This window comes from Micromonospora sp. I033, from assembly GCF_053890995.1.
The window spans coordinates 1-43,013 of record NZ_JBSSLX010000031.1; the positions used below are offsets into that span (position 1 = coordinate 1).

General features: G+C 73.3%; 39 protein-coding genes and 1 pseudogene. 11 read left to right on the forward strand and 29 right to left on the reverse strand.

Annotated features, from left to right (window positions below):
- The 6 genes and pseudogenes from ACW0Q9_RS08140 to ACW0Q9_RS08165 all read right to left on the reverse strand — a co-directional run.
- Positions 1-459, reverse strand: a pseudogene (locus tag ACW0Q9_RS08140) (protein translocase subunit SecD); the annotation flags it as partial.
- A 224-nt stretch (positions 460-683) separates the two neighbouring features.
- Positions 684-974 (reverse strand): preprotein translocase subunit YajC, encoded by a 291-nt coding sequence (gene yajC / locus ACW0Q9_RS08145; protein WP_456179416.1) that lies wholly within the window; start codon positions 972-974, stop codon positions 684-686.
- 197 nt (positions 975-1,171) lie between these two features.
- Positions 1,172-2,236, reverse strand: a complete 1,065-nt coding sequence (gene ruvB, locus ACW0Q9_RS08150) for a Holliday junction branch migration DNA helicase RuvB (protein ID WP_456179418.1) — start codon at positions 2,234-2,236, stop codon at positions 1,172-1,174.
- Entirely contained in the window at positions 2,233-2,835 is a 603-nt protein-coding gene (ruvA, locus tag ACW0Q9_RS08155) for a Holliday junction branch migration protein RuvA (protein ID WP_456179420.1), read from the reverse strand. Before ruvA ends, ruvB begins: the two co-directional genes overlap by 4 nt.
- On the reverse strand, positions 2,832-3,359 hold the full coding sequence (ruvC, locus tag ACW0Q9_RS08160; RefSeq protein ID WP_109945500.1) for a crossover junction endodeoxyribonuclease RuvC: 528 nt from the start codon (positions 3,357-3,359) through the stop codon (positions 2,832-2,834). The genes ruvA and ruvC overlap by 4 nt, the downstream gene beginning before the upstream one ends.
- 94 nt (positions 3,360-3,453) lie before the next feature.
- Positions 3,454-3,747, reverse strand: coding sequence for a DUF1905 domain-containing protein (locus ACW0Q9_RS08165; protein WP_456179422.1), 294 nt, complete (start codon positions 3,745-3,747; stop codon positions 3,454-3,456).
- Between the two features lie 167 nt (positions 3,748-3,914).
- On the opposite strand from ACW0Q9_RS08165, the gene ACW0Q9_RS08170 reads away from it, so the two are divergent.
- Together ACW0Q9_RS08170 and ACW0Q9_RS08175 are read left to right on the forward strand one after the other, a co-directional pair.
- A complete protein-coding gene (locus ACW0Q9_RS08170) occupies positions 3,915-4,697 on the forward strand; it encodes a 3-hydroxybutyrate dehydrogenase (RefSeq protein WP_456179424.1) in 783 nt (260 codons plus the stop codon).
- Positions 4,698-4,711: 14 nt separating this feature from the next.
- Complete coding sequence (locus ACW0Q9_RS08175) at positions 4,712-6,631, forward strand: helix-turn-helix domain-containing protein (protein ID WP_456179426.1); 1,920 nt, start codon at positions 4,712-4,714, stop codon at positions 6,629-6,631.
- 14 nt (positions 6,632-6,645) lie between these two features.
- On the opposite strand, the gene ACW0Q9_RS08180 is transcribed toward ACW0Q9_RS08175, so the two are convergent.
- From ACW0Q9_RS08180 to ACW0Q9_RS08220, 9 genes are all read right to left on the reverse strand, one after another.
- Complete coding sequence (locus ACW0Q9_RS08180; RefSeq protein WP_456179428.1) at positions 6,646-7,254, reverse strand: TetR/AcrR family transcriptional regulator; 609 nt, start codon at positions 7,252-7,254, stop codon at positions 6,646-6,648.
- 11 nt (positions 7,255-7,265) lie between these two features.
- A complete protein-coding gene (locus ACW0Q9_RS08185; RefSeq protein ID WP_456179429.1) occupies positions 7,266-8,831 on the reverse strand; it encodes an MFS transporter in 1,566 nt (521 codons plus the stop codon).
- Between the two features lie 125 nt (positions 8,832-8,956).
- On the reverse strand, positions 8,957-9,574 hold the full coding sequence (locus ACW0Q9_RS08190; protein WP_456179431.1) for a transcriptional regulator: 618 nt from the start codon (positions 9,572-9,574) through the stop codon (positions 8,957-8,959).
- A 77-nt stretch (positions 9,575-9,651) separates the two neighbouring features.
- Positions 9,652-10,671, reverse strand: a complete 1,020-nt coding sequence (locus ACW0Q9_RS08195) for a branched-chain amino acid ABC transporter permease (protein WP_456179433.1) — start codon at positions 10,669-10,671, stop codon at positions 9,652-9,654.
- Positions 10,668-11,549: a branched-chain amino acid ABC transporter permease gene (locus tag ACW0Q9_RS08200; RefSeq protein ID WP_456179435.1), complete on the reverse strand. Its 882-nt coding sequence runs from the start codon at positions 11,547-11,549 to the stop codon at positions 10,668-10,670. Before ACW0Q9_RS08200 ends, ACW0Q9_RS08195 begins: the two co-directional genes overlap by 4 nt.
- Positions 11,550-11,559: 10 nt before the next feature.
- Positions 11,560-12,810: an ABC transporter substrate-binding protein gene (locus ACW0Q9_RS08205; protein WP_456179437.1), complete on the reverse strand. Its 1,251-nt coding sequence runs from the start codon at positions 12,808-12,810 to the stop codon at positions 11,560-11,562.
- 47 nt (positions 12,811-12,857) lie between these two features.
- On the reverse strand, positions 12,858-13,550 hold the full coding sequence (locus ACW0Q9_RS08210; RefSeq protein WP_456179438.1) for an ABC transporter ATP-binding protein: 693 nt from the start codon (positions 13,548-13,550) through the stop codon (positions 12,858-12,860).
- Positions 13,537-14,298 (reverse strand): ABC transporter ATP-binding protein, encoded by a 762-nt coding sequence (locus ACW0Q9_RS08215; RefSeq protein ID WP_456179440.1) that lies wholly within the window; start codon positions 14,296-14,298, stop codon positions 13,537-13,539. The genes ACW0Q9_RS08210 and ACW0Q9_RS08215 overlap by 14 nt, the downstream gene beginning before the upstream one ends.
- Before the next feature lie 220 nt (positions 14,299-14,518).
- Complete coding sequence (locus ACW0Q9_RS08220; RefSeq protein WP_456179441.1) at positions 14,519-15,718, reverse strand: FAD-dependent monooxygenase; 1,200 nt, start codon at positions 15,716-15,718, stop codon at positions 14,519-14,521.
- 145 nt (positions 15,719-15,863) lie between these two features.
- Between ACW0Q9_RS08220 and ACW0Q9_RS08225 the strand changes: the two genes are divergently transcribed.
- Positions 15,864-16,802: a GntR family transcriptional regulator gene (locus ACW0Q9_RS08225; RefSeq protein WP_456179442.1), complete on the forward strand. Its 939-nt coding sequence runs from the start codon at positions 15,864-15,866 to the stop codon at positions 16,800-16,802.
- Here the strand turns inward: ACW0Q9_RS08225 and ACW0Q9_RS08230 are convergent.
- Genes ACW0Q9_RS08230 through ACW0Q9_RS08240 form a run of 3 tightly spaced genes read right to left on the reverse strand, consistent with a single transcriptional unit; the run spans position 16,786 to position 19,997 of the window.
- Positions 16,786-17,862 carry an alcohol dehydrogenase catalytic domain-containing protein gene (locus ACW0Q9_RS08230; RefSeq protein WP_456179443.1) on the reverse strand — a complete coding sequence of 359 codons (1,077 nt, stop codon included), beginning with the start codon at positions 17,860-17,862 and terminating at the stop codon, positions 16,786-16,788. The two genes, ACW0Q9_RS08225 and ACW0Q9_RS08230, sit on opposite strands and share 17 nt — an antisense overlap.
- Positions 17,859-19,301 (reverse strand): aldehyde dehydrogenase family protein, encoded by a 1,443-nt coding sequence (locus ACW0Q9_RS08235; RefSeq protein WP_456179444.1) that lies wholly within the window; start codon positions 19,299-19,301, stop codon positions 17,859-17,861. The genes ACW0Q9_RS08230 and ACW0Q9_RS08235 overlap by 4 nt, the downstream gene beginning before the upstream one ends.
- Before the next feature lie 42 nt (positions 19,302-19,343).
- The gene (locus tag ACW0Q9_RS08240; protein WP_456179445.1) at positions 19,344-19,997 is read right to left on the reverse strand and encodes a TetR/AcrR family transcriptional regulator; all 654 of its coding nucleotides are present in this window, start codon (positions 19,995-19,997) and stop codon (positions 19,344-19,346) included.
- 236 nt (positions 19,998-20,233) lie between these two features.
- Between ACW0Q9_RS08240 and ACW0Q9_RS08245 the strand changes: the two genes are divergently transcribed.
- Positions 20,234-21,406: an acyl-CoA dehydrogenase family protein gene (locus ACW0Q9_RS08245; protein WP_456179446.1), complete on the forward strand. Its 1,173-nt coding sequence runs from the start codon at positions 20,234-20,236 to the stop codon at positions 21,404-21,406.
- Between the two features lie 47 nt (positions 21,407-21,453).
- On the opposite strand, the gene ACW0Q9_RS08250 is transcribed toward ACW0Q9_RS08245, so the two are convergent.
- The gene (locus ACW0Q9_RS08250) at positions 21,454-22,491 is read right to left on the reverse strand and encodes an aminotransferase class V-fold PLP-dependent enzyme (RefSeq protein WP_456179447.1); all 1,038 of its coding nucleotides are present in this window, start codon (positions 22,489-22,491) and stop codon (positions 21,454-21,456) included.
- Positions 22,492-22,737: 246 nt separating this feature from the next.
- On the opposite strand from ACW0Q9_RS08250, the gene ACW0Q9_RS08255 reads away from it, so the two are divergent.
- Positions 22,738-24,297 (forward strand): OFA family MFS transporter, encoded by a 1,560-nt coding sequence (locus tag ACW0Q9_RS08255; RefSeq protein WP_456179449.1) that lies wholly within the window; start codon positions 22,738-22,740, stop codon positions 24,295-24,297.
- A gap of 73 nt (positions 24,298-24,370) precedes the next feature.
- Here the strand turns inward: ACW0Q9_RS08255 and ACW0Q9_RS08260 are convergent, their stop codons facing one another.
- Positions 24,371-25,774: a cation:dicarboxylate symporter family transporter gene (locus tag ACW0Q9_RS08260; protein WP_456179451.1), complete on the reverse strand. Its 1,404-nt coding sequence runs from the start codon at positions 25,772-25,774 to the stop codon at positions 24,371-24,373.
- 134 nt (positions 25,775-25,908) lie between these two features.
- On the opposite strand from ACW0Q9_RS08260, the gene ACW0Q9_RS08265 reads away from it, so the two are divergent.
- From ACW0Q9_RS08265 to ACW0Q9_RS08275, 3 genes are all read left to right on the forward strand, one after another.
- A complete protein-coding gene (locus ACW0Q9_RS08265) occupies positions 25,909-27,495 on the forward strand; it encodes an ATP-binding protein (RefSeq protein ID WP_456179453.1) in 1,587 nt (528 codons plus the stop codon).
- Complete coding sequence (locus ACW0Q9_RS08270; protein ID WP_456179454.1) at positions 27,492-28,172, forward strand: response regulator; 681 nt, start codon at positions 27,492-27,494, stop codon at positions 28,170-28,172. The genes ACW0Q9_RS08265 and ACW0Q9_RS08270 overlap by 4 nt, the downstream gene beginning before the upstream one ends.
- A 65-nt stretch (positions 28,173-28,237) precedes the next feature.
- Complete coding sequence (locus tag ACW0Q9_RS08275; protein ID WP_456179456.1) at positions 28,238-28,579, forward strand: NIPSNAP family protein; 342 nt, start codon at positions 28,238-28,240, stop codon at positions 28,577-28,579.
- A 25-nt stretch (positions 28,580-28,604) separates the two neighbouring features.
- On the opposite strand, the gene dnaE is transcribed toward ACW0Q9_RS08275, so the two are convergent.
- Entirely contained in the window at positions 28,605-32,141 is a 3,537-nt protein-coding gene (dnaE, locus tag ACW0Q9_RS08280) for a DNA polymerase III subunit alpha (RefSeq protein ID WP_456179457.1), read from the reverse strand.
- Positions 32,142-32,327: 186 nt separating this feature from the next.
- Between dnaE and ACW0Q9_RS08285 the strand changes: the two genes are divergently transcribed.
- Both ACW0Q9_RS08285 and ACW0Q9_RS08290 read left to right on the forward strand, forming a co-directional pair.
- A complete protein-coding gene (locus ACW0Q9_RS08285; protein ID WP_456179459.1) occupies positions 32,328-32,669 on the forward strand; it encodes a PadR family transcriptional regulator in 342 nt (113 codons plus the stop codon).
- Positions 32,666-33,616 carry a permease prefix domain 1-containing protein gene (locus ACW0Q9_RS08290; protein WP_456179461.1) on the forward strand — a complete coding sequence of 317 codons (951 nt, stop codon included), beginning with the start codon at positions 32,666-32,668 and terminating at the stop codon, positions 33,614-33,616. Before ACW0Q9_RS08285 ends, ACW0Q9_RS08290 begins: the two co-directional genes overlap by 4 nt.
- A 52-nt stretch (positions 33,617-33,668) precedes the next feature.
- On the opposite strand, the gene ACW0Q9_RS08295 is transcribed toward ACW0Q9_RS08290, so the two are convergent.
- The 8 genes from ACW0Q9_RS08295 to pgsA all read right to left on the reverse strand — a co-directional run bounded on the left by ACW0Q9_RS08295 (position 33,669) and on the right by pgsA (position 40,427).
- Positions 33,669-34,238 carry a GNAT family N-acetyltransferase gene (locus ACW0Q9_RS08295; protein WP_456179463.1) on the reverse strand — a complete coding sequence of 190 codons (570 nt, stop codon included), beginning with the start codon at positions 34,236-34,238 and terminating at the stop codon, positions 33,669-33,671.
- A 105-nt stretch (positions 34,239-34,343) separates the two neighbouring features.
- On the reverse strand, positions 34,344-35,093 hold the full coding sequence (locus tag ACW0Q9_RS08300; protein WP_456179464.1) for a YebC/PmpR family DNA-binding transcriptional regulator: 750 nt from the start codon (positions 35,091-35,093) through the stop codon (positions 34,344-34,346).
- A 250-nt stretch (positions 35,094-35,343) separates the two neighbouring features.
- Positions 35,344-36,003 carry a pyridoxal 5'-phosphate synthase glutaminase subunit PdxT gene (gene pdxT, locus ACW0Q9_RS08305; protein WP_456179466.1) on the reverse strand — a complete coding sequence of 220 codons (660 nt, stop codon included), beginning with the start codon at positions 36,001-36,003 and terminating at the stop codon, positions 35,344-35,346.
- A gap of 56 nt (positions 36,004-36,059) precedes the next feature.
- Positions 36,060-36,977 (reverse strand): pyridoxal 5'-phosphate synthase lyase subunit PdxS, encoded by a 918-nt coding sequence (gene pdxS / locus ACW0Q9_RS08310; RefSeq protein ID WP_456179468.1) that lies wholly within the window; start codon positions 36,975-36,977, stop codon positions 36,060-36,062.
- A 136-nt stretch (positions 36,978-37,113) separates the two neighbouring features.
- Complete coding sequence (locus ACW0Q9_RS08315; protein WP_456179470.1) at positions 37,114-37,617, reverse strand: hypothetical protein; 504 nt, start codon at positions 37,615-37,617, stop codon at positions 37,114-37,116.
- Positions 37,618-37,699: 82 nt separating this feature from the next.
- On the reverse strand, positions 37,700-38,860 hold the full coding sequence (locus ACW0Q9_RS08320; protein ID WP_456179472.1) for a glycosyltransferase family 4 protein: 1,161 nt from the start codon (positions 38,858-38,860) through the stop codon (positions 37,700-37,702).
- 14 nt (positions 38,861-38,874) lie between these two features.
- Entirely contained in the window at positions 38,875-39,810 is a 936-nt protein-coding gene (locus ACW0Q9_RS08325; protein ID WP_456179473.1) for a phosphatidylinositol mannoside acyltransferase, read from the reverse strand.
- The gene (gene pgsA, locus ACW0Q9_RS08330; protein WP_456179475.1) at positions 39,807-40,427 is read right to left on the reverse strand and encodes a phosphatidylinositol phosphate synthase; all 621 of its coding nucleotides are present in this window, start codon (positions 40,425-40,427) and stop codon (positions 39,807-39,809) included. Before pgsA ends, ACW0Q9_RS08325 begins: the two co-directional genes overlap by 4 nt.
- Positions 40,428-40,678: 251 nt before the next feature.
- Here pgsA and ACW0Q9_RS08335 point away from each other — a divergent pair, with 251 nt between their 5' ends.
- Positions 40,679-42,841: an elongation factor G-like protein EF-G2 gene (locus tag ACW0Q9_RS08335; protein ID WP_456179476.1), complete on the forward strand. Its 2,163-nt coding sequence runs from the start codon at positions 40,679-40,681 to the stop codon at positions 42,839-42,841.
- Positions 42,842-43,013: the final 172 nt, after the last annotated feature.

Genomic DNA, 43,013 nt, shown 5'->3' on the forward strand with positions numbered 1-43,013 from the left:
GCCGGTGGGCCCGTGCGGAAGGTGGTCTCGGGCGCCGACGGCCGGGGGGTCGCCGCTGCCGTCGGTGGCCTTGAGCACCTTGCGGAAGCGCAGCTCGGCGGCCTCACCGACGTTCGTCAGGTCCCGGTTCTGGCCGGGCAGGGAGATGACGATGTTCCGGTTGCCCTCGGTGACCACCTCGGCCTCGGCCACGCCGTAGGCGTTGACCCGGTTCTCGATGATCTGGCGCGCCTCCTCCAGGTTGGCGGAGGTCGGGGGCTTGCCGTCCACGGTGTTGGTGGCCTCGAGCGTCAGCCGGGTGCCGCCGATGAGGTCCAGGCCGAGCCGGGGCTCCAGCCGGTCCTTCCAGCCACCGCTGGCGCCGCCCGAGAAGAACACCAAAAGATAGAGGACGACGAAGATGAACCCGAGGACGGCGAGCTGCCGTCCGGGGCGCATCTGTCCCTGAGGTGGTGCCACGGCTGTCCTGTCTCCCTGTACGGTCGCGCCGCTCCGACAGCGGCGAGATTGTCGGGCCGGGGGTGTCCGCCCGACTGCTCCGGCGGGTCGGCGCCGCCGGATGGCACGCCTCCCCGGCGCACGACGCGGCGGCGTCGCGCGGGGTTCCCCGCGTGCCGGCGTCGGACGCCGACCCAACTATCCACTTGTGTGAGTGAATCCGCTGCCCCGTCCGGGGCCGGTGGTCACTCCTTGACCGGCTCGGCTTCCTCGGTGATCGTCTCGGCCTCCGGGGCCTCGGTCCGCTTGACCACCCGGGCGATCGCCGGACGCGCGTACCGGGTCTGCACGCCCGGGGCGACCTCGATCAGGACGGTCTCGTCCTCGACCCCGGTGACCGTGCCGTAGAGCCCGCCGATGGTGACCACCTCGTCGCCCGGGGCGAGCGCGGACTGCATCTGCTCGGCCTCACGGCGACGCTTCTGCTGGGGGCGGATCATCATGAAGTACATGACGCCGAAGAGCAGAGCGATCATGAGGATCGGCGTCAGGCCGCCGGCCCCTCCGCCACCCGCTGCAAGGTTTTGCACGGTTGTCGACCTTCCCATTGGCCTCTGCTCCCACCCCTGAGGGGGTGCCGGAGCGGAGGCGGATTCTCACGTCCTGTACAGACCGCGGCGAAGTCTAATCCCTCCACCTGAGAACACCGAATGCGGCACAGATCACGTTCGGATCACGCCTGATCGGTCTGCGCCGAGAACAGATCGGGCACCGGAGGGGCATCCACCCCAAATGTACCATTCGGCGGTGTACGCCCCAGATGGTGCCAGGCGGCCGCGGTGGCGACCCGGCCGCGCGGCGTCCGCGCCAGCAGCCCGGCCCGGACCAGGAAGGGCTCACACACCTCCTCGACCGTGTCCGGCTGCTCCCCCACCGCCACGGCGAGGGTGGAGAGCCCGACCGGGCCGCCCCGGAAGGAGTCGACCAGCGCGGTGAGCACCGCCCGGTCCAGCCGGTCCAGGCCGAGCGCGTCGACGTCGTACACGGTCAGGGCGGCCCGGGCGGTTTCCAGGTTGACCACCCCCTCGGCGCGGACCTCGGCGAAGTCGCGGACCCGGCGCAGCAGCCGGTTGGCGATCCGGGGGGTGCCCCGGGACCGGCCGGCGATCTCCGCCGCCCCCTCCTCGGTGATCGGCACGCCGAGGATCCGGGCGGACCGGTGCAGCAGCGCCTCCAGGTCGGCCGGGGCGTAGAAGTCGAGGTGCGCCACGAAGCCGAACCGGTCCCGCATCGGCCCGGTGAGCAGGCCGGAGCGGGTGGTCGCGCCGACCAGGGTGAACGGCTCGACGTCGAGCGGGATGGCGGTCGCCCCCGGCCCCTTGCCGACCACCACGTCGACCCGGAAGTCCTCCATGGCGCTGTAGAGCAGCTCCTCGGCCGGCTTGGCGATCCGGTGGATCTCGTCGATGAAGAGCACGTCGCCCTCGGCGAGGCTGGTCAGGATGGCGGCCAGGTCGCCGGAGCGCTCGATCGCCGGCCCGCTGGTCACCCGGATCCCCGAGCCCAGCTCGGCGGCCACGATGTTGGCCAGGGTGGTCTTACCGAGCCCAGGCGGCCCGGACAACAGGATGTGGTCGGGCGGGGAGCCGCGCCGCATCGCGCCCTTGAGCAGCAGGTCGAGCTGGTCGCGGACCCGGTGCTGGGCGATGAACTCCTCCAGCCGCTTCGGCCGGACGCTGGCCTCCGCGTCCCGTTCCGCGTCGCTGACGTACGCCGAGACCAGGTTCTCGTTGCTCATCGGGTGCGGCCCAGGAGGCGGATGGCCTGCTTGAGCAGGACCGGCACGGGCGGGGTCTCCCCGTCGACGGTCTCCGCCACCGCGGCCACCGCCTGCTCGGCCTGGGCCGCCGTCCAGCCGAGCCCGACCAGGGCCTGGCGGACCTGCTCCGGCCAAGCGCCGGCGGTCACCCCGGCCGCGCCGTCGACGCCGACCGGCACCGGGCCGATCCGGTCGCGCAGTTCGAGGACGAGCCGTTCGGCGCCCTTCTTGCCGATGCCGGGCACCCGGGTCAGCGCGGCGGTGTCGGCGTTGGCGATGGCCTTGCGGACCGCGTCCGGGGTGTGCACGGCGAGCACCGCCTGGGCCAGCCGCGGGCCCACCCCGCTGGCGGTCTGGAGCAGCTCGAAGAGCTGCTTGGCGTCGTCGTCGGCGAAGCCGTAGAGGGTGAGCGAGTCCTCCCGGACCACCAGGCTGGTGGCCAGCCGGGCGGGCTGGCCGACCCGCAGCTCGGCCAGGGTGCCGGGGGCGCACTGCACGGCCAGGCCGACGCCGCCCACCTCCACCACGGCGTGGTCCGGACCGGTCGCGGTCACCGTGCCGCGCACGCTGGCGATCATCGCGTTCCTCCTCGTCGTGCCCGCTCGGCCGCGGCGGCCAGCTTGGACCGGGTGCCGCCGCGCCAGACGTGGCAGATGGCCAGCGCCAGGGCGTCGGCGGCGTCGGCCGGGCGGGGCGGCTCGGGCAGCCGCAGCAGCCGGGTGACCATGGCGGTCATCTGCGCCTTGTCGGCCTGACCGGAACCGGTCACCGCCGCCTTCACCTCGCTCGGGGTGTAGGTCTGCACCGGCAGCCCGGCCCGCGCCCCGGCGAGCACCGCGATCCCGCTGGCCTGGGCGGTGCCCATCACGGTGCGGACGTTGTGCTGGCTGAACACCCGCTCGACGGCCACGGCGTCGGGCCGGTGCTCGGCGACCAGGTCGGTGAGCGAGCGGTCCAGGTGCAGCAGGCGCAGCGGCAGCTCGTCGCCGGGGTCGGTGTAGACCACGTAGTAGGCGACCAGGGTGCAGGGGCGGCCCGGCACGCCCTCGACCACGCCGACCCCGCACCGGGTCAACCCCGGGTCGACGCCCAGCACGCGCACGCCGCCTCCTCCCCCAGCCGCCAGCAGTACGGGTGTTCGACACCCTACTGGTGCGGTCGGACGGCCGCCGGGCGGGACACGCCCGCCGGTCCGGTCACCGCCGCGTCGGGTCGACCTCGACGGCGACGGTGACCCGGTCGCCGTCGTCCTTCCCGGCCCGGATCCGGGCCGGGACGGGCAGCAGCCAGCCGGCCCGCCGGTCCCGCCAGACGCTCGTCGACCAGGTGCGCCCGTCGACGGTGGCGGTCACCGGCACCCGGCCGAACGGGCCGGCCGCGTCGGGCGCGTGCTCCGGCGGGACCGGGGCGAACACCCAGCCGCCGGCGCCCGACCACCGCAGCAGCGTCGCCTCGAAGGACGTCGCCCCGCCCGACTCCCCGCCCGCCATGTGCGCCTCCCGATCCGCCGGACCGACCCGCGCCACCCTCGCACGGCCCCCTGACACCGGACGGCGGCCCGGCCCGCCCGCGGCGGCCCGCGCCACACACTGAAGCGGTCGAGTATGTGTCGCCGCCCCATGTGCCGCCGGCCACACAGCTCGTAACTTCTTGCGCCATGACGGCAGAACCCGTGGCGGTCCCCCACGTCGTGCACGTCGACCTCTCCGGTCGCGCTGCGCTGGTGACCGGTGGTGGCAGCGGCATCGGACGGGCCTGCGCCCTGCGCCTGGCGGCGGCCGGCGCGGCGGTGCTCGTGGTCGACCGCAACGTGGAGGCGGCCAAGGCGGTGGCCGCGGAGGCGGGCGGCCGGGCGGAGGGCGTGGACCTGGCCGACCCGGAGGCGGTGGACCGGCTCGACGTCGACGTGGACATCGTCGTCAACAACGCCGGCCTCCAGCACGTCGCGCCGGTGCAGGACTTCCCCGTCGAGCGCTTCGAGTACATCCAGCGGGTGATGGTGGAGGCGCCGTTCCTGCTGATCCGCCGGGCGCTGCCGCGGATGTACGCGAACGGCTGGGGCCGGATCGTCAACATCTCCTCGGTGCACGGGCTGCGCGCCTCGCCGTTCAAGGCGGCGTACGTCTCGGCGAAGCACGCCCTGGAGGGGCTGTCGAAGGTGGTGGCGCTGGAGGGCGCCGCGCACGGGGTGACCGCCAACTGCATCAACCCGGCGTACGTGCGGACCGCACTGGTGGAGAGCCAGATCGCCGACCAGGCCGCCACGCACGGCATCGGCGCGGACGAGGTGGTGGAGAAGATCATGCTGGCCCGGGCGGCGATCAAGCGTCTGATCGAACCGGAGGAGGTGGCGGAGCTGGTGGCCTACCTGTGCTCGCCGCCCGCCGCGTTCATCACCGGCGCGTCGATCGCCCTCGACGGGGGCTGGACGGCCAACTAGTGGCCTCGCGCACAATGTCGGTCATGTCGTCGCCGGTCGAGTTCCTGGAGCTGCTGGCGCGCGAGGCCGCCGCGGTCGAGTTCGAGGGCCCGCTGGTCGCCGCCCGCGCCGCGGGCCTGCCCGCCGAACGCCTCGCCGAGCTGGAGCAGGCGAAGGTGGTGGCGCTGCGGGTCCGCGCGCTGCTGGAGCGGCGGCGCCGCCGGGAGACCGAGCTCTCCGGCCTGTACGACACGGCCAGCGACCTGGCCGGGCTGCGCGACCTGGACGACGTGCTGCGCGCGATCGTGCACCGGGCGCGGATCCTGCTGGGCACCGACGTGGCCTACATGACGCTGAACGACGACGAGCGCGGTGACACCTACATGCGGGTCACCGACGGCTCGATCTCGGCGCGGTTCCAGCGGCTGCGGCTGGAGATGGGCGACGGCCTGGGTGGCCTGGTGGCGCAGACCGGCACGCCGTACGTCACCTCGAACTACCAGGAGGACGACCGCTTCAAGCACACCGGGGAGATCGACGGCGGCGTGGGCGAGGAGGGCCTGGTGGCCATCCTGGGCGTCCCGCTCAGGCTGGGGTCGAGCGTGATCGGCGTGCTGTACGCGGCCAACCGGTCGGCGCGGCCGTTCGCCCGGGAGGAGGTGTCGCTGCTGGTGTCGCTGGCCGCGCACGCCGCGGTGGCGATCGACACGGCCCGGCTGCTGGCCGAGACCCGGTCGGCGCTGGCGGAGCTGTCGGCGGCGAACAGCACGATCCGGGCGCACAGCAGCTCGGTGGAGCGGGCGGCCGCCGCCCACGACCGGATGACCGCGCTGGTGGTGCGCGGCGGTGGGATGGGGGACGTGGCGGCGGCGGTCACCGAGGTGCTCGGCGGGGCGCTGCTGGCGCTGGACGCCGAGGGGCGGCGCCTGGCCCGGGTGGGCGAGATCGAGGAGCCGGACCGGGCGGACATCGTCGAGGCGGTGGCCGCGTCCCGGACCGAGGGGCGCAGCGTCCGCCGGGGTCCGCTCTGGTACGCCGCAGTGGTGGCCGGCGCGGAGAACCTGGGCGCGCTGGTGCTGCGCCCGGACGGCGAGCTGGTCGACGCCGACCAGCGGATCCTGGAGCGGGCCGCGCTGGTCACCGCGCTGCTGCTGCTGTTCCGCCGGACCGTGGCCGAGGCGGAGGGTCGGGTCCGGGGCGAGCTGCTGGACGACCTGATCGCCCGGCCGCTGCGCGACACCGACGCGCTGCGCAGCCGCGCCCGCCGGCTCGGCGTGGACCTGGACGCCCCGCACGTGCTGGTGGCGGTCGGCGACGACGCGATCGCCGCCACCGGCTCGGCCCGGCAGCGGGTGCTCTCGTGGGCCACCACGTACGCCTCGACGCGGGGCGGGCTGGCCGCGGCGCGCGACGGGCGGGTGGTGCTGATGCTGCCCGGTCAGGACGCGGGCGGCGCGGCCCGGGCGGTGGCCCGGGACCTGTCCCGGGTGACCGGCCGGCCGGTGACCGCCGGGGCGAGCGGGCCGTCGACCGGCCCGGTCTCGCTGGCCACGACCTTCGCCGAGGCGGAGCGGTGCCTCACCGCGCTGGGCGCGCTGGGCCGGGCCGGGCAGGGGGCGAGCACCGCCGAGCTGGGCTTCGTGGGGCTGCTGCTGGGCGCGGTCGGGGACTCGGGTGACCGGGACGTGACCCGTTTCCTCACCGCCACGGTGGGGCCGGTGGTCGACTACGACGCCCGGCGGGGCACCGCGCTGGTGAAGACGTTGGAGGCGTACTTCGGGGTGGGCGGCAGCCTGGCCCGGGCGGCGGAGCTGCTGCACGTGCACGTCAACACGGTGACCCAGCGGCTGGAACGGGTCGGGCAGCTGCTCGGCGCGGACTGGCAGAAGCCGGAGCGCGCCCTGGAGGTGCAGCTCGCCCTGCGCCTGCACCGCCTGCGCACCCCGCCGGGCTGAGCCGGCCCGGCGGGTCAGCGGGCGCGGAGGCCTTCGAGGACGCTGTCCACGATCCGCTCGGGGAGGATCCGGTCGTCCAGCTCGGGGTGCCAGCGCAGCACCCGCTGGATCAGCATCGGGCCGGTGAGCAGCGCCATGGCCAGCTCGATGTCGAGGTCGGCGCGGAGCTCGCCGGTGTCCACCCCGCGGCGCAGCACCTCACGCATCAGCTTCCGCCGCGGCTCGATGATGTTCTGGTAGAGCTGGAAGTGGTCCGGGCTGCGGTTCACCTCGGGCACCAGGCAGGGCATGATCCTGGCGGCCCGCGGGTCGACGTTGTGGCCGACCGCGCCGACCAGCAGCACCAGGTCGTCGCGGACGGAGTGCCCGGCGGGCTGCGGCGGCACCCCCTTGAGCCGGCGCAGCGCGTCCATCAGCAACGCGTCCTTGCCGGACCAGCGGCGGTAGATGGTGGCCTTGCCCACCCCGGCGCGGGCGGCGATCGCCTCGATGGAGAGCGCCTCGATGGTGCTGCCCTCGGCGAGCAGGTCGAGGGTGGCCTCCACGATCGCCTCGTCCGCGCGGACGCTCCGCGGTCGCCCGGGCGACCGCGGAGCATCAGCCGTGGAAGTCATGTCAGACATTGTCGCCGACGCTACGCGGTCCCGGCCAACTCCGGCTCGGTGGCCGGCCGGGGATCGGTCTCGATCAGCGGGCGGCCCGGCATCCAGCGCAGCACGATGACCATGCCGAGCAGCGCCACCAGGGCGGAGACCCCGGCGGCCCAGTGCATCGCCGAGACGAACGAGCCGTTCGCCGCGTCGATGAGCCGGGGCGCGCCGGCACCGAGCCGGCCGGCGACGGCGTACGCCCCGGAGATCGACTCCTGGGCCGCGTCGCGGACCGGGGCGGGCAGGCCGGACAGGGCCGGGGCCACGTCGTTGCGGTAGACCGCGGAGAGCACCGAGCCGAGCACCGCCACGCCGAGGGCGCCGGCCACCTGGCGGACGGTGTTGCTGACGGCCGAGCCCACGCCGGCCTTCTCCCGGGGCAGCGCCGACATGATCGACTCGGTGGCCGGCGGCATGATGTTCGCCATCCCGGCGCCCTGCACGAAGCCCAGCGCCGAGAAGATCCAGATCGGGGTGTCGGCGTCGATGAACACGAACGCGCCGAGCGCGGCGGCGGTGAGCAGCAGCCCGACCGCGGCGACCGCCCGGCCCCCGTAGCGGCGGACCATGGCGGCGCTGCGCGGCGCGAAGATCAGCTGGGCGGCCGCGAAGGGCAGGAAGAGCAGGCCGCTCTCCAGCGGGCTGTAGCCGCGGACCAGCTGAAGGTAGAACGCGCCGAAGAACATCACGCCCATCGCGGCGAAGAAGACCAGGCCGACCAGCGCCACCGGGGCGGCGAACCGGGGCACCCGGAACAGCCGGACGTCCAGCGACGGGTGGTCGCTGCGCAGCTCGTGGGAGACGAACCAGCCGAGCACCGCGAGCCCACCGACGATCGCCAGCCAGACGCGGGGCCGGTCGAAGCCGTGCTCGCCGCCGTCGATGATGCCGTAGGTGAGGGCGACCAGCCCGACCACCGAGAGCAGCACGCCGAGCAGGTCCACCCGGCCCGGCCGGGGGTCGCGGGACTCCGGGACGAGGGCGGCGACCAGCACCACGCCGAGCACCACCACGGGCACGTTGATCAGGAAGACCGAGCCCCACCAGTAGTGCTCCAGCAGGGCGCCGCCGAGCACGGGGCCGATGGCCACGGCGAGGCCGACCGCGCCGGCCCAGACGCCGATCGCCTTGGCCCGTTCCCGGGGGTCGAAGACGTTGGAGATGATCGACAGGGTGACCGGCATGATCGCCGCGCCGCCGACGCCCATCAGCGCGCGGGTGGCGATCAGCTGGCCCGGGTCCTGGGCGTACGCGGAGAGCAGCGAGGCCAGCCCGAACAGGGCCAGTCCCACCATCAGGAAGCGCTTGCGGCCGAAGCGGTCGCCGAGGACGCCGAAGGTGAACAGCAGCCCGGCGAAGACCAGCGTGTAGGAGTTGATCGCCCACTCCAGCTCGCCCTGGCTGGCCCCGAGGCCGTGCACCGGGTCGGCGAGGGTGCGGAGGGCGACGTTGAGGATCGTGTTGTCGAGGACGACCACGAGGAGGCTGATCACCAGCACCCCCAGGATCGCCCACCTCCTCGGGTGTCCGGTGTTCTCGTGCGGTTCCACTCGGGTTCTCCCCCCGACTCACCCGCGTCAAATACGATACGGGACAGACTCGTAACGCTGACGAGCGTAGGTGAGAGAGTTTCGATACGGAACCGGTTCGTATCGTTTGTGCGCCAGGTCACCCCTCAGGCCAGGCAGGCGGCGGTCGCCTCGGCGAGCGAGGTCAGCCGGGCGGCGAAGGGCGGGACGGGCTCGATCCAGCCCGGCCCGGCGGCGTACACGCGTACCCCCGGGAAGGCCCGCCGGAAGCGGGCCAGGCGGTACGCGCGGCCGGTCAGCGGGCTCTGCGACCAGACGACCACGACCCGCGGGCGGACCCGCACCACGGCGGCCGCCAGCGCGGTCCAGGGCAGCGCCGGTCCGAGGTGCAGGCAGCCCCGGCCCCGCTCCCGCAGCGACGCGGCGAGCGCGTGCAGCCCGAGGCAGTGCGTCTCCTGCTCGGCGCCGGCGAGCAGCACGCCCCCGGCGGGCAGCGGCCGGCCCGGCTCACGGCCGAAGCCGTCCAGACCGCCCCGGATCCCCTCGGCGAGGGCGTGCTCGACGGCGATCCCGGCCGCGCCGTGGCCGCGCGGCGTGGACAGCAGCGGCAGGCAGACCTGCTCCCAGGCCGCCACCACACCGACCTCGGCGGCCAGGTCCCGCACCAGCGCCGCGACCCGCTGGTCGTCCAGGTCCTCGGCGGCGGCGGAGAGCCGCTTGCGGGCCGGCTCGACGGCCTCGACCGCCATCGGTTGGGTCTGCACCAGACGTACCCCCGGGTAGCACTCCACTACCCGGGGGTTCGTCGGGACGGCGCGGTCCGGATGCGGCGCCGGGGAAGTCAGCCGCGGCGGGCGGCTCCCCGGCGCCGGGCCAGGTGGGCGACGGTGCCCCAGATGCCCCGCCGGAACAGCAGCACGACGAGGACGAAGATGCCGCCGGTGACCAGGCCGATGGCCTCGAAGCCGGAGAACGACAGCCAGTCCTCCAGGCGGACCACCAGGGCCGCCCCGAGCACGCCGCCCCAGAGGGTGCCGATGCCGCCGAGCACCACCACGATGACCGCCTTGCCGGAGGTGGTCCAGTGCAGCACGTCCAGCGAGACGAACCGGTGGCCGACCGCGAAGAGCCCGCCGCCCAGCCCGGCCAGGAAGCCGGAGAGGACGAACGCGGTCAGCTTGTAGCGGTGCACCGGGTAGCCGAGCGCCCGAGCCCGGGCCGGGTTGTCCCGGATGCCGACCAGCACCCGGCCGAACGGCGAGTGCACGATCCGCCAGGCGGCGAACAGGCCGAGCAGCACGATCGGCAGGATCGCGTAGTAGAAGTAGTAGTCGTCGGAGAGATCGGCCCCGAAGAACTCCCGGGGCACGCCCTGCAGGCCGTTCTCGCCCTGGGTGACCGAGCGCCACTCGTTGGCCACGTAGTAGACCATCTGCGCGAAGGCCAGGGTGACCATGGCGAAGTAGATGCCGGTGCGCTTGACCGCGAGATAGCCGATCGGGATCGCGAGCAGCGCCGCGGCCAGGGCGCCGGCCAGCACGGCCGCCGGGAAGGGCAGGCCGGCGTGGATCGCGACCAGCCCGGTCACGTACGCCGAGGTGCCCCAGAACGCCGCGTGTCCGAAGGACATCAGGCCGGTGAAGCCGAGCAGCAGGTCCACCGAGACGGCGAACAGCGCCCAGCAGAGGATGTCCACGGCCACCGCCGGGTAGAGCCCGTTCGGCAGCCAGAGCGCCGCGATCAGGCCGGCGGCGAGCAACGCGTACCGGACCCAGCCGGGCGCCCGGGCGACGGTGAGCAGCCCGGACGGCGGGGCGGGCCGGGCCGACTCCTCGGCGGGGGTGTCGACGGCGCTTGTCATGTCGGTGCCTCCTCACGGCCGAACAGGCCGGCCGGCCGCCAGAGCAGCACCGCGGCCATCACCACGAACACGACGGTCTGCGACACGATCGGGAAGTCCGACAGGTACGCCTCGCCCCAGGCCTGGATCAGGCCGATGCCGAAACCGGCCGCGACCGACCCGAAGATCGAGCCGAGCCCGCCGATCACCACGACCGCGAAGACCACGATGATCAGGTCGGCGCCCATCAGCGGGTTCACCGCCCGCATCGGGGCGGCGAGCACCCCGGCCAGCCCGGCCAGGGCGATGCCGAAGCCGAACACCGGGGTGACCCACTTCCCCACGTCGATGCCGAAGGCCCGGGTCAGCTCGGGGCGCTCGGTGGCGGCCCGGACCACCATGCCGACCCGGGTCCGGCCGAGCACCCACCACACCACGGCGCAGAGCAGCACGGTGAAGCCGAGGATGAAGACCCGGTAGGTGGGGAAGTCGAACAGTCCGAAGTCGACCGAGCCGGTCAGCCCGGCCGGGGTGGCGTACGGGCTGGACTGCACGCCGTACCGGGACTTCACCAGGTCCTGCAGGATCAGCGTGAGGCCGAAGGTGAGCAGGAAGTTGTAGAGCGGGTCGAGCCGGGTCAGCCGGTGGATCACCGCCCGCTCCAGCACCATGCCGAGCAGGCCCAGCGCCAGCGGCATGATCACCAACGCGGCCCAGAACGGCACGCCCGCCTCGGCGAGCAGCACGTACGCCCCGAAGGCGCCGAGCATGTAGAAGGCGCCGTGGGCGAAGTTCACCACCCGGAGCATGCCGAAGATGACCGCGAGCCCGAGGGCGAGCAGGGCGTAGAACGCCCCGCCCACCAGCCCGTTGAACGTGTTCTGCAGGAAACCTGACATCAGCTCGGCGTCACATCTTGCAGTCGGCCGACGGGGCCCGGAACGCCTCGGCCGCCGGGATGGTCTTGAGGATCTTCACGTAGTCCCACGGCTCGCCCACCTCGGCCTGCGGCTTCACCTGGGCCAGGTACGCGTCGTGGACGACCCGGTGGTCCTCCGCGCGGATCTTGCCGTTGCGCAGGAAGAGGTCGTTGACCTCCTTGCCCTCCAGGCCCTTGATCACGGTGTCCGCGTCGTCGGTGCCGGCGGCCTGCACGGCCTCCAGGTACTGCATGGCCGCGGAGTAGTTGGCCGCGTGGGCGAAGGACGGCCGGGTGCCGGTCTCCTTCTGGAACTTGTCGGCCCACTCCCGGTTCTGCTGGTCGAAGTTCCAGTACCAGGCGTCGGTGTAGGTGGTGCCGGCGAGCGCGGCCGGGGTGAGCGAGTGGATGTCGGTGATGAACATGAGGCCCACGGCCAGCCCGACGCCCTTGTCCCGCAGCTTGAACTCGTTGTACTGCTTGACCACGTTGACCAGCTCGGCGCCGGCCTGCATGGTGCCCAGCACCTGCGGCTTCGGGTTCAGCGTCGGGGCCTTGAGCAGGAACGAGGAGTAGTCGCCGCTGGTGTTCGGGAACGGCGCGCCGTCCTTGCCGACCACCTGGCCGCCGGCGGCCGTGATGGCGGCGGAGAAGCTCTTCTCCATGTCCTGCCCGAAGGCGTAGTTCGGGTAGAGGATGTACCAGTTCTTGCCGACCTGCTGGGTGGTCACCGTGCCGGTGCCGTGGGCCAGCATGTAGGTGTCGTACGCGTAGTGGAACGTGTACTTGTTGCAGCTCTTGCCGGTCAGGTCGGTGGTGGCCGCGGTGATGTTGAAGTAGAGCTTCTTCTTCTCCTTGGCCACGTCGGCGACCTTGAGCGCGGCCGACGAGGTCGGCACGTCCAGGATCGCGTCGACGCCCTTGCGGTCGTACATCTCCTGGGCCTTGCTGTTGGCCACGTCCGGCTTGTTCTGGTGGTCGGCGGTCTCCACGCTGATGTTCTTGGTGACGGCCTTGTCGCCGTACTTGGCCTTGAAGTCGGCGATGGCCATCTCCACGGCCTTGACCGAGTTCCGCCCGGACAGCTCCGAGTAGGCCCCGGACTGGTCGTTGAGGACGCCCAGCACGATCTTGTCGCCGGTCAGCTTCTGGTCGCCGCCGGACTGCGGGCCACCGCCGCCGCAGCCGGCGACCAGCACCGCCGCCGCCGAGGCGGCGACCACACCCACGCTCCTGCGCATGTCGAATCCTTCCGTACCGCGCGGTCCGCGCGGGTCAGCCGTCGTTGTCAGATGCCGAGGTACGCCAGCAGCTCGCGCTCCCGCGAGCGCACCTCGGAGTTCTCCATCGCCTCCGCGATCCGTCCCTCGGCCAGCAGGTAGTGCCGGTCGGCGACGCCGGTGGCGAAGTGCAGGTTCTGCTCGACCAGCAGCACGGTCACGCCGTGCTTCTTGGCCTCCCGCAGCAGGTCGCCGACCTGCTGCACGAGCAGTGGGGACAGGCCCTCGGTGGGCTCGTCGCAGAGCAGCAGCCGGGCGCCCATTCGCAGCACCCGGGCCAGGGCGAGCATCTGCTGCTCGCCGCCGGACAGCATGGTGGCCGCCGAGTCCCGCCGGCTGTAGAGGGCGGGAAACGCCTCGTACACGCGCTCCAGCGGCCAGGGATCGGGGCCGACCCGGGGCGGCAGGGTCAGGTTCTCGGTCACGGTCAGGGTCGCGTACGCGCCCCGGTCGTCGGGGACCCAGCCGAGCCCCAGCCGCGCCCGCTTGTACGCCGGCAGCTTCGTGATGTCCCGGTCGTCGAGGCTGACCGTGCCGCGCTGGCCCGGGTGCAGCCCCATGACGGAGCGCAGCAGGGTGGACTTGCCGGCGCCGTTGCGCCCGACCAGGGTGACCACCTCGCCGGCGGCCACCTCCAGGCTCACCTCCCGCAGCACCTGGGCCTCGCCGTACCAGGCGGAGAGGTTCTCAATGCGCAGCATCGGCGGCTCCCAGGTAGGCGGTGATGACCCGCTCGTCGGTGCGGACCTGCTCGTACGGCCCCTCGACCAGGACCTTGCCGGCCTGGAGGACGGTGACCGTGTCGGCGAGCCGGCCCACCACGCTCATGTTGTGTTCGACCATGACCACGGTCCGGCCCTCCCGGACCCGGGCGATCAGGTCGACGGTGCGGTCCACGTCCTCCAGCCCCATCCCGGCGGTGGGCTCGTCGAGCAGCAGCACCTTCGGGTCCAGGGCGAGCGCGATGGCCAGCTCCAGGGCGCGCTTGCGCCCGTAGGCGAGCGCCTCGGCCGGGGCCTCGGCCAGCTCGGCGAGGCCGACCATGGCGAGCAGCTCGTCGGCCCGGTCGCGGTAGCGGCGCATCAGCTTCGCCGAGCGCCAGAACCGCCAGCCCAGCCCGCTGGAGGACTGGAGGGCCAGCTCGACGTGCTCCCGCGCGCCCAGCTGCGGGAAGAGGCTGGTGATCTGGAAGGAGCGGGCCACGCCGAGGCGGGCGACCCGTTCCGGGGGCAGGCCGGTGACGTCCCGGCCGGCCAGCTCGATCCGGCCGGCGCTGGGCGGCAGGAACCCGGTGAGCAGGTTGAACAGGGTGGTCTTGCCCGCGCCGTTCGGCCCCACCAGGGCGTGCACGGTCTCCGGCGCCACGTCGAGGTCGACCCCGTCGACCGCCCGGAAGCCCCGGAAGTCCCGGGTCAGCCCACGGGCCGACAGGATCGCTTGCCCGGCCATCGCCTCACCCTCCGCAGGTCCTCATCCCGCGTCGGCCAGGTCGGTGACCGGGGTCACAGGGCCGACGCGTGCAGGAAACCTACGGCGCGCCGGCAGAGTCGAGCCATGTCGATCCCCCACACATTCGGCCCGGATGGCACGGGCCCGCCCGCCATAGGGGGCGGGCCCGTACACGGGCAACCAGACGGATCGGCGGGCGTCGACATGTGGCGCGGCACCGTCACCGGGCGGTCGCGTACTCCGGCAGGTCGAGCCCGTCGGCCTTGCTGAAGAAGAGCCGGGTGGCCAGCCCGCGCAGCGGGCGGGAGGTCATGGCCCGCATGGACGCGTCGCGCATCCGGATCGCGGTCCGACTGGCCGGCAGGAAGCCGGCGATGCCCCCGCCCGGCAGCTCCTGACCCCGGGTGACGTGCGGCCGCAGCAGCTCCTCGTAGCGGCGGTAGGCCACCGCGTGGTCGCCCCGGGCCGCGGCCAGCTCGCCGGCCAGCAGGTACGCGCCGACCAGGGCGAGACTGGTGCCCTGCCCGGTGAGCGGGGACGGGCACCAGGCGGCGTCGCCGAGCAGCGCCACCCGCCCGGCGCTCCACCGTTCCATCCGCACCTGGCCGTACCGGTCGAAGTAGAAGTCGCCGGCCTCCGGGGCGGCGGCCAGCAGCTCGGCGGCGCGCCAGCCGACGTCGGCGAAGCGCTCCGCGAGCAGCCGCTGCTGGGCGGCCCGGTCCCGCCGGTCCACGCCGAGTTCCGGGGAGCGGAAGCTGAAGAACGCGGCGGTCCGGCCGTCCCGGGTCGGGCGGGTGCCGACCACCCGGCCGCCGGGCGCGTTGTGCAGCAGGAACCAGCCGGTCTCGTCGCGGTAGGGGGTGGCGAAGTAGGCCAGGTACGCGCCGAGCGGCCGGACGTACGCCGACTCGGGGCCGAACGCGAGCGCCCGGGTGCGGGAGTGCGAGCCGTCCGCGCCGACCACCAGGTCGACGGTGCGCGGAGCGGACCGTTCGAAGGTGAGCCGCACCCCGTCCGCGGTCTCGGTCAGCGTCTCGATCGAGTCGTCGAAGACGTACTCCACGTCGTCCCGGGTGGCCTCGTACAGCAGCCGGGCCAGGTCGCCGCGCTCGATCTCGATGTCGGCGACGATGCCCTCCCCGCCGAACGCGTGCACCGGCAGCCGGGCCCGCGTCCCGCCCCGCTCGTCGACGTACGCCATGCCCTGCTCCCGGACGGTCTCGGCCCGGACCCGGGCGGTCAGCCCCATCCGGTCGACCACCTCCCGGGCGGTCCCCCGCACGTCGACCGCCTGCCCGCCGGGGCGCAGCCCGGGGGCGCGTTCCACCACGGTCACGGCGAAGCCGTGCCGGCGCAGCCAGAAGGCGAGGGCGGGGCCGGCCACGCCGGCGCCGGAGATGAGCACGGTCCTGTCGTTCATGATGGTCTCCCGAGTTCGCGCGTACACCGTCCATCCGGTGCTGGAGGGACGCTAAGGTCCGGCGTGCTCCGAGCGCTGCCGGTGACCTAGTACGCTGCCCGTTCCGGAGGGTCCCGCAGAGCGGGTGTACTAGTACGCTGCCGCCATGTCGCCGCGTGGTCAGGGTCAGGAGCCGCCGTACCGGCGGATCGCCGCGGAGATCCGCCGCCGCATCGAGCTGGGCGAGCTGCGGCCGGGCGATCGGGTGCCCTCGGCCCGGCAGCTCACCCGTGAGCACGGGGTGGCCATCGCCACCGCGACCCGGGTGCTCGCCCTGCTCCGCGCCGAGGGCCTGGTGCTGGCCCGTCCCGGCGCCGGCACCGTCGTCGCCGAGCCACGGCGGGAGTCGGGGCGGGCGGAGCCCGAGCTGAGCCGGGAGCGGGTGCTGCGCACCGCGGTGGCGCTTGCCGACGAGGGCGGCCTGGCCGCGGTGTCCATGCGGCAGATCGCCGCCGAGCTGGGCGTGGCCACCATGTCGCTCTACCGGCACGTGCGCGGCCGGGATGAGCTGATCCTGGCGATGGCCGACGCGGTGCTGGCCGACGCCCCGTTGCCGGCCGCCGAGCCGGCCGGCTGGCGCGCCCGGCTGGACCTGCTGGCCCGGGCGCAGTGGGCCGTCTACCGGCGGCACCGCTGGGCGCCGCACGTCATCTCGATCGCCCGGCCCCAGCCGCTGCCGCACGGCATGGCGCACACCGACCGCGCGCTGCGGGCCACCGCCGGGCTGGGCCTGGACCGGCAGGTGCGGTGGCACGTCGCGATCACCCTCATGGCCTACGTGAAGGGCATCGCCACGAACCTGGAGATGGGCGCGCAGGCGGTGCAGGACACCGGCCTCACCCACGACCAGTGGGTGGACCGGCAGCAGGCCACCTTCCAGCAGGTGATGGCCGGCGGCGGGCTGGCCACCATGGACGCCCTGACCGCCGGCGGCGTCGACGTGGACCTGGAGAGCGTCTTCGACTTCGGCCTGCGCCGGCTGCTCGACGGCTTCGCCGCGCTGATCGAGGGCCGGCCCGACCCGGGCGTCAGTCCGGGAAGGTGACCACCCAGCGGGCGCCCTCGCCCCGGGCCAGCCGGTCCAGCGCCGCGGGCGCCTCCGCCAGCGGCACGGTGCCGCTGACCAGCGGCGCCAGGTCCAGGCTGCCGTCGGCGAGCGCCGCGGCCAGCTCCGGCACCTCCCGGTCGGGGTCGGAGGAGCCGTAGACCGAGGACCGCAGCGTACGGGCCGAGTGGAAGATGTCCAGCGCCGACAGGCTGAGCAGGTCGTCCTTGGCGCCCATGCCGACCACGGTGACCGCTCCCCCGCGCCGGGTGCAGCGCCAGGCGGCCCGGATGGTGACGGACCGGCCGACGCACTCGAAGGCGTGGTCGACGCCCCGCCCCTCGGTGCGGGCCCGGACCTCCTTGGCGAGGGTGTCGTCGGAGCGGAGGAAGTCGGTGGCCCCGGCGGCGAGGGCGAGGTCCCGTTTCGCCTCGGCCACGTCGACGGCGAGGATCGGGTCCGCGCCGGCCCGCCGGGCGGCGGTGAGCACGGCGAGGCCCACCCCGCCGAGGCCGATCACCGCGACCGACTCGCCGGCGGCGACCCGGGCGGTGTTGCGGACCGCGCCGGTGCCGGTGAGCACAGCGCAGCCGAGCAGCGCGGCCTGCTCCGGCGGCAGGCCGGCCGGAACCTCGATGGCGGCCCGCTCGGGCACCACCACCTCCTCGGCGAGCGCGCCGAGGCCCAGGGTGACCTGGAGCGGGCCGCCGTCGGCGGTCTGGCCCCGGGCGACCGAGGCCCCGGTGTTGGCGGCGCAGAGCCAGGGCTCGCCGTGCCGGCAGTGCCAGCAGGCGCGGCAGGCGGGGGCCCAGTTGAGCACCACCGGCGTGCCGACGGCGAGCCGGGTGCCGGGGCCGGCCTCGGCCACCACACCGGTCGCCTCGTGCCCCAGCACCAGCGGATACGTGGGCGCCACGGTGCCGTCCACCATGGCCAGGTCGGAGTGGCAGATGCCGGCGGCCCGGATCCGGACCCGCAGCTCACCGGGGCCGGGGTCGGGCAGGCGTACCTCCTCGACGGCCGGGGTGGCGCCCCGGCCGCGGACCACGAGCGCCCTCACCGCTGGATCGCCTTCAGCTCGGTGAACTCCTCGACGCCGTGGTCGCCCAGTTCGCGGCCGAGGCCGGACTGCTTGTAGCCGCCGAACGGGGCGAGCGGGTTGAACGCGCCGCCGTTGACGTCCACCTGGCCGGTGCGCAGCCGCCGGGCCACGGCCAGCGCCGCCTCCTCGTCGGTGGACCAGACCGCGCCGGCCAGCCCGTAGCGGGAGTTGTTGGCGATGGCGACCGCCTCGTCGGTGTCGGCGAACGGGATGACCGCGAGCACCGGGCCGAAGACCTCCTCCTGGGCGAGGGCGCTGTCCGGGTGCACGTCGGCGAGGACCGTGGGGGCGACGAAGTGCCCGCGCGGCGGCAGCGGCGCGTCCGGGCCGCCGGCGACCAGCCGGGCGCCGTCGGCGAGGGCCCGGTCGACGTGCCCGCGGACCCGCTCGGCCTGGGCGGCGGAGACCAGCGGGCCGAGCCGGGTGGCCGGGTCGAACGGGTCGCCGAGCCGGTATCCGGCGACGGCCGCCGCGATCAGGTCCAGCGCCTCGGCGTAGCGGTCCCGGTGGACCAGCATCCGGGTCCAGGCGGTGCAGGTCTGGCCCGAGTTGAGCAGCGCGTTGCCGACCCCGACCTTGACGGCGGTGGGCAGGTCGGCGTCGGCGAGGACGAGGTTGGCGGACTTGCCGCCGAGTTCCAGGGCGACCCGGGCGATCCGGTCGGCGGCCAGGTGGGCGATCCGCCGGCCGGTGGCGGTGGAGCCGGTGAACGAGACGAGGTCGACGTCGGGGTGCGCGGCGAGGGCCTCGCCGACCACCGGCCCGGTGCCGGGCACCAGGTTGACCACTCCGGGCGGCAGCCCGGCCTCGGTGACCGCGTCGAAGAGCAGGTACGCGGTGAGCGGGGTCAGCTCGCTGGGTTTGAGCACCACCGTGCAGCCGGCGGCGAGGGCCGGGGCCACCTTGGCGACCACCTGGTGCAGCGGGTAGTTCCACGGGGTGATCGCGCCGACCACGCCCACCGGCTCGCGCACGACGAGGGAGTTGCCGACGGTCCGCTCGGCCGGCGGGCGGGCGGCCAGGTCGACCATGGTGCGCAGCACGGTGAGCGGCAGGCCGGCCTGCACCCGGGTGGCCAGCTTGAGCGGGGTGCCCAGTTCGAGGGCCACGGTGCGGGCGATGTCGTCGGCCCGGACGGCGAGCGCGGCGTGCAGCCGGTCGAGGTGGGCGGCCCGCTCGGCGGGGGCGGTGGCGGCCCAGCCGGGGAAGGCGGCCCGGGCGGCGGCGACGGCCCGGTCCACGTCGGCCGCGGTGCCGGCGGGGACCTGGCCGACGATCTCACCGGTGGCCGGGTTCTCGACCGGGATCGTCCCGCCGTCCGCCGGGTCGACCCAGTCCCCGGCGACGTGCAGATGGCGGCGGACCAGCAGGGCGGGGGGCGCGTCGGCGAGATCCATGTCGTCCTTCCCGGGCGGAAACTAGCGCTGGAAGTTTTGACGCTACTCCGGACCGGCGGCCGGTTCCAGAGGGGTGACCGTCCGGGCGTACTCGGCCGCGAGGCCGTGCAGCAACGCGTCCAGGCCGAGGGCGAACGCGCCCTCGTCGACGCTGCGCTGGTGACCACGGAGCCGGTGGGCCTGGTTGAGGTGCGGGTGGGCCGCGTACAACTCCGGGTCCTCGACGAAGCCGCGGGCGAACGAGCCGAGCGCCGAGCCGGCCACGAAGTAGCGCATCGCGGCGCCGATGTGGGTGGCCCGGGCCGGCGGCCAGCCGGCCCGGACCAGGGCGCCGTAGACGGCGTCGGCCATGGCCAGCGCGGCCGGGCGGCGGCCCGGCCCCTGGGCCAGGTAGGGGACGATGTTCGGGTGCGCGGCCAGCGCGTCCCGGTAGGACCGGGCCCAGCGGCGCAGCGCCTCGACCCAGTCGTGGCGGTGGAAGACGCTGACGTCGACGGTCGCGGTGACGCTGTCCGCCACCGCGTCGAGGATCTCGTCCTTGGTGGCGAAGTGGTTGTAGAGCGAGGGACCCTGCACGCCGAGGGCGGCGGCGAGCCGGCGCGTGGAGAGCGCGCCGAGACCGTCGGCGTCGATCAGCGCGAGCGCGGTCTCGACGATCCGGTCGCGGTTGAGCAGGGCCTGGCGGGGACGGGGCACCTCAGGCCACCCGCGCCGGGCCGTGGCCTCCGCCGCGCGCCCCTCGCCGTTCGAATCCCGCCACGCCGCCTCCCCCGTCGGAACACCTGCTCACGCACCCTAACCGGGGCACGGCCGCGGAGCCTCACCGCGACGGTCGGACGAGGGGTCTGGACGGATGAAAACTTACACCGCTAGTTTAAGAGCGACCGCCGCGGCTCGCGGCGGTCCACCGCCACGCCGACCGAGGGAGCATCGTGGACTTCGCACTGTCCGACGAGGAACGGGCCGTCCGGGACACCGTGCGCGCCTTCGTCACCCGCGAGGTGATGCCGCTGGAGCAGGAGGTGCTGCGCCGCGAGCGCGCCCACCAGCCCGGCCTGGACCGCTCCGAGCTGCGCGAGTTGCAGCTCAAGGCGAAGAAGTTCGGCTTCTGGGGCCTGGCCACCCCCGAGGAGTACGGCGGGATGGACCTCCCCGCGGTGCTCCAGTCGCTCATCTGGACCGAGCTGGGCCGCTCCTTCGTGCCGTTCCGCTTCGGCGGCGAGGCGGACAACATCCTGTTCCACGCCACCGAGGAGCAGAAGCGCGAGTTCCTCCTGCCCACCATCGAGGGGGAACGGATCTCCTGCTTCGCGATCACCGAGCCGGGCGCCGGCTCGGACGCCGCGAACATCAAGCTGCGCGCCCGCCGCGACGGCGACGACTGGGTCCTCGACGGCGAGAAGACGTTCATCACCAACGGCAACGACGCCGACTTCGCCATCGTGGTGGCGGTGACCGACCCGGAGCGCGGCGCCCGCAACGGCGGCGCGACGGCCTTCCTGGTGGACCGGGCGATGGGCTGGCGGTCGGAGTTCATCCAGACCATGGGCGAGGGCGGGCCGGCGTCGCTGATCTTCGACGGCGTCCGCGTGCCGCACCGCAACATCCTCGGGGAGATCGGCCAGGGCTTCACGCTGGGCATGGAGTGGATCGGCAAGGGCCGCTACACCATCCCCTCGCACGCCATCGGCATCGCGGAGCGGGCCCTGCAGATGGCGATCGACCACGCCAACACCCGGGAGACCTTCGGCGCGAAGATCGGCACCAACCAGGCGATCCAGTGGATGATCGCCGACTCGGAGACCGAGCTGGAGGCGGCCCGCTGGCTGGTGCTCAGGTCGGCGTGGACGGTCGACCAGGGCCTGGACCCGCGGCACGCCTCCTCGATGGGCAAGCTCTACGGCGCCGGCATGGTCAACCGGGTGGTCGACCGGGTGCTCCAGATCCACGGCGGCATGGGCTACACCCGCGAGCTGCCGATCGAGCGCTGGTACCGGCAGGTCCGGCTGTACCGGATCTTCGAGGGCACCGACGAGATGCAGCGGCTGATCATCTCCCGCGACCTGCTGCGCGGCTACACGAAGATCGGCGGCCACCTGGCCTGAGCCGGCGGTGGCTCCCGCCCGGTCCCGGGGTGGGAGCCACCGGCGTCTCAACCGGTCAGCGCCGCCAGGGCCAGGTCGACGTCCTCTTCCGTGGTGTAGAGGTGGAAGGCGGCGCGCACCCGTCCGGCACGGACCGCCGCCCGCACGCCGGCGCGGGCCAGCTTCTCCTGCGCGCCCGGCACCTCGACGGCGACGATCGCGCTGTCGCCGGGCGGCCGGCCCAGCCCGGCCAGGAACCGGTTGGCCAACGCCACGTCGTGGGCGTGCACGGCCGGCAACCCGATCTCGGCGAGCAGTTCCAGGGCGGGCGCCGCCCCGACGAAGCTGAACCAGGCCGGCGAGATGTCGAAGCGCCGGGCGTCGTCGGCCAGCCGCAGCGGCGGGCCGTAGTAGGAGGCGTGCGGGTCGGCGCCCGCGTACCAGCCGGCGGCGTCGGGACGCAGCCGCTCGCGCAGCGCCGGGGCCAGGTAGCCGAAGGCCGCGCCGCGCGGCGCCATCAACCACTTGTACGCGGCCACCGTCACCACGTCGGCCAGCCCGGCGTCGAAGGGCAGCCAGCCGGCGGCCTGGGTGGCGTCCACCGCGACGAGGGCGCCGTGCGCCCTTGCCGCCGCGACGATCGTCCCGTACGGGGCGACGGCGCCGTCGGCCGACTGCACGAGGCTGAACGCGACCAGGTCGGTGTCGGCGTCGATCGCGTCGACCAGGCCGGCGAGCGGCACGGTGCGGACCCGGACGCCCCGCTCCTGCTGCACCAGCCAGGGGAAGAGGTTGGAGGTGAACTCCACCTCGGGCACGACGACGGTGGCGCCGGCCGGCAGCGCGGCGGCCACCGGGGCGAGCAGTTGCGAGGCGGTGCTGCCGATCGTCACGTCCGCCGGGGCCACCCCGACCAGCCGGGCGAACGCGGCCCGGGCCCGCTCAGCGGCCACGCCCCAGCCCTCCCAGGAGATCCGGCCCACCCGCCAGTCCGCCAGGGCGTCCTGCAACGCCTGCCAGGCCGGCTCGGGCGGCAGCCCGTAACTGGCGGTGTTCAGCCAGCCGGGCTCCGGCTGCCACAGCTTCTGCGCCTGCTCCACGTCCATGCCACCGACGCTAACGATCATCCTCGGCGACCGGGACGGCCAATTTCCGGGCGGCGGCCTGCCGCGCCGATGTCGGACGCCCAGCCCCGGACCCTGTCGAGCCGCCCGATCGGGACCGGCCGCCCGACGGCGGATGATGCGGCCGGATCCGGGAACCCCGTGCCTCTGTCCCGGTCTCGGTGGGACAGGTGCTCCGGCCACGGCCGTCGCACCGCATTCGCCCACTATTGGCAGGAAGGTACGGAAATGGCCAGGCTGGCGGCACTCGATCCGCGGCACACCGTCGCTCCTCCGGGATACAGTCGCTGGCTCATCCCGCCGGCGGCGCTCGCGGTGCACCTGTGCATCGGACAGGTCTATGCGACCAGCGTGTACAAGAACTCGCTCATCGCCCGGTTCGATGCCGGCCAGACGGCCATCGGGGTGATCTTCAGCATCGCGATCGTGATGCTCGGACTCTCCGCGGCGGTCGGCGGCACGTGGGCCGAGCGCAGCGGACCCCGCAAGACCATGTTCACGTCCGCGTGCTTCTGGGCGGCCGGGTTCCTGGTCGGGGCGCTGGGCATCGCCACGGGACAACTCTGGCTGCTCTACCTCGGCTACGGCGTGATCGGCGGCATCGGGCTCGGTATCGGCTACATCTCGCCCGTCTCCACCCTGATCAAGTGGTTCCCGGACCGGCCCGGCCTCGCCACCGGCCTCGCGATCATGGGCTTCGGCGGCGGCGCACTGCTCGCCAGCCCCGTGTCGCGCGAGTTGCTCTCCTTCTACGACCCGGACTTCAACCCGGCCAAGGCGGGAGCGGTGGCCTCGAGCCACGCGCTCGTGGGGCTGTTCCTCACGCTCGGCGTCGGCTACTTCCTGATCATGATGCTCGGCGTGTTCAACGTACGGGTGCCTCCGCCCGGCTGGCGCCCGGCCGGCTTCGATCCCGCCTCGGTCGCCGACAAGCCCCTGGTCACCAGGGCGAGCGTGTCCGCGGCGAACGCCATCCGCACGCGCTCGTTCTGGCTGCTCTGGATCGTGCTCTTCACCAACGTGACCGCCGGCATCGGCATCCTGGAGCAGGCCGCCCCGATGATCCAGGACTTCTTCCGGGACAACGGCGTGTCGGCCGTGTCGGTCGCCGCGGCGGCGGGCTTCGTGGGCCTGCTGTCGCTGTTCAACATGGCCGGCCGGTTCGTGTGGTCGTCGACGTCCGACATCATCGGCCGTAAGCCGATCTACGTGGTCTACCTCGGCCTCGGCATGGTGCTCTACACCCTGCTCGCGGTGATCGGGCACAACGCCACCGCACTGTTCGTGATCCTTGCCGGCGTCATCATCTCGTTCTACGGCGGCGGTTTCTCCACCGCTCCCGCCTACCTGCGCGACCTGTTCGGCACCCACCAGGTCGGCGCCATCCACGGCCGGCTGCTGACCGCATGGTCCGCCGCGGGGGTGGCCGGACCGCTGATCGTCAACGGGATCCTGGACGCGCAGGGCAAACCGGGGACGCTCACCGCCGGGGCATACCGGCCGGCGCTGTTCACCATGGTGGGCGTGCTCGCCGTCGGATTCATCGCCAATCTGCTGATCCGGCCGGTCCCGGAACGGTTCCACGAACCGGAAACCGGCGGAGCCGTTCCGCTGGCGCCCGCGGAGAAGACCGACCCGGTCGCGCTGAAGCCGGAGAGCCGACCCGCGGCCGCGGCCCTGGGCTCACAGCAGGCCCGACTCTGGATCTCGTGGGCGCTGGTCACCGTGCTGCTCGGCTACGGCGTCTGGCAGACCGTCACCACGGCGGCCAAGCTCTTCACCGAGTGATCCGCGCTCGCCGGGATCCGCCGCCACCGGGACGCCCGGTGGCGGCGGATCGCGGCGTCGCCAGGTGCCCGGCTCAGGCCTGCGCGCCGGCCACTCCGGCGGGCTGCCGCGCGGGTGCCTCCGCGGTTTCCCCGTCGGCCGACGGCGCGTCCTCGTCCTCGTCCAGCATGGTCGCCTCGTCGAACGGGCGCTGCCCGCTGAGCACGGCCTGGGCCTGCGCCCGGTCGAACTCGCCGGTCCAGGTGCCGACCAGCACGGTGGCCACCGCGTTGCCGGCGAAGTTGGTCAGCGCCCGGGCCTCGGACATGAACCGGTCGATGCCGACGATCAGCCCGACGCCGTCGACCAGGTCCGGCCGGTGCGACTGGAGGCCACCGGCCAGCGTGGCCAGGCCGGCGCCGGTCACCCCGGCCGCACCCTTCGAGGCGATGATCATGAAGGCCAGCAGGCCGATCTGCTCGCCGATCGCCATCGGCTTGCCGAGCGCGTCGGCGACGAACAGCGCGGCCATGGTCAGGTAGATCGCGGTGCCGTCGAGGTTGAAGGAGTAGCCCGTGGGGACCGTGATGCCGACGACCGGCTTGCTGACGCCGAAGTGCTCCATCTTGGCGATCAGCCGGGGCAGCGCCGACTCGGACGACGAGGTGGACAGGATCAGCAGGAACTCCCGGCCCAGGTACCGCAGCAGGGAGAAGATCGAGACCCCCGACACCAGCCGCAGCAGCGCGCCCAGCACCACGATCACGAAGATCAGGCAGGTGGCGTAGAAGCCGAGCATGATCTGCGCCAGGCTGGTCAGGGCGTCCACGCCGGTCGCGCCGACGACCGCGGCCATGGCGCCGAAGGCCCCGATCGGGGCCACCCACATGATCATCGCCAGCACCTTGAAGACGAGGCGCTGGATCACCTCCACCGCGCGCAGCACGGGCTCGCCGCGCCGGCCCATGGCCTGGACGGCGAAGCCGACCAGCAGGGCGACGAGCAGCGTCTGGAGCACCGAGCCCTCGGTCAGCGCGGACAGGAGCGAGGTCGGAATGACACCGAGCAGGAACTCGACGGTGTCGCCGCTCTCGCCACCGGCGACGGACTTGCCCGCGTCGGCCACCTCCGGGCCGAGGTTCAGGCCCGAGCCGGGGTGGATGATGTTGCCGACCACCAGGCCGATGGCGAGCGCCACCGTCGACATGAGCAGGAAGTAGCCGAGGGCGAGGCCGCCCACCTTGCCGACCCGGGCCGCCTGCCGCACGGAACCGACGCCGAGCACGATCGTGCAGAAGATGACCGGGCTGATCATCATCTTGATCAGGTTCACGAAGCCGGTGCCCAGCGGCTTCAACTCCTTGCCGACCTCCGGCGCCAGGAGGCCGACCAGGATGCCGGCGACGACGGCCACGATGACCGCCAGGTAGAGGTACCGGGTCCGGTCCCGGCGGGCGGGCCCGGCGGTCGCAGGGGTGGGTGTGGTGGTGGTGTCCATGCCCACAATGTGAAGCCGGTCTCAGCGGAGGGCACGCTTGCGTTCATTCTGTTCACCCCGGTGACGCGCACCCGAAATCGGACCGGGCGGGTGCGCCAGACTTGCGGGACGTTCCGGGGCGGGAGGAGGGACCGGTGGCCCGACGGCAGTGGAGCATCGCGGGGCAGCTCTTCGCCCTCCAGGCGGTGGTGGTGACGCTGCTCGTGCTGGCCGGCGCGGCCGGCGCCGTCTGGCTCGCCCGCAGCGACTCCCACCAGGCCGCGAAGGACGAGGTGCTGGCCGTGGCGCAGGCCGTCGCCGGCTCCCCCAACGTCCGTGCCGCACTCACCGCCGCCGACCCGCCGGCCACCCTCCAGCCGTACGCGGAGGGCACCCGGGTCGCCACCGGAACGGACTTCGTGGTGGTGATGGCCCCGGACCGGACCCGCTACTCGCACCCGAACCCCGCGCTCATCGGGCAGCCGTTCATCGGCGACATCGGCCCGGCGCTCTCCGGCCAGCCGTTCACCGTCACCAACGTCGGCACCCTCGGCGAGTCGGTGCGCGCGGTCGTCCCGGTGTACGACGACGAGCACCGGATCATCGGGCTGGTCTCGGTGGGCATCACCACCCGGGCGATCAACCGGAAGCTGCTCGCCCAGGTGCCGGTGCTGCTCGGCGCCGCCGCGCCCGCCCTGGCCCTCGCGGCCACCGGGTCCTGGCTGCTCAGCCGCCGGCTCCGCCGGCAGACCCACGGGCTGGGGCCGAGCCAGATGACCCGGATGTACGAGTACTACGACGCGGTCCTGCACTCCGTCCGCGAGGGCCTGCTGGTGCTGACCCGGGACCGCCGGGTGGCGCTGGTCAACGACGAGGGCCGGCGGCTGCTCGGACTGGCCCACGACGCCCCGGTCACCGACCGGCCGGTCACCGCGATCGACCTGCCCCCGGCGGTGGCCGAGCTGCTCGACTCGGGCCGGGACGCGCACGACGAGCCGGTCCTGGCCGGCGACCGGGTGCTGGTCGCCAACCAGCGGACCACCCGCTTCGAGGGCGCGGTGCTCGGCACCGTGCTGACCCTGCGCGACCAGACCGAGCTGCGCAACCTGGCCAGCGAGCTGGACTCGGTCCGGGCCCTCACCGAGGCGCTGCAGGCGCAGACCCACGAGTCGGCGAACCGGCTGCACACCGTGCTCACCCTGGTCGAGCTGGGCCGCACCGACGAGGCGGTCCGGCTGGCCACCCGCGACCTGGCGCTCGCCCAGCAGCTCACCGACCGGGTGGTCGGTGCGGTGACCGAACCGGCGCTGGCCGCCCTGCTGCTCGGCAAGTCGGCGCAGGCCGGCGAGCGCGGCGTGGACCTGGTGATCGAGCCGGACTGCCGGCTCGACGACAGCCCGCTGCCCGGCACCGACCTGCTCACCGTGGTCGGCAACCTGGTCGACAACGCCCTCGAGGCGGTCGCCGGCACCCCGCCGCCGCGCCGGGTCCGGGTGTTCGTGGGCGCCGTCGGCGACGAGTTGGTGGTCCGGGTCGCCGACAGCGGCCCGGGGTTGGACCCGGACCGGGTGGCGGACGCGTTCCGGCGCGGCTGGTCCACCAAGAGCGCCGGCCGGGGGCTCGGCCTGGCGCTGGTCGGGCAGGTGGTCCAGCGGCACGGTGGCGCCTCGGAGGTCGTCCGCACCGAGGACGGGGAGACCGTGTTCACCGTCCGGCTGCCGGTCCTGAGGGTGGCCCGATGAGCGACGTCCGGGTGCTCGTGGTGGAGGACGAGCCGCTGCTGGCCGAGGCGCACCGGGCGTACACCGAACGGGTGCCCGGCTTCGTGGTGGTCGGGGTGGCGCACACCGCGCGGGACGCGATGGCGGTGCTGCGCCGGCACGGCGGCGCGGACGTCGACCTGGTCCTGCTGGACTTCCGGCTGCCCGACCTGCACGGCCTGGACGTGTGCCGGGCCCTGCGGGCGGCGGGCAGCAGCGTGGACGTGCTGGCGGTGACCTCGGCGCGGGACCTCGCGGTGGTCCGCACCGCGGTGTCCCTCGGGGTGACCCACTACCTGCTCAAGCCGTTCACCTTCGCCGCCTTCCGCGACAAGCTGGAGCGGTACGCCGAGTACCGCCGGCAGGCCCTCGCCGACGGCGAGGTGGCCGCCCAGCACGAGGTGGACCGCATGTTCGCCACCCTGCGCGGGGCGGACCGGCACACCCTGCCCAAGGGTCTCGACGAGCAGACCCTGCACACCGTGCTGGCCGCCCTCGGCGACGGCGGGCTCTCCGCCACCGAGGTGGGCCGGCGCACCGGGATCTCCCGGGTCACCGCCCGGCGCTACCTGGAGTACCTGGTCTCCGCCGACCGCGCGGTCCGCGCGCCCCGCTACGGCACCCCGGGCCGCCCCGAGATGGAGTACCGGCCGACCTGATCCACCCGGGTGGGGCAGGATCACGACGGACAGCGTCAGCCTCGCATCCGTCCCGGAGGTCGTCGATGATTCTCGAGATCCGCACCTATCGCCTGAGGCCCGGCACGATCGACGAATTCGTGCGGGTGATGAGGGAGGAGGCCGCGCCGCTGCTCGGCCGCTTCGGCATCCGGGTGGTGGCCGCCGGGGCGTCCCTGGTCCGGGAGGACGGCCACGAGGAGGCGTACCTGATCCGGGGTTTCCCGTCCGTGGCGGTGCGGGACGAGCAGGAGACCGCCTTCTACGGCAACGACGCCTGGCGGGACGGCCCGCGCGAGGCCATCCTGTCCTGCATCGAGAGCTACCACACCGTCGTGCTGGAGACCGCCGACGCCGCCGCGGACGTGCTCTGCGGGCACCGGCCCTGAGCCGCCCGCCGCCGCCCGCGGCGGGTCAGCTCACGTTGGCCGGCCCGAGGACGCTCTTGAGGTCGCCCATCAGCGCGGTGGTCGGGGCCACCCGGAACGGGCCGAGGCGCAGCGTGGTGACCTTGCCGCCGTTGAGCAGCTTGACGTGCACCTCGGTGTCGCCCGGGTGCAGCACCAGGGTCTCCTTCAGCTTCTCCACCAGCGGCGGCGTGCAGCGGTGCACGGGGATGGTGAGCGTGACCGGCTTGTTCGCCGGGTTGCTGCTGATGTCCGGCATCTGCATGTCCATCGCCATGATCCGCGGCGTGTCGTCTCGGCGGTCGACCCGCCCCTTCACCACCACGATGGCGTCCTCGGCGATGTACTGCCCGATCACCTCGTAGGTGTTGGGGAAGAAGAGGGTCTCCACCCCACCGGCCAGGTCCTCCAGGGTGGCCGAGGCCCAGGCCCGGCCCTGCTTGGTGACCCGGCGCTGCACGCCGGAGAGGATGCCGGCCAGGGTGACCACCGCGCCGTCGGGCACGGTGCCCTCCTCGGAGAGCGCGGCGATGGTGGTGTCGGCCGCCGCGCCGAGCACGTGTTCCAGCCCGAAGAGCGGGTGGTCGGAGACGTAGAGGCCGAGCATCTCCCGCTCGAAGGCGAGCTTGTCCCGCTTGTCCCACTCGCTCTCACCGATGACCGGCATGACCGTGGTGCTGCCCGCGCCGGTGTCGGCGTCGCCGAAGCCGGCGCCGAACAGGTCGTACTGGCCGACGGCCTCCTTGCGCTTGACGTCGGCGTACGCGTCGATGGCGTCGGCGTGCACGGCGAGCAGGCCCTTGCGGGTGTGCTTGAGCGAGTCGAAGGCGCCCGCCTTGATCAGCGATTCGATGGTCTTCTTGTTGCAGGCCACCGCGTCCACCTTGGACAGGAAGTCGTAGAAGTCGGCGTAGTCGCCCTTCTCCTCGCGGCACCGCATGATCGCGGCCACCACGTTCGCGCCGACGTTGCGCACCGCGGCCAGGCCGAACCGGATGTCCTCGCCGACCGGCGTGAACGGCCCGGCCGAGGTGTTGACGTCCGGTGGGAGGACCTGGATGCGCATCCGGCGGCACTCGGAGAGGTAGAGCGCCATCTTGTCCTTGTCGTCACCGACGGAGGTGAGCAGCGCCGCCATGTATTCGGCCGGGTAGTGCGCCTTGAGGTACGCGGTCCAGTACGACACGAGGCCGTAGGCGGCGGAGTGCGCCTTGTTGAACGCGTAGCCGGCGAACGGGACCAGGACGTCCCACACCGCCTGGATGGCCTCGTCGGAGTAGCCGCGCTCGCGGCAGCCGTCCCGGAACGGGATGAACTCCTTGTCGAGGATCTCCTTCTTCTTCTTGCCCATCGCCCGGCGCAGCAGGTCGGCCTGGCCGAGGGTGTAGCCGGCGAGGATCTGCGCGGCGCGCTGCACCTGCTCCTGGTAGACGATCAGGCCGTAGGTCGGGGCGAGGATCTCCCGCAGCGGCTCCTCCAGTTCCGGGTGGATCGGCGTGATCTCCTGGAGGCCGTTCTTGCGCAGCGCGTAGTTGGTGTGCGAGTCCACGCCCATCGGGCCGGGCCGGTAGAGCGCCAGCACGGCGGAGATGTCCTCGAAGTTGTCCGGCTTCATGAGCCGCAGCAGCGAGCGCATCGGCCCGCCGTCGAGCTGGAACACGCCCAGGGTGTCGCCGCGGGCGAGCAGTTCGTAGGCCGCCTTGTCGTCCAGCGGCAGGCCCAGCAGGTCCAGCTCCTTGCCGTGGTTGAGCTGGATGTTCTTGACCGCGTCGTCGATGATCGTGAGGTTGCGCAGGCCGAGGAAGTCCATCTTCAGCAGCCCGAGCGACTCGCAGGTCGGGTAGTCGAACTGGGTGATGATGACGCCGTCGGAGTCCCGCCGCATGAGCGGGATGTGCTCGATGATCGGCTCGGCGGACATGATGACGCCGGCGGCGTGCACGCCGGTCTGCCGGATCAGGCCCTCGATGCCCTTCGCGGTCTCGATGACCTTCTTGACGTCCGGGTCGGACTCGTAGAGGCCGCGGATCTCGCCCGCCTCGGCGTAGCGCGGGTGCTTCGGGTCGAAGATGCCGGAGAGCGGGATGTCCTTGCCCATCACGGCCGGGGGCATCGCCTTGGTGATCCGGTCGCCGACCGCGTACGGGTAGCCGAGCACCCGGGCCGAGTCCTTGATCGCGGCCTTCGCCTTGATGGTGCCGAAGGTGGCGATCTGCGCGACCTTGTCCTCGCCCCACTTGTCGGTGACGTAGCGGATCACCTCACCGCGCCGGCGCTCGTCGAAGTCGATGTCGACATCGGGCATCGAGATGCGCTCGGGGTTGAGGAACCGCTCGAAGATCAGGCCGTGCGGGATCGGGTCCAGGTCGGTGATGCCCAGGGCGTACGCGACAAGCGAGCCGGCGGCCGAGCCGCGGCCCGGGCCGACCGCGATGCCCTGGCTCTTCGCCCACTGGATGAAGTCGGCGACCACGAGGAAGTAGGACGGGAAGCCCATCTGGATGATGACGCCCAGCTCGTACTCCGCCTGGACGACGTGCCCCTCGGGGATGCCGTTCGGGTAGCGGCGCTCCAGCCCCTTGAACGTCTCCTTGCGGAACCAGGACTCCTCGGTCTCCCCCGCCGGGATCGGGAACCGCGGCATCAGGTTGTGGAACTCGAACATCCCGGCCGGGTCGACCTTCTCGGCGACCAGCAGGGTGTTGCGGCAGCCCTGCTGCCACAGCTCGGACGAGTCGACCGCGCGCATCTGCTCGGCGGACTTGACGAAGTAGCCGCCGCCCTCGAATCGGAACCGGTTGGGGTCGGCGACGTTGCTGCCGGTCTGCACGCAGAGCAGCACGTCGTGCGCCTCGGCCTGCGCCTCGTGGGTGTAGTGCGAGTCGTTGGTGACCACCGGCGGGATGTCGAGCTTGCGGGCGATCTCGGTGAGCCCGTCCCGGACCCGGCGCTCGATGTCGAGGCCGTGGTCCATGATCTCCAGGAAGTAGTTGTCCTTGCCGAAGATGTCCTGGTAGGCGGCGGCGACCTTGAGCGCCTCGTCGAACTGGCCGAGCCGCAGCCGGGTCTGCACCGCCCCCGAGGGGCACCCGGTGGTGGCCATGATGCCCTCGGCGTGCTCGGCGATCAGCTCCATGTCCATCCGGGGCCACTTGACGTAGTGGCCCTCCATGGAGGCGCGCGAGTTGAGCTTGAACAGGTTGTGCAGCCCGTCCTTGTTCGCCGCCCACATGGTCATGTGGGTGATCGCGCCGTTGCCGGAGACGTCGTCGCTCTTCTGCTCGGGGCGGCCCCACTTGACCCGCTGCTTGTGGAAGCGCGACTCCGGCGCCACGTACGCCTCGACGCCGAGGATCGGCTTGACCCCGGCGGCCATCGCCTGCTTGTAGAAGTCGTTCGCGCCGTGCATGTTGCCGTGGTCGGTGATCGCCACCGCCGGCATCCCGAGCCGCGCGGCCTCGGCGAAGAGGTCCTTGAGCCGGGCCGCCCCGTCGAGCATCGAGTACTCGGTGTGTACGTGCAGATGCGCGAACGAATCGCCCATGCGTGGCGCCCCCCGGGGTGTGGATCAAGGCTGCGTCGGAGTCGACCGACCCACCCTACCGAGGCGATCTGACCGGCTCCACCGTCCGCGCCGAGGGTGGCCCGGGTCTCTCCGTTCCGATGGTGCTGTCGCACACGATGCTGTGTGGCTTGCGCATAGTGTGTGTCACACACTATAGTGTGATGCATGGTGAGCGAGGAGGTCCTTCGGACCCATCTCCAGGAGCTACGGCGCGGCACGGTGGTGGTGGCCAGCCTGGTCGCGCTGCGCCGGCCCGACTACGGCTACGCGTTGCTGCAACGGCTGGCCGGGCACGGCTTCCCGGTCGACGCCAACACCCTCTATCCCCTGCTCCGGCGGCTCGAGGAGCAGGGGCTGCTGACCAGCGAGTGGAACACCGAGGAGAGCCGACCGCGCAAGTTCTACCGCACCAGTGACGAGGGCGAAGCGGTGCTGGGCCGCCTCCTCGACGACCTGACCGCGGTGCACACGTCCGTCACCCAGCTGATCGAAGGAGTGGGCGAATGAGCTCCCTGACCGACCGTTACCTCGCGGCCACCCTGCGGGCCGTGCCGACCCAGCGCCGGACGGAGCTCGCCGACGAGCTGCGCGCCTCCATCGAGGACATGATCGAGGACCGGACCGCCGGCGGGCAGGACCGCGGGGCCGCCGAGCGGGAGGTGCTCACCGAGCTGGGCAACCCCGAGCAGCTCGCCGCCCGCTACGCCGACCGCCGCCTCCAGCTCATCGGCCCGACCTACTACCTGGCCTGGGAGCGGCTGATGAAGCTGCTGCTCAGCTTCGTCCCGGCCACCGTCGGCACCATCGTCGGCCTGCTGGAGGCCACCGACGGGGAGAACCCGGGCGGCGCGGTCGGGGCGGGCGTCGCCACCGCGCTGCAGGTCGCGGTCCAGATCGCCTTCTGGGTCACGCTGGTCTTCGCGGTACTCGAGCGGACCAACACGTCGCTGAACCTGCCGGGGTGGAGCGTCGACCAACTGCCCGAGGTGCAGACCGACCGGCAGATCACCCTGGTCGACGTCACCGCCGCGATCGGCTGGCTGGTGCTGGTCATCGCATACCTGCCGATCCAGCACTTCCACTCGTTCGTGCCCAGCGGCGACGAGGACAACCTGCCGATCCTCGACCCGGCGCTGTGGAGCTTCTGGCTGCCGTTCCTCATCGCCGTGCTCGTCGCGACCGTCGGCCTGGAGATCGCCAAGTACCGGGCCGGGCAGTGGACGTGGCCCCTGGTCGCCGTGAACGCGGTGCTCGACCTGGCGTTCGCGGTGCCGGTCATCTGGCTGATGTCGACCGACCGGCTGCTCAACCCCGAGTTCGTCAACCGCTTCGCGTGGCTCGGGCGCGAGGAGAACCTGAACACCGTCGCCACGATCGTGGTGGCCGGCACCGTCCTGATCGTGGTCTGGGATGTCGTCGACAGCGCGATCAAGGCGTACCGCAACCGGCACTGATCCCGCCGGCCATCGCGGCCCGGCACCCACGCGGGTGCCGGGCCGCTCCGGGTCAGACGCCGGCGGGTCGGGCCCGCCACTCGCGGGCGAGCAGGGCGTACACGGCCTCGTCGGTCCACTCGCCCTTGACGAACTCGTTCTCCCGCAGGTGCGCCTCGCGGCGCATGCCGAGGCGCTCCAGCACCCGGGCCGAGGCGGTGTTGCGGGCGTCGAGCCGGCCGACGATCCGGTGCAGCCCGAGGCCGTCGAAGCCGAGCCGCAGCATCTCCCGGGCGGCCTCGGTGACGTACCCCCGGCCGGTGTGGTCGGGATGGGCGACGTAGCCGATCTCGCCCTGCCGGTGCTCGCCGCTGGTCCAGATCAGCAGCACGTCGCCGACGAACTCGCCGGTCTCCGGCAGGACGACGGCCAGGTTGAGCGCGTCACCCGGCGCGCGCAGCGCGGTGCGCCGCACCATCCGGTCCACCGCCGCCCGGGCGGCGGCGTCGTCGTAGGGCTCGTGGTAGAGGAACCGGGTGACCTCCGGCCGGCCGCGGTAGTCGCGGAGGACGGCCAGGTCGTCGGGGGTGAAGGCGCGCAGCAGCAGGCGGTCGGTGCGCAACGGCAGGTCGGGAACGAGCATGCCGGGAGGGTACGGGTGCGGCGCCGGCCGGTCAGCCGGGTTTCCGGCGGGTCCGACCACGTCGCCGAGCCGACGCGTGGTGGCTCGGCGACGCGTCGGGCGACCTCAGCCGACCGCGGCCATGACCTCGTCGGAGACGTCGAAGTTGGCGTAGACGTTCTGCACGTCGTCGCAGTCCTCGAGCACGTCGATCAGCTTGAAGATCTTGCGCGCGCCCTCCTCGTCCAGCGGCACGTTGACGCTGGGGATGAGCGAGGACTCGGCCGACTCGTACTCGATGCCGGCGTCCTGCAGGGCGGTGCGGACCGGGATCAGGTCGGTCGGCTCGGAGACCACCTCGAACGCCTCGCCGAGGTCGTTGACCTCCTCGGCACCCGCGTCGAGCACGGCCATCATCACGTCGTCCTCGGTGGTGCCGGCCTTCGGGACGATCACCACGCCCTTGCGGGAGAACATGTACGACACCGAGCCGGCGTCGGCGAACGAGCCGCCGTTGCGGGTGAGCGCGGTGCGCACCTCGGTGGCGGCGCGGTTGCGGTTGTCGGTGAGGCACTCGATGAGCAGCGCGACGCCGTTCGGGCCGTAGCCCTCGTACATGATCGTCTGGTAGTCGGCGCCGCCGGCCTCCAGCCCGGAGCCGCGCGTGACCGCGCGGTCGATGTTGTCGTTCGGGACGGAGTTCTTCTTGGCCTTCTGGATGGCGTCGTAGAGGGTCGGGTTGCCGGCGGGGTCGCCGCCGCCGGTCCGGGCCGCCACCTCGACGTTCTTGATCAGCTTGGCGAACATCTTGCCGCGCTTGGCGTCGATGACGGCCTTCTTGTGCTTGGTGGTCGCCCACTTTGAGTGGCCGGACATCTCATACCTCCGTCTGTTGACTCACGCCTGCGTCGACTGTCCGCGCCCGCGCCGAACCGGGACCGCCGGGCGGTCGGCTGGGGGGCGGCGGCGGGCGGTGAGCCCTGCCGAACCGCGGCAATCCTACCGAGGTCGCGTCCCCGCATGTCACACCCGGCACCGTGCCGGGGCCGGCCGAGTGACCGGGGGCCGCTCCGGACGGCCCCGGGAAACGTGCCCCGCCGGCGTCGCAACCAGGAGGAAAGGGGCCTCAGGCGGCGGTCCGGACCAGGTCCACGAAGTAGCGGTGCAGCCGCAGGTCGCCGGTGAGTTCCGGATGGAACGACGTGGCCAGCAGGTGGCCCTGCCGGACCGCGACGATCCGGCCGGCGGCCGGCCCGAGCGACGACTCCAGCTCGGCACGTCGGACGCCGCGCGGCGAGCTGGAGCCGTCGTCGGTGACCCGGCCGAGCACCTCGACGCCCGCGCCGACCCGCTCGACCCACGGGGCGCGGATGAAGATCGCGTGGAACGGCCCGCCCTCGACCCCGGTGATCTCCACCGGCGCCTCGAACGAGTCGACCTGCCGGCCGAACGCGTTGCGCCGGACGGTCATCTCGATGCCGGCGAAGCCGCGCTGGTCGGGGCGGCCGTCGAGCACCTCTGCGGCCAGCATGATCATGCCGGCGCAGGAGCCGTAGACCGGCATGCCGCCGGCGATCCGCTTGTCGATCGGCTCGCGCATCTCGAAGATGTCGGCGAGCTTGCTCATGGTGGTCGACTCCCCGCCGGGGATCACCAGGCCGTCGACCGCGTCCAGCTCGGTCGGGCGGCGCACCGGACGGGCGTCCGCGCCGGCCCCGGCCAGGGCGGCGAGGTGCTCGCGCACGTCGCCCTGGAGGGCGAGCACACCGATGACGGGTGCGGTCACTCCGCGCTCCTCTCGCTCGTCGGACGGGGCCCGGCCCGGGCCCCGTCCGGCTCCCGTCACCAGCCGCGCTCGGCCAGCCGGTGCGGCTGCGGGATCTCGTCGACGTTGATGCCGACCATCGCCTCGCCCAGGCCGCGGGAGACCTTGGCCAGCACGTCCGGGTCGTCGTGGAAGGTGGTGGCCTTCACGATCGCGGCGGCGCGCTGGGCCGGGTTGCCCGACTTGAAGATGCCCGAGCCGACGAAGACGCCCTCGGCGCCGAGCTGCATCATCATGGCCGCGTCCGCCGGGGTGGCGATGCCGCCCGCGGTGAACAGCACGACCGGCAGCTTGCCGGTCTCGGCGATCTCCTTGACCAGCTCGTACGGCGCCTGGAGCTCCTTGGCGGCGACGTACAGCTCGTCGGACGGCAGCGACTGCAGGCGGCGGATCTCCTGGCGGATCTTCCGCATGTGGGTGGTGGCGTTGGAGACGTCACCGGTGCCGGCCTCGCCCTTGGAGCGGATCATCGCCGCGCCCTCGGTGATCCGGCGCAGCGCCTCGCCCAGGTTGGTCGCGCCGCAGACGAAGGGGACGGTGAACGCCCACTTGTCGATGTGGTTCGCGTAGTCGGCCGGGGTCAGCACCTCGGACTCGTCGACGTAGTCGACGCCGAGGGACTGGAGGATCTGCGCCTCGACGAAGTGGCCGATCCGGGCCTTGGCCATCACCGGGATGGAGACCGCGTTGATGATGCCGTCGATCATGTCCGGGTCGCTCATCCGCGAGACACCGCCCTGGGCGCGGATGTCGGCGGGCACCCGCTCCAGCGCCATGACGGCGACCGCGCCGGCGTCCTCGGCGATCTTGGCCTGCTCGGGGGTGACCACGTCCATGATCACGCCGCCCTTGAGCATCTCGGCCATGCCCCGCTTGACGCGGGCGGTGCCGACGACCGGGGTGGCGTTGCTGTTCGGGGAGGTGGATTCGGGCACGGGTCATCGCTCCTTGAACGTGCTCGGGGGGTGGCTGCCAGAAGGCTACGACGGGGTCAACGCCGGTCCGACAGCCAATCAGACCCCCGGTGGCCTGCTCTGTGGCCGGCGTCACCGGCGTCCGGCCGCCGCGCGCTCAGCCGGTGGTGACGTCCGCCCGCGGGGTGAGCGTGGGGTCGTCGACGTCGAAGTAGCGGGGCCACTCCCGCCCGCGTCCCATCCGGAACAGGCGTACCAGCGGGCGGCCTCGGGCCGCCCGCGCGTCGCGGACGAGGTCGGTGTGCACCTGCCGGGCCAGGGCCAGCCGCCGGCTCGCCGCGATCACCGCCTCGCAGGCCGGGTCCGCCGGGTCCAGCTCCACCGTGCGCAGCTGCCGGGTGAGGTCGTTCTCCGCGGCCTCCCGCTCCTCGGGCACGGCGTCCAGGGCGATCCGGGCGGCCGCGTACAGCTCCACGCCGTAGCGCTGCTCGGCCAGCACCGCGGCGGCGGCCGCGCGGCGCAGCAGGTGCGCGTCGAGCGCCCGGGCCGCCGACTCCGCGCGCGCCTGCAGCCGCTCGACCCGGCCGGCGGTCCAGATGAGGTACGCCGAGACCAGCCCGAGCACCAGGACCGCGCCCACCACCCACCACATGCCCGGCATCGTAATGCTGCTCCTCATCCCGCCCGGCCCGCGCGGGCACCGGTCGACGCGCTCGTCACAGCGGCCCCACCGGCCACCGGGTTCAGCCCAGCTCCGCCCACTCGGTGTCCATGACCCGGCCGTCGGTGGCTTCGATCGCCGCTGCGTATACCTCCAGAACCCGGCGGGCAACCACGGGCCAGTCGAAATTCGCCACCACCTGGTCGCCGCAGGCGGTCAGCGCGGCCCGCTGCCCGGCGTCGTCGAGCAGTTCGGCCAGGGCGGTGCGCAGCGCCGCCGCGTCCCCGGTCGGGAAGAGCCGGCCGGCCCGCCCGCCGTCCAGCACCCGGCGGAACGCGTCCAGGTCGCTGGCCACCACCGTGGTGCCGGCGGCGAGCGCCTCGGTGAGGATCATCCCGAAGGACTCCCCGCCGGTGTTCGGTGCGACGTAGAGGTGCAGGCTGCGCAGCATGCGAGGTTTGTCCGCCTCGGAGACCATCCCGAGGAAGGTGACCCGGTCCCGCAGCCCGGCCGGGAACTGGCCGTAGAGGTCCTCGGCGTCGCCCGGCCCGGCCACCAGCAGGCGCAGCCCGGGGCGGTGCGGGGCGAGCGCGACGAAGGCGTCCCGCAGGATCGGGAAGCCCTTGCGGGGCTCGGTGAACCGGCCCAGGAAGCCGACCGTCCCGCCGGTGCCCGGCGCGCACTCCCCCGGCCAGCCGCGCAGCGGCTCGACGCCGGCGAACTTCGCCACCGCCACCCCGTTGGGGATCTCCACGGCGCCGCCGTCCATGTGCTCGACCTGCACCTTGCGGGCCAGGGCGCTCACCGCGATCCGGGCGGTGATCCGTTCGAGGAGGATCTGGAGCACCCCCTGCGCCGCGGAGAGCACCCGGGACCGGGTCATCGCGGTGTGGAAGGTGGCCACCACCGGACCCCGGGCGCAGAGCACGGCGAGCATCGACAGGCTGGGGGTGAGCGGCTCGTGCACGTGCAGCACGTCGAAGTCGCCCCGGGTGATCCAGCGCCGGACCCGGGCCGTGGAGACGGGGCCGAAGGCGATCCGGGCCACCGAGCCGTTGTACGGCAGCGGCACCGCCCGCCCGGCCGACACCACGTACGGCGGCAGCGGCGAGTCCTCGTCGGCCGGGGCCAGCACGCTCACCTCGTGGCCGAGCCCGAGCAGCGCCTCGGCCAGGTCCATGACGTGGTTCTGCACCCCACCCGGAACGTCGAAGGAGTACGGGCACACGATGCCGATCCGCATTGCGCCCCGCTCCCTCAGATCGTCCCGGTGGCCGCCGGCGGCACCGCCGACGCGGTGGAGCCGTCCGTGCGCTGGTCCAGCCACATCCGCTGCAACATGTGCCAGTCTTCCGGATGCCGGGCGATGCCCGCCGCCAGACCGTCGGCAATCCGCTGGGTCACGGCGCGCACCCGGGCGTCCAGCGGGGCGCTGCCCTCCTCGGGCAGCTCCAGCGGGCCCTCGATGGCGGCGCGGGCGCCGTCCGGCTCGTACCACAGCGAGGCCACGTAGAGCGGCGCTCCGGTGCGCAGCGCCAGCAGCGCCGGGCCGGGCGGCATCCGGGTCCGGCCGCCGAAGAACTCCACCTCCACGCCCCGGGCGGAGAGGTCCCGGTCGGCGAGCAGCGGCACCACGGCGCCGGCCCGCAGCCGGTCCACCAGCACGTCGAACGCCGGGCGGTCGCCGCCGGAGGTGGGCAGGATCTCCATGCCGAGGCCCTGCCGGAACGCGAGGAAGCGCTCGTAGACGCCCTCGGGCTTGAGCCGCTCGGCGACCGTGGTGATCGGCCAGCCGGTGGCGGCCACCCAGGCCCCGGCGGCGTCCCAGTTGCCGGCGTGCGGCAGCGCCACCACCGCGCCCCGGCCGGCCGCCACGTCGGCGGCGAGCTTCTCCTGGCCGTCGAGGTGGAAGCCGGCCAGGATCTGCTGGCGGCTCAGGCTCGGCAGCCGGAACGCCTCGAGCCAGTACCGGGCGTACGAGCGCAGGCCCGCGCGGACCAGCTCGTCCAGCTCCGCCTCGGGCAGCTCGGGCCCGACCACCCGGCGCAGGTTGACGCGCAGCCGCTGGACGCCCTTGCCGCCCCGGCGGTGGGCGCGGTCGGCGCCCGCCCGGAAGGCGGCGGCGACCACGGGGCGGGGCAGCGCGCGCACCAGGCGCCAGCCCGCGACGTAGCCCGCCTCGGTGAGGTTCACTCCCGGCCGACCAGCTGCGCCTGCCGGTACACGTGGGCCATCCGCTGCCCGACCGTGAAGATCGAGACGGCGGCGAGCAGCCAGAGCGCGATCTCCAGGGCCGGGTCGACGCCGAGGCCGGTGAGCAGGCCGCCCACCCCGACGATCAGCAGCCGCTCGGTGCGCTCGGCGATGCCCACGTTGCACGTCATGCCCAGCCCCTCGGCGCGGGCCTTGACGTAGGAGACCAGCCCGCCGGCGGCCAGGCACAGCAGCGCCGCGGCCACGCCGGAATAGTCGTGCTCGGTGGCCAGCCAGTACGCGACCGCGCCGAAGACCGCGCTGTCGGCGATCCGGTCCATGCTCGAGTCGAGGAAGGCCCCGAACCGGGTGGAGCCGCCGCTCATCCGGGCCATCGTGCCGTCGAGCAGGTCGGTGAGCGCGAAGACCGTGACGATCAGCGCACCGGCGACCAGATGACCGCGGGCGCCGAAGCCGAGCGCGCCGACGAGCACGCCGACGGTGCCGGTCACGGTGACCGCGTTGGGGGACACACCGGCGCGGAGCAGGCCGCGCGCGACCGGCTCCACGACGCGGGTCATGCCCGCGCGGGCCGTCACTTGGAAGATCTTCGCCATGGCGGTCCCACGATAACGGCCGGCAGCGGCCGGGGACACAGCCGGTCGTACCGACCCGCCAGGCGTACTTGTGCCGACCCCGTTACAGGTGTGAGATCGAGCGTGGGAGGTGAGCCAGTTCACCGGATCACCCGTCCGCCTACCCGTCGTCCAGGAGATCACCGGAAGATATCGCCGCGGTGCCCGCCCGGGCCGCTTCCCCGTCGCGCGCGGCGGTCGCCACCACCACCGGTTGAGGGAGGTGCGCCGCGATGGCGCAGAAGAATCAGGAGAAGGGTGTCACCGGCGGCGCGCCGGTGGTGACCGAGCCCGGCAGGGTTCGCAACGTGGTGCTCGTCGGGCACTCCGGAGCGGGCAAGACGACCCTGGTCGAGGCACTGCTCGCGGCCAGCGGCACGATCGGCCGGGCCGGCAGCGTCACCGACGGCACCACCGTCTGCGACCACGACCCCGCCGCCGTACGCCAGCAGCGTTCGGTGAGCCTGGCCTGTGCCCCGCTGCTGCACCGCGACGTCAAGGTCAACCTTCTGGACACCCCCGGGTACGGCGACTTCGTCGGCGAGCTGCGCGCCGGGCTGCGGGCCGCCGACGCGGCGCTGTTCGTGGTCTCCGCCGTCGACGGCATGGACGCCGCCACCGCCGCGCTCTGGGAGGAGTGCGCCGCGGTCGACATGCCCCGCGCCGTCGCGGTGACCCGGCTGGACCACCCGCGCGCCGACTTCGACGAGGCGGTGGCACTCTGCCAGCGGGTCTTCGGCGACAACGTGCTCCCCCTCTACCTGCCGATGCTGGGCGACGACGGCGAGTCGGTCGCCGGCCTCATGGGGCTGATCACGCGGCGGGTCTTCGACTACTCCCAGGGCCTGCCGGCGGCGGTGCGCGAGCCGGACCCGGAGCACCTGCCGGCCATCCTGGAGTCCCGCAACGAGCTGATCGAGGGGATCATCGCGGAGAGCGAGGACGAGACCCTCATGGACCGCTACCTCGGCGGCGAGGAGATCGACACCGAGGTGCTCATCACCGACCTGGAGACGGCGGTCGTCCGCGGCCACTTCTACCCGGTGGTGCCGGTCTGCGCGGAGACCGGCGTCGGGCTGGACGCGCTGCTCGACGGCCTGGTCGCGGCGTTCCCGTCGCCGCTGGAGCACGAGCTGCCCGCCGTCACCGGCGTGGACGGCTCGCCCCGGCCGCCGCTGGCCTGCGACCCCGACGGCCCGCTGGTCGCCGAGGTGGTCAAGACGACGGTGGACCGGCACGTCGGGCGGGTCTCCCTGGTCCGCGTCTTCTCCGGCACGCTCCGCCCGGACCAGGTGATCCACGTGTCCGGGCACGGCATGGCCGAGCGCGGGCACCCCGACCACGACGCCGACGAGCGGGTCGGCCACATCTACAGCCCGCTCGGCGCGACGCTGCGCGAGGTGCCCACCGCCGTGGCCGGTGACATCTGCGCGATCACCAAGTCGGGCAGCGCGGAGACCGGCGACACCATCTCCGCCAAGGAGGACCCGCTGCTCGTCGCCCCGTGGGAGATGCCGGAGCCGCTGCTGCCGGTGGCCATCGTGGCGAAGAGCCGGGCCGACGAGGACGCCCTGGCCCGCAACCTGGCCCGGCTGGTCGCCGGCGACCCGACGCTGCGGCTGGACCGCAACGCCGAGACCCATCAGCTGGTGCTCTGGTGCATGGGCGAGGCGCACGCCGACGTGGTGCTCGACCGGCTGCGCGCCGGCGGCGTGGAGCTGGAGACCGAGCCGGTCCGGGTGGCGCTGCGCGAGACGTTCACGGCCGGCGCCAGGGGGCACGGCCGGCACGTCAAGCAGTCCGGCGGCCACGGCCAGTACGCCGTCTGCGACATCGAGGTCACGCCGCTGCCCCGGGGCGCCGGCTTCGAGTTCGTGGACAAGGTGGTCGGCGGCGCGGTGCCGCACAACTACATCCCCTCGGTGGAGAAGGGCGTCCGGGCGCAGATGGAGCGCGGCCTGGTCGGCGGCTACCCGGTGGTGGACCTGCGGGTCACCCTCTTCGACGGCAAGGCGCACAGCGTCGACTCCTCCGACGCGGCGTTCCAGACCGCGGGCGCGCTCGCCCTGCGGGACGCCGCCGAGAAGGGGCAGCCGACGCTGCTGGAGCCGGTCGACGAGGTGACCGTCCGGGTGCCCGACTCCTCGGTGGGCGCCGTGATGGGCGACCTGTCCGGCCGGCGCGGCCGGGTGCTCGGCACCGAGCCGGACCCGGACGCCGAGGGCCGCACCCTGGTCCGCGCCGAGGTCCCCGCCACCGAGCTGCTGCGCTACGCGGTCGAGCTGCGCTCGATGACCGCCGGCACCGGCACCTTCCGACGCGAGTTCGCCCGCTACGAGCCGATGCCCGCCCACCTGGCCGAGCAGGTCCGCAAGGAGGCCGGCAACCGCTCCTGACCGCGCCCCGTCGGCGCCTCCGTCGATCATGGAGTTGGGGTTCCCGGTTCACCCAGTTGGGACCGTTTTCGGCGGTGCCAACTGGGTGAACCGGGAACCCCAACTCCATGATCGACGGAGGCGCCGACGGGGCGCGGGCAGGAGCGGTTGCCGGCCTCCCTGCGGACCTGCC

Coding starts and splice junctions, on each gene's coding strand:
- yajC (WP_456179416.1), bottom strand. CDS start 974: ATGATCGCTCTGCTCTTCGGCGTCATGTACTTCATGATGATCCGCCCC.
- ruvB (WP_456179418.1), bottom strand. CDS start 2,236: ATGAGCAACGAGAACCTGGTCTCGGCGTACGTCAGCGACGCGGAACGG.
- ruvA (WP_456179420.1), bottom strand. CDS start 2,835: ATGATCGCCAGCGTGCGCGGCACGGTGACCGCGACCGGTCCGGACCAC.
- ACW0Q9_RS08165 (WP_456179422.1), bottom strand. CDS start 3,747: ATGGCGGGCGGGGAGTCGGGCGGGGCGACGTCCTTCGAGGCGACGCTG.
- ACW0Q9_RS08170 (WP_456179424.1), top strand. CDS start 3,915: ATGACGGCAGAACCCGTGGCGGTCCCCCACGTCGTGCACGTCGACCTC.
- ACW0Q9_RS08175 (WP_456179426.1), top strand. CDS start 4,712: ATGTCGGTCATGTCGTCGCCGGTCGAGTTCCTGGAGCTGCTGGCGCGC.
- ACW0Q9_RS08180 (WP_456179428.1), bottom strand. CDS start 7,254: ATGTCTGACATGACTTCCACGGCTGATGCTCCGCGGTCGCCCGGGCGA.
- ACW0Q9_RS08195 (WP_456179433.1), bottom strand. CDS start 10,671: ATGACAAGCGCCGTCGACACCCCCGCCGAGGAGTCGGCCCGGCCCGCC.
- ACW0Q9_RS08200 (WP_456179435.1), bottom strand. CDS start 11,549: ATGTCAGGTTTCCTGCAGAACACGTTCAACGGGCTGGTGGGCGGGGCG.
- ACW0Q9_RS08205 (WP_456179437.1), bottom strand. CDS start 12,810: ATGCGCAGGAGCGTGGGTGTGGTCGCCGCCTCGGCGGCGGCGGTGCTG.
- ACW0Q9_RS08210 (WP_456179438.1), bottom strand. CDS start 13,550: ATGCTGCGCATTGAGAACCTCTCCGCCTGGTACGGCGAGGCCCAGGTG.
- ACW0Q9_RS08215 (WP_456179440.1), bottom strand. CDS start 14,298: ATGGCCGGGCAAGCGATCCTGTCGGCCCGTGGGCTGACCCGGGACTTC.
- ACW0Q9_RS08220 (WP_456179441.1), bottom strand. CDS start 15,718: ATGAACGACAGGACCGTGCTCATCTCCGGCGCCGGCGTGGCCGGCCCC.
- ACW0Q9_RS08225 (WP_456179442.1), top strand. CDS start 15,864: ATGTCGCCGCGTGGTCAGGGTCAGGAGCCGCCGTACCGGCGGATCGCC.
- ACW0Q9_RS08235 (WP_456179444.1), bottom strand. CDS start 19,301: ATGGATCTCGCCGACGCGCCCCCCGCCCTGCTGGTCCGCCGCCATCTG.
- ACW0Q9_RS08250 (WP_456179447.1), bottom strand. CDS start 22,491: ATGGACGTGGAGCAGGCGCAGAAGCTGTGGCAGCCGGAGCCCGGCTGG.
- ACW0Q9_RS08255 (WP_456179449.1), top strand. CDS start 22,738: ATGGCCAGGCTGGCGGCACTCGATCCGCGGCACACCGTCGCTCCTCCG.
- ACW0Q9_RS08260 (WP_456179451.1), bottom strand. CDS start 25,774: ATGGACACCACCACCACACCCACCCCTGCGACCGCCGGGCCCGCCCGC.
- ACW0Q9_RS08270 (WP_456179454.1), top strand. CDS start 27,492: ATGAGCGACGTCCGGGTGCTCGTGGTGGAGGACGAGCCGCTGCTGGCC.
- ACW0Q9_RS08275 (WP_456179456.1), top strand. CDS start 28,238: ATGATTCTCGAGATCCGCACCTATCGCCTGAGGCCCGGCACGATCGAC.
- dnaE (WP_456179457.1), bottom strand. CDS start 32,141: ATGGGCGATTCGTTCGCGCATCTGCACGTACACACCGAGTACTCGATG.
- ACW0Q9_RS08285 (WP_456179459.1), top strand. CDS start 32,328: ATGGTGAGCGAGGAGGTCCTTCGGACCCATCTCCAGGAGCTACGGCGC.
- ACW0Q9_RS08290 (WP_456179461.1), top strand. CDS start 32,666: ATGAGCTCCCTGACCGACCGTTACCTCGCGGCCACCCTGCGGGCCGTG.
- ACW0Q9_RS08295 (WP_456179463.1), bottom strand. CDS start 34,238: ATGCTCGTTCCCGACCTGCCGTTGCGCACCGACCGCCTGCTGCTGCGC.
- ACW0Q9_RS08300 (WP_456179464.1), bottom strand. CDS start 35,093: ATGTCCGGCCACTCAAAGTGGGCGACCACCAAGCACAAGAAGGCCGTC.
- ACW0Q9_RS08315 (WP_456179470.1), bottom strand. CDS start 37,617: ATGCCGGGCATGTGGTGGGTGGTGGGCGCGGTCCTGGTGCTCGGGCTG.
- ACW0Q9_RS08320 (WP_456179472.1), bottom strand. CDS start 38,860: ATGCGGATCGGCATCGTGTGCCCGTACTCCTTCGACGTTCCGGGTGGG.
- pgsA (WP_456179475.1), bottom strand. CDS start 40,427: ATGGCGAAGATCTTCCAAGTGACGGCCCGCGCGGGCATGACCCGCGTC.
- ACW0Q9_RS08335 (WP_456179476.1), top strand. CDS start 40,679: ATGGCGCAGAAGAATCAGGAGAAGGGTGTCACCGGCGGCGCGCCGGTG.